Origin of the sequence: Sphaerotilus natans (assembly GCF_900156335.1) — a bacterium.
In the GTDB taxonomy this organism is placed as follows: domain Bacteria; phylum Pseudomonadota; class Gammaproteobacteria; order Burkholderiales; family Burkholderiaceae_C; genus Sphaerotilus; species Sphaerotilus natans.
Genome location: NZ_FTMZ01000001.1, coordinates 1 through 57,345, shown reverse-complemented (window position 1 = coordinate 57,345; position 57,345 = coordinate 1). Strand labels below are relative to the sequence as shown.

The 57,345-nt window shown below is 70.3% G+C and carries 46 protein-coding genes and 2 tRNA genes (1 of these 48 only partly in view); 24 read left to right on the top strand and 24 right to left on the bottom strand.

From position 1 onward, the window contains the following. Positions 1–665: the 3' portion of a carboxylate--amine ligase gene (locus BW996_RS00240; RefSeq protein ID WP_037484068.1), read on the top strand. The gene continues 664 nt to the left of window position 1, outside the view; 665 of the gene's 1,329 nt are visible here — the last part of the coding sequence; the start codon falls outside the window, past its left edge; its stop codon occupies positions 663–665. A gap of 15 nt (positions 666–680) precedes the next feature. Here the strand turns inward: BW996_RS00240 and recQ are convergent, their stop codons facing one another. Together recQ and BW996_RS00230 are read right to left on the bottom strand one after the other, a co-directional pair. Next, on the bottom strand, positions 681–2,591 hold the full coding sequence (gene recQ / locus BW996_RS00235; RefSeq protein ID WP_037484066.1) for a DNA helicase RecQ: 1,911 nt from the start codon (positions 2,589–2,591) through the stop codon (positions 681–683). A 40-nt stretch (positions 2,592–2,631) separates the two neighbouring features. Continuing rightward, positions 2,632–4,011, bottom strand: coding sequence for a chloride channel protein (locus tag BW996_RS00230; protein ID WP_051632128.1), 1,380 nt, complete (start codon positions 4,009–4,011; stop codon positions 2,632–2,634). Positions 4,012–4,165: 154 nt separating this feature from the next. Here BW996_RS00230 and ssb point away from each other — a divergent pair, with 154 nt between their 5' ends. From ssb to BW996_RS00215, 3 genes are read left to right on the top strand one after another with little or no spacing between them, the layout of a single operon-like run. Continuing rightward, a complete protein-coding gene (gene ssb / locus BW996_RS00225) occupies positions 4,166–4,720 on the top strand; it encodes a single-stranded DNA-binding protein (protein ID WP_076458438.1) in 555 nt (184 codons plus the stop codon). Between the two features lie 44 nt (positions 4,721–4,764). Next, positions 4,765–5,850: an AAA family ATPase gene (locus BW996_RS00220; protein ID WP_037485788.1), complete on the top strand. Its 1,086-nt coding sequence runs from the start codon at positions 4,765–4,767 to the stop codon at positions 5,848–5,850. Next, a complete protein-coding gene (locus BW996_RS00215; protein WP_037485791.1) occupies positions 5,850–6,554 on the top strand; it encodes a DUF3226 domain-containing protein in 705 nt (234 codons plus the stop codon). The genes BW996_RS00220 and BW996_RS00215 overlap by 1 nt, the downstream gene beginning before the upstream one ends. Here BW996_RS00215 and BW996_RS00210 read toward each other — a convergent pair. Together BW996_RS00210 and BW996_RS00205 are read right to left on the bottom strand one after the other, a co-directional pair. Next, a complete protein-coding gene (locus BW996_RS00210; protein ID WP_051632305.1) occupies positions 6,528–7,766 on the bottom strand; it encodes a DUF1501 domain-containing protein in 1,239 nt (412 codons plus the stop codon). The two genes, BW996_RS00215 and BW996_RS00210, sit on opposite strands and share 27 nt — an antisense overlap. Before the next feature lie 51 nt (positions 7,767–7,817). Further along, positions 7,818–9,329 (bottom strand): DUF1800 domain-containing protein, encoded by a 1,512-nt coding sequence (locus BW996_RS00205; RefSeq protein WP_076458435.1) that lies wholly within the window; start codon positions 9,327–9,329, stop codon positions 7,818–7,820. 71 nt (positions 9,330–9,400) lie between these two features. Here BW996_RS00205 and BW996_RS00200 point away from each other — a divergent pair, with 71 nt between their 5' ends. The 3 genes from BW996_RS00200 to BW996_RS00190 all read left to right on the top strand — a co-directional run bounded on the left by BW996_RS00200 (position 9,401) and on the right by BW996_RS00190 (position 12,178). After that, on the top strand, positions 9,401–10,057 hold the full coding sequence (locus BW996_RS00200; protein WP_037485797.1) for a GNAT family N-acetyltransferase: 657 nt from the start codon (positions 9,401–9,403) through the stop codon (positions 10,055–10,057). A 187-nt stretch (positions 10,058–10,244) separates the two neighbouring features. Then, on the top strand, positions 10,245–11,057 hold the full coding sequence (locus BW996_RS00195) for a DUF2726 domain-containing protein (protein ID WP_037485800.1): 813 nt from the start codon (positions 10,245–10,247) through the stop codon (positions 11,055–11,057). Positions 11,058–11,116: 59 nt separating this feature from the next. Then, a complete protein-coding gene (locus tag BW996_RS00190; protein ID WP_037485803.1) occupies positions 11,117–12,178 on the top strand; it encodes a serine/threonine protein kinase in 1,062 nt (353 codons plus the stop codon). Positions 12,179–12,193: 15 nt separating this feature from the next. On the opposite strand, the gene BW996_RS00185 is transcribed toward BW996_RS00190, so the two are convergent. The 3 genes from BW996_RS00185 to htpG all read right to left on the bottom strand — a co-directional run bounded on the left by BW996_RS00185 (position 12,194) and on the right by htpG (position 16,869). Then, the gene (locus BW996_RS00185) at positions 12,194–14,317 is read right to left on the bottom strand and encodes a VIT and vWA domain-containing protein (protein ID WP_051632306.1); all 2,124 of its coding nucleotides are present in this window, start codon (positions 14,315–14,317) and stop codon (positions 12,194–12,196) included. A gap of 108 nt (positions 14,318–14,425) precedes the next feature. Further along, positions 14,426–14,866 (bottom strand): MerR family transcriptional regulator, encoded by a 441-nt coding sequence (locus tag BW996_RS00180; protein ID WP_037485806.1) that lies wholly within the window; start codon positions 14,864–14,866, stop codon positions 14,426–14,428. 110 nt (positions 14,867–14,976) lie between these two features. Further along, complete coding sequence (htpG, locus tag BW996_RS00175; RefSeq protein ID WP_037485809.1) at positions 14,977–16,869, bottom strand: molecular chaperone HtpG; 1,893 nt, start codon at positions 16,867–16,869, stop codon at positions 14,977–14,979. A gap of 379 nt (positions 16,870–17,248) precedes the next feature. Here htpG and pilB point away from each other — a divergent pair, with 379 nt between their 5' ends. From pilB to BW996_RS00160, 3 genes are all read left to right on the top strand, one after another. Beyond that, positions 17,249–18,979, top strand: a complete 1,731-nt coding sequence (gene pilB / locus BW996_RS00170) for a type IV-A pilus assembly ATPase PilB (protein WP_037485810.1) — start codon at positions 17,249–17,251, stop codon at positions 18,977–18,979. 80 nt (positions 18,980–19,059) lie between these two features. Further along, a complete protein-coding gene (locus tag BW996_RS00165) occupies positions 19,060–20,286 on the top strand; it encodes a type II secretion system F family protein (protein ID WP_037485811.1) in 1,227 nt (408 codons plus the stop codon). Positions 20,287–20,511: 225 nt separating this feature from the next. After that, complete coding sequence (locus BW996_RS00160; RefSeq protein ID WP_081838306.1) at positions 20,512–21,579, top strand: type II asparaginase; 1,068 nt, start codon at positions 20,512–20,514, stop codon at positions 21,577–21,579. Positions 21,580–21,637: 58 nt separating this feature from the next. Here BW996_RS00160 and BW996_RS00155 read toward each other — a convergent pair. Further along, a tRNA-Ile gene (locus BW996_RS00155) sits at positions 21,638–21,716 on the bottom strand. An 84-nt stretch (positions 21,717–21,800) separates the two neighbouring features. Beyond that, positions 21,801–22,817 (bottom strand): heat-inducible transcriptional repressor HrcA, encoded by a 1,017-nt coding sequence (hrcA, locus tag BW996_RS00150; protein ID WP_037485812.1) that lies wholly within the window; start codon positions 22,815–22,817, stop codon positions 21,801–21,803. 113 nt (positions 22,818–22,930) lie between these two features. Between hrcA and BW996_RS00145 the strand changes: the two genes are divergently transcribed. The 4 genes from BW996_RS00145 to BW996_RS00130 are packed head-to-tail and all read left to right on the top strand — an operon-like array spanning position 22,931 to position 27,244. Beyond that, entirely contained in the window at positions 22,931–23,821 is an 891-nt protein-coding gene (locus tag BW996_RS00145) for an NAD kinase (RefSeq protein WP_037485815.1), read from the top strand. After that, a complete protein-coding gene (recN, locus tag BW996_RS00140) occupies positions 23,821–25,530 on the top strand; it encodes a DNA repair protein RecN (protein ID WP_175619080.1) in 1,710 nt (569 codons plus the stop codon). Before BW996_RS00145 ends, recN begins: the two co-directional genes overlap by 1 nt. A gap of 32 nt (positions 25,531–25,562) precedes the next feature. Beyond that, positions 25,563–26,528 carry an RNase adapter RapZ gene (rapZ, locus tag BW996_RS00135; RefSeq protein ID WP_081838303.1) on the top strand — a complete coding sequence of 322 codons (966 nt, stop codon included), beginning with the start codon at positions 25,563–25,565 and terminating at the stop codon, positions 26,526–26,528. Positions 26,529–26,548: 20 nt separating this feature from the next. Then, positions 26,549–27,244, top strand: coding sequence for an LON peptidase substrate-binding domain-containing protein (locus BW996_RS00130; protein WP_081838304.1), 696 nt, complete (start codon positions 26,549–26,551; stop codon positions 27,242–27,244). On the opposite strand, the gene mutY is transcribed toward BW996_RS00130, so the two are convergent. From mutY to mutM, 3 genes are all read right to left on the bottom strand, one after another. Next, positions 27,223–28,311, bottom strand: coding sequence for an A/G-specific adenine glycosylase (mutY, locus tag BW996_RS00125; RefSeq protein WP_037485819.1), 1,089 nt, complete (start codon positions 28,309–28,311; stop codon positions 27,223–27,225). The genes BW996_RS00130 and mutY overlap by 22 nt on opposite strands. Continuing rightward, complete coding sequence (locus tag BW996_RS00120) at positions 28,304–30,373, bottom strand: dynamin family protein (RefSeq protein ID WP_081838307.1); 2,070 nt, start codon at positions 30,371–30,373, stop codon at positions 28,304–28,306. The genes mutY and BW996_RS00120 overlap by 8 nt, the downstream gene beginning before the upstream one ends. 156 nt (positions 30,374–30,529) lie before the next feature. Further along, positions 30,530–31,357 carry a bifunctional DNA-formamidopyrimidine glycosylase/DNA-(apurinic or apyrimidinic site) lyase gene (gene mutM, locus BW996_RS00115; RefSeq protein ID WP_037485821.1) on the bottom strand — a complete coding sequence of 276 codons (828 nt, stop codon included), beginning with the start codon at positions 31,355–31,357 and terminating at the stop codon, positions 30,530–30,532. Between the two features lie 76 nt (positions 31,358–31,433). Here mutM and BW996_RS00110 point away from each other — a divergent pair, with 76 nt between their 5' ends. The 7 genes from BW996_RS00110 to pth all read left to right on the top strand — a co-directional run bounded on the left by BW996_RS00110 (position 31,434) and on the right by pth (position 37,392). After that, complete coding sequence (locus BW996_RS00110) at positions 31,434–33,326, top strand: tetratricopeptide repeat protein (RefSeq protein ID WP_139330672.1); 1,893 nt, start codon at positions 31,434–31,436, stop codon at positions 33,324–33,326. Then, on the top strand, positions 33,323–33,871 hold the full coding sequence (locus BW996_RS00105) for a lipoprotein insertase outer membrane protein LolB (RefSeq protein WP_037485823.1): 549 nt from the start codon (positions 33,323–33,325) through the stop codon (positions 33,869–33,871). Before BW996_RS00110 ends, BW996_RS00105 begins: the two co-directional genes overlap by 4 nt. 49 nt (positions 33,872–33,920) lie before the next feature. Beyond that, the gene (gene ispE, locus BW996_RS00100; protein WP_037485825.1) at positions 33,921–34,811 is read left to right on the top strand and encodes a 4-(cytidine 5'-diphospho)-2-C-methyl-D-erythritol kinase; all 891 of its coding nucleotides are present in this window, start codon (positions 33,921–33,923) and stop codon (positions 34,809–34,811) included. A gap of 43 nt (positions 34,812–34,854) precedes the next feature. Continuing rightward, positions 34,855–34,931 (top strand) — tRNA-Gln (locus BW996_RS00095). A 90-nt stretch (positions 34,932–35,021) separates the two neighbouring features. After that, complete coding sequence (locus BW996_RS00090; RefSeq protein ID WP_037485827.1) at positions 35,022–35,984, top strand: ribose-phosphate pyrophosphokinase; 963 nt, start codon at positions 35,022–35,024, stop codon at positions 35,982–35,984. Between the two features lie 58 nt (positions 35,985–36,042). Then, entirely contained in the window at positions 36,043–36,666 is a 624-nt protein-coding gene (locus BW996_RS00085; protein WP_037485829.1) for a 50S ribosomal protein L25/general stress protein Ctc, read from the top strand. Positions 36,667–36,756: 90 nt separating this feature from the next. After that, positions 36,757–37,392 carry an aminoacyl-tRNA hydrolase gene (gene pth / locus BW996_RS00080; RefSeq protein WP_037485831.1) on the top strand — a complete coding sequence of 212 codons (636 nt, stop codon included), beginning with the start codon at positions 36,757–36,759 and terminating at the stop codon, positions 37,390–37,392. Between the two features lie 35 nt (positions 37,393–37,427). Here pth and BW996_RS00075 read toward each other — a convergent pair whose 3' ends face one another. The 3 genes from BW996_RS00075 to rsmD are packed head-to-tail and all read right to left on the bottom strand — an operon-like array spanning position 37,428 to position 38,867. Next, complete coding sequence (locus BW996_RS00075; RefSeq protein WP_037485832.1) at positions 37,428–37,700, bottom strand: YfhL family 4Fe-4S dicluster ferredoxin; 273 nt, start codon at positions 37,698–37,700, stop codon at positions 37,428–37,430. 23 nt (positions 37,701–37,723) lie between these two features. Then, positions 37,724–38,233, bottom strand: a complete 510-nt coding sequence (gene coaD / locus BW996_RS00070; protein ID WP_076458432.1) for a pantetheine-phosphate adenylyltransferase — start codon at positions 38,231–38,233, stop codon at positions 37,724–37,726. A 22-nt stretch (positions 38,234–38,255) separates the two neighbouring features. After that, positions 38,256–38,867, bottom strand: a complete 612-nt coding sequence (gene rsmD, locus BW996_RS00065; protein WP_051632309.1) for a 16S rRNA (guanine(966)-N(2))-methyltransferase RsmD — start codon at positions 38,865–38,867, stop codon at positions 38,256–38,258. 123 nt (positions 38,868–38,990) lie between these two features. Between rsmD and ftsY the strand changes: the two genes are divergently transcribed. Continuing rightward, entirely contained in the window at positions 38,991–40,088 is a 1,098-nt protein-coding gene (gene ftsY / locus BW996_RS00060; RefSeq protein ID WP_037485834.1) for a signal recognition particle-docking protein FtsY, read from the top strand. 22 nt (positions 40,089–40,110) lie between these two features. On the opposite strand, the gene BW996_RS00055 is transcribed toward ftsY, so the two are convergent. The 9 genes from BW996_RS00055 to BW996_RS00015 all read right to left on the bottom strand — a co-directional run bounded on the left by BW996_RS00055 (position 40,111) and on the right by BW996_RS00015 (position 54,796). Next, a complete protein-coding gene (locus tag BW996_RS00055; protein WP_051632310.1) occupies positions 40,111–42,522 on the bottom strand; it encodes an XrtA/PEP-CTERM system-associated ATPase in 2,412 nt (803 codons plus the stop codon). Between the two features lie 25 nt (positions 42,523–42,547). Then, positions 42,548–44,260 (bottom strand): TIGR03016 family PEP-CTERM system-associated outer membrane protein, encoded by a 1,713-nt coding sequence (locus tag BW996_RS00050; RefSeq protein ID WP_037485837.1) that lies wholly within the window; start codon positions 44,258–44,260, stop codon positions 42,548–42,550. Then, the gene (locus tag BW996_RS00045) at positions 44,238–45,215 is read right to left on the bottom strand and encodes an XrtA-associated tyrosine autokinase (RefSeq protein WP_037485839.1); all 978 of its coding nucleotides are present in this window, start codon (positions 45,213–45,215) and stop codon (positions 44,238–44,240) included. The genes BW996_RS00050 and BW996_RS00045 overlap by 23 nt, the downstream gene beginning before the upstream one ends. Before the next feature lie 11 nt (positions 45,216–45,226). Continuing rightward, entirely contained in the window at positions 45,227–46,768 is a 1,542-nt protein-coding gene (locus BW996_RS00040; RefSeq protein WP_076458429.1) for an XrtA system polysaccharide chain length determinant, read from the bottom strand. A 97-nt stretch (positions 46,769–46,865) separates the two neighbouring features. Then, positions 46,866–47,501 (bottom strand): XrtA/PEP-CTERM system exopolysaccharide export protein, encoded by a 636-nt coding sequence (locus BW996_RS00035; RefSeq protein WP_037480100.1) that lies wholly within the window; start codon positions 47,499–47,501, stop codon positions 46,866–46,868. A 296-nt stretch (positions 47,502–47,797) separates the two neighbouring features. Beyond that, positions 47,798–49,207: a TIGR03013 family XrtA/PEP-CTERM system glycosyltransferase gene (locus BW996_RS00030; protein ID WP_076458426.1), complete on the bottom strand. Its 1,410-nt coding sequence runs from the start codon at positions 49,205–49,207 to the stop codon at positions 47,798–47,800. A gap of 350 nt (positions 49,208–49,557) precedes the next feature. After that, on the bottom strand, positions 49,558–50,289 hold the full coding sequence (gene ubiE, locus BW996_RS00025) for a bifunctional demethylmenaquinone methyltransferase/2-methoxy-6-polyprenyl-1,4-benzoquinol methylase UbiE (protein WP_037480106.1): 732 nt from the start codon (positions 50,287–50,289) through the stop codon (positions 49,558–49,560). A gap of 63 nt (positions 50,290–50,352) precedes the next feature. Next, on the bottom strand, positions 50,353–50,772 hold the full coding sequence (locus BW996_RS00020; protein WP_037480098.1) for a gamma-butyrobetaine hydroxylase family protein: 420 nt from the start codon (positions 50,770–50,772) through the stop codon (positions 50,353–50,355). A 100-nt stretch (positions 50,773–50,872) separates the two neighbouring features. Next, complete coding sequence (locus tag BW996_RS00015; protein WP_037480096.1) at positions 50,873–54,796, bottom strand: DUF3683 domain-containing protein; 3,924 nt, start codon at positions 54,794–54,796, stop codon at positions 50,873–50,875. A 208-nt stretch (positions 54,797–55,004) separates the two neighbouring features. On the opposite strand from BW996_RS00015, the gene ugpQ reads away from it, so the two are divergent. Next, positions 55,005–55,814 (top strand): glycerophosphodiester phosphodiesterase, encoded by an 810-nt coding sequence (gene ugpQ, locus BW996_RS00010; RefSeq protein WP_081838023.1) that lies wholly within the window; start codon positions 55,005–55,007, stop codon positions 55,812–55,814. Between the two features lie 95 nt (positions 55,815–55,909). Next, positions 55,910–57,345 (top strand): immunoglobulin-like domain-containing protein (locus BW996_RS00005; RefSeq protein ID WP_217694713.1); only part of this gene is annotated, 1,436 nt, incomplete at its 3' end.

Below are 57,345 nucleotides of genomic sequence, written 5' to 3'. Positions count from 1 at the left end.
AGGAGTACGTGCCGGGCGGCGACGTCGAGCATTTCACCGTCGATGTCTACATCGGCCCGGACGGCGCGGTGCGCGCCAGCAGCTGCGGGCGCAAGCTGCGCCACGATCCGCCGCATGTCGGCAGCGGCTCCTACTGCGAGAACCTGCGCCTGCCCGAGCTGGAGCAGCTCGCCGCCGAGGTGCTGACGCGCATCGGCTACCGCGGCGTGGCCAATCTCGACTTCAAGCGCCACGCGCTCACCGGGGCGTACAAGCTGCTGGAGATCAATCCGCGGCTGAGCCAGTGGCACATCCTGACGACGCGCTGCGGCATGAACCTGCCCGAGATGGCCTGGCGCGATGCCTGCGGCCTGCCGGCCGCAGCGCCCTCGAAACGCCGCACCGGCCTGCGCTATCTCAACGAGAAATGCGACTTCCGCGCCGTGCGCCAGTATGTGCGCGAGGGCGAGCTGAGCTGGTCTCGCTACCTGGGCACGCTGCTGCGTCCCGGCACGGTGCGCCAGCTCGCGCCGATGGACGATCTGGGCCCGGCGCTGCACCTGACGCGGGACTGGTTCGCGCAGAAGCTCATCCGGCGCGCTCGGCCGGCACGCCAGACCGCGCCGCGCCCATCGATGCAGACGATCTTCGAGGAAGCCGAGGATCCGGCCTTCAAGGGCCGCTGAAGCGCGCCCTCGCCCTCAGGAGCTGCCCAGCACCTCGAGCAGCGCATCGCCATAGGCCGCCAGCTTGCGGCCGCCCACGCCGCTGACCTGGCCGAGCTCGTCGAGCGTGCCCGGCTGGCGGCGCGCCATCTCGACCAGCGTGGCGTCGTTGAAGACCAGGTAGGCGGGAATGTTGTGCTCGCGTGCGACGCCGGAGCGCCAGGCGCGCAGCGCTTCGAAGCGCTCGAGCTGCGGTCCGACCAGATCGGCCGGCGCGGAGCGTGCCCCCTTGCCTGCAGCATCGGCGCCGGCGCGGCCGCGCTTCGAGCGCCCGCGCACCGGCGCGGCCGGCACCCGCATCTGCAGCCGCACCTCGCCGCGCAGCACCGCGCGCGCGGCGTCGGTCAGTGCCAGCGTGCCGTACTCGCCCTCGGCCACCACATGGCCCAGCGCGACGAGCTGGCGCAGCACCGCACGCCACTGCGCCTCGGGCAGGTCCGCGCCGATGCCGAAGGTGCTCAGGCCCGCGTGACCGTACTGCCCGACCTTGTCGGTCGGCTTGCCGCGCAGCACGTCGATCAGATGCACCGCGCCGAAGCTGCGCGGCCCCTGCGTCTCGCGGCCATGCTGGGCGAAGCGGTAGATGCAGCTCAGCGCCTTGCGCGCGGCGTCGGTGCTGTCCCAGGTGGTGGGCGGATGCAGGCAGTTGTCGCAGTTGCCGCAAGGGCCGCTGGCCTCGCCGAAATAGGCCAGCAGGCGCACGCGGCGGCAGTCGTGCGCCTCGGCCAGCGCCAGCAGCGCGTCGAGCTTGCCGCGCTGCACCCGCTTGAACTCGTCGGCGGCCGGGCTGTCGTCGATCATGCGGCGCTGGTGCACCACATCGGCCAGGCCGTAGGTCATCCAGGCGTCGGCGGGCTGGCCGTCGCGGCCGGCGCGGCCGGTTTCCTGGTAGTAGCCCTCGATGTTCTTGGGCAGGTCGAGGTGGGCGACGAAGCGCACGTCCGGCTTGTCGATGCCCATGCCGAAGGCGATGGTGGCCACCATCACCAGCCCTTCTTCCCGCAGGAAGCGGTCCTGGTGGTACTTGCGGGTGCCGGCGTCCAGCCCGGCGTGATAGGGCAGCGCCGGCACGCCCTCGTCCTGCAGCCAGGCGGCGGTCTCCTCGACCTTCTTGCGGCTGCCGCAGTAGATGACGCCGGCGTCGCCCTCGTGCTCGTCGCGGATGAAGCGCAGCAGCTGGGTGCGGGCGTTGTCGCGCTCGACGATGGTGTAGCGGATGTTCGGACGGTCGAAGCTGCTGACGAACAGCCGCGCGTCCTGCAGCTGCAGCCGCTCGACGATGTCGGCGCGGGTGTGGTCGTCGGCGGTGGCGGTCAGCGCGATGCGCGGCACTGCGGGGAAGCGCTCGTGCAGCGCGCTCAAGCCCAGGTATTCCTCGCGGAAGTCGTGGCCCCACTGGCTGACGCAGTGCGCCTCGTCGATCGCGAACAGGCCGAGCAGGCCGCGCTCGTGCAGCGATTCCATCATCGCCAGGAAGCGCGGCGTCAGCAGCCGCTCGGGCGCCACGTACAGCAGCGTCAGCCGCCCGGCCAGCAGGTCGCGCTCGACCGCCGAGGCCTCCTGCGCGCCCAGCGAGGAGTTCAGGAAGGCCGCCGGCACGCCAACCTCGTCGAGCGCGCCGACCTGGTCCTGCATCAGCGCGATCAGCGGGCTGACCACCACCGTGACGCCCTGGCCGCCGCCATGGCGCACGATCGCCGGGATCTGGTAGCAGAGGCTTTTGCCGCCGCCGGTGGGCATCAGCACCAGCGCGTCGCCGCCGTCGATGACCTGCTCGACGATGTCCTGCTGCTGGCCGCGGAAGGCGCCATAGCCGAACACCTCGGCGAGCACGCGCCGAGCGGCAGCGACGGTGGGGGACGGCGGGGTCGGGTCGGGCGCGTTCATGATCGGGCCGATGGTACGCGAGGCCGGCGAGCGCGCCTGCTCACCCCGAATGGGGAGAGGCGCCGGCCAGGCCGGCCGCCGGCCGCGGCATGCCCCACAGCACCGCCATCTCGGTGTACATCGACGGGCTGACCAGCCGCGCCACCGCGCCCGACAGCAGCGCGCACGCCATCAGGCTCAGCACCATCGCCTGGCCGGAGACCATTTCCATGACGATGATGAAGGCGGTGATCGGCCCCTGGGTGGTCGCCGACAGGAAGCCGACCATGCCCAGCGCCACCAGCGCGACCGATTCCGGCCGGCCAGCCAGGCCGGCCAGCCGTGCGATGTCCTGCCCGAGCCCGGCGCCGATCGCCAGCGACGGCGCGAAGGTGCCCGCCGGCACGCCGCTCCAGGCCGACAGCCAGGTGGCGACGAACTTCAACAGCGTGTAGAGCGGCGGCAGGCCGTCGTCGCCGTGCTCGAGCAGCGCGCGGGTCGGGTGGTAGCCGGCGCCGGCGGTCGCGCCCGACGTCACCAGGCCGATCAGGCCGACCGCCAGCCCGCAGGCGGCGGCAAAGCGCAGCGGATGCGCGGCGCGCCAGCGGCTGACGCGGTCGCTGCCGCCCTGCGCGCACAGCACCAGCAGCCGCGAGAACAGCCCGCCAGCCAGCCCAGCAGCCAGCGCCACCGCCAGGCCGGGCGCCAGCAGGCTCCAGTCCAGCACCGGCACCACCAGCGCGCCGAAATAGCTCTCGTTGCCGAAGACCGAGATCGACACCAGGCCGGCCAGCACGATCGCGGCGATCGTCAGATTGCTGTGGCGCAGGTCGCGGCGGCGGGTGAGCTGCTCGATGGCGAAGACGATGCCGCCCAGCGGCGTGTTGAAGGCCGCGGCCACCCCGGCGGCGGCGCCGGCCACCATCAGGTCGTGCGCGTCGATGCCGCTGCCCGGCGAGAGCCAGCGCCGCGCGCCCAGCATCACGCCGGCGCCCACCTGCACCGTTGGACCCTCGCGGCCGATCGACAGGCCGCCGAGCAGCCCGGCGCAGGTCAGCAGCAGCTTCTGCAGCGCCAGCCGGGGCGAGACCAGCGCCGCGACGCGCTCCGGGGGCGTGTCGTCATGCAGCGCGGCGAGCACCTGCGGAATGCCGGAGCCGCCGGCCTCGCGGGCGAAGCGGCGGGTCCACATCAGCACCGCGACCGTCAGCACCGGCGTCCACACGAGCGCCAGCAGCGCGCCGGTCCAGCCCGAGCCCTGCAGCGCCACCCAGGTGCCGGTGGCCAGCTCGGCCAGCGCGGTGAAGGCGGTCACCACGAGCCCGGTCAGCAGCGCGAACACCAGCACCACGCTGCGGTCGATCCACTGGCGCCCTGAGCGCATCTCGCGCAGCAGGGGCTCGATCAGGGCACGCAGGGAACGGTCGGGAGGCAGGGACATCAGGCGCGGGTCATCACCAGAGAGGGGGACGGCGCCGGGCGGCGCGGGAGACGGGCGGTGCGGCACAATTGTCCCCCAGTTCTCTACACACCTCGGCCGCCGTCGCATCCGCCCGATGCCCCGGCCGGCCCCACCGTTCCAGGAGCGAGCGCCCATGGCCTCCGTCAACAAAGTCATCCTCATCGGCAACCTCGGCCGCGACCCGGAAGTGCGCTACGCACCCAGCGGTTCGGCCATCTGCAACGTCACCATCGCCACCTCGCGCAACTGGAAGGACAAGGCCTCCGGCGAGCGCCAGGAAGAGACCGAATGGCACCGCGTCGTCTTCTATGACCGCCTGGCCGAGATCGCCGGCGAATACCTGCGCAAGGGCCGCCCGGTCTATGTCGAGGGCCGCCTGAAGACCCGCAAGTGGCAGAAGGACGGCGTCGACCAGTACACCACCGAGATCATCGCCGACCAGATGCAGCTGCTGGGCGGCCGCGAGGACGGCGCCGGTGGTGGCGCGGGCGGCGGCAGCCGGGGCGGCAGCCGCGCCGGCGGCGACTTCGGCGACGACGCCGAGTCCGGCTACACCCCGGCACCGGCCCCGCGCGCCCCGATGCGCCAGGCCGCCCCGGCCCCGCGTCCGGCCCCCCGCCCCGCCCCGGCCCCCGCGCCGAAGTCGTCGACCGGCTTCGACGACATGGATGACGACATTCCGTTCTGATTGCCGGCGACCCGCGCCGTGACGGAGCCACGCTGGAGATCCTGATGCTGAACGCCCTCGTCATCCGGAATTTCCGCTGCCTGCAGGACTTCCATGTCGGCCGGCTCGGCCGGGTCAATCTGATCGTAGGGCGGAACAACGCCGGCAAGAGCACGGTGCTGGAGGCCCTCAGCCTCCATGCCGGCCGCGCCAGCCGGGAAGTCATCGAGCGCATCACCCAGGCCCGCGACGAATCGCCGAAGGACCTGTTTCCCGGACATGGCTTTCCGGCGGGCGATGACTGGACGGACGCCATCCAGATCGGCGACCCCACGAACCCGGCATCCCTGCTGCGCCTGCTGCATGCCCATGTCAGTGACACAGAGGAACATGTGCAGGAAGCGCAGGGCACCGTGGTTCGCCTCACCACGCGCCGGGTGCCGAAGCAGGACCTCGCCCTCTTTCCCGGCCGAACCGAGCACGCCTTGTTCGTCCTGCTGCAGGACCGGCCGCTGGCCACGGTCTTCCTGGATTCCGACCGCCGAGTGCCGGAACCGCTGCCCGCCATTCCCTGCGGCCTAGTGCGCACCCGATGGATGCCGATGGACGCGCTCGCCGCGCAGTGGGACCGCATCGTATTCACCGAGCATGAGGACATCGTCCGGCGGGCGCTGAGGCTCATCACGCCGGAGTTCGAGAACCTCACCTTCGTCCAGATCGGCGATCCTGCGGGCAGACATCGCAGCGCCAAGGTCAAGCTGTCGAACACCGGTTCTCCTGTCGCGCTGAAGAGCCTGGGCGACGGCATGCAGCGCATCCTGCAGATCGCGCTGCAGCTGGTCTCGGCGCGCGGCGGGCTGCTGCTGATCGACGAGTTCGAGAACGGCCTGCACTACAGCGTGCAGGAGCAGGTCTGGTCGCTGCTGTTCGAGATGGCGGAGCGGCTCGACATCCAGATCTTCGCCACCACCCACAGCTGGGACTGCATCGAGAGCTTCGCTCGGGTGGCCCGGCAGCGGCAGGACATCGACGGCGTGCTGTTCCGCATGGGGCGCAGCCTGCGCCACAGTGACCGCGGCCGAATCATCGCCACCGTCTTCGACGAGGCGGCGCTGCACGACATCACCCAGGCCGAGGTGGAGGTGCGCTGATGCCCGCGCCTGCACTGCCCAATCTGCTGCTCGTCGAGGGCACCTCGGACCAGCTCTTCTTCCAGGCCCTGTGCCGGACCCTGGGGCTGGACACCAGGACCATGGTCAAGGTGGCGCCGCCCCGCGAGCTGCAGGCCTCGGCCTTCAACACCAAGCAGGGCGTGCTCAACCATCTGCCCGTGCTGCTGCGCCAGCTGAACGACGGCCAGCTCAAGCATCTGGGCGTGGTGGTCGACGCGGACTCGCCGCCGGATGGTGGATTCCCGGCCACGCTGGCCAGAATCACCCAAGACCTTGCGGGCTTCGGATACGGCCTGAAGCCCGAACATCCGCACTCGGCAGGACTGCTGTTCGCCCATGACGACGGGCTGCCGGACATCGGCGCCTGGGTCATGCCCGACAACCGCGGCGACGGCACGCTGGAGGACTGGGTCCGACGCAGCCTCCATGAAGGGGAGCAGCCGCTGTTCGACCATGCCTGCGCGGTCGTGAACGCCCTGCCGCAACCGCACCGGTTCAGACCGACGCAGCGCGCCAAGGCGGAAATGGCCACCTGGCTGGCCTGGCAGTCCCGCCCAGGCTTCGGCGTCGATCAGGTGATCACCGCGGGTCTTCTCGACCCGGACGGTCCGGACGGCCGCCCGCTGCGCGACTGGCTGCTCACCATCTTTCCCGCGTCAGACCAGCCCGCCCCCCGGCCCTGAAGCCCCGCCCACGCCCGCATCGAACACCCGCCCCAGCCGCGCCGCGTCCAGCCCGTACATGCGGCCGAGCAGCCCGGCCAGCAGCGCGCGGTATTCGTTGAGCACCGGCCAGTCGCGGCCCTGGTGCAGCGAGGCGAAGCCGACCGGCACCTGCTCGCCGACGATGCGCCCGCCGCGCACCGCCCCGCCCAGCACCATCCAGGTGGTGCCGTGGCCGTGGTCGGTGCCGCGGCTGCCGTTCTCGCGGAAGGTGCGGCCGAACTCGCTCATCACCACGACCACGGTGTCGCGCCAGGCGGCCTCGCCCAGCTCGGCGGCGAAGCCGGCCAGGCCGCGGCCGAGCTCGCCGGCGCGGGTGGCCAGCGCGCCGGTGGCGCCACCCTGGCCGACGTGCGTGTCCCAGCCGCCGATGTCGACGAAGCCCAGGCGCCAGCGCTCGCGCATCAGCCGGGCGATGCGGCGGGCCTCGCCCTCGAAGCCGCGCGCGGAGATGGCGCCCCGGCCGGCCGGCTCCATGCCCGGCGCCAGGTCCTGCTGCGCCATGCGGCGCACCTCCAGCCCGTCGTCGACCGCGCCGGCCAGCGCGGTGCCGGCGTACATCTGGCGCAGCCGCGCCGCCTGACGCGCATCGACACCGGCCAGGCTGGCGCCGTCGAGCGCCTGGTTGGGCACCGCGATGTCGCCGCGCAGGATCAGTGGCAGCTCGCGCGTCAGCGCGATCACCTCGCCGCGACCGGCGCCGATCTCGGCGGCCAGGCGGTTCATCCAGCCGCTGCGGCGCACCTCGGCGGGCGAGCCATCGGCCGCGCCCATCTCCAGCCGGTCCTGCGTCTCGAAATGGCTGCGCGAGAGCTCATGGATGCCGGCGAAGGGCACGAAGGCCAGCTCGCCGCGGGCGTAGAGCGGCAGCAGGCTGTCGCCCAGCGCCGGGGCCAGCGCCCAATCGACCTCGCCGGGCAGGGCCAGCGCCGCGTCGGGCGCGCTGCCCGGCCGGGCGATGGCGATGCGCGGGCGCGCGGCCAGGTAGTCGTCGCTGGCCGCCGGCACCAGCAGGCTGGCCATGTCGCAGGCGCCGCGCAGGAAGACCACCAGCAGCCGGGGCGTGTCCGCCGGCGCGGCCCTCAGTCGCCAGGGCGTGGCCAGCCCGGCCAGCGCGGCGGCCCCCAGCAGGCGGCGGCGGGTCGACGACAGCGGGTGCGGATCGGGACACATCATGGATCTCCTTCGGATGAGCGAAGACATCGGCCGGCGAGGCAGCGCCCTTCAGCTGCGCATGAACTCCGGCGCCGACAGCAGCAAGGCGTTGCGCTCCTGCGGGGTGCGGACCTGATCGAGCACGGAGCGGCTGCGCTCGCCCAGCGGCAGCAGCGCGCCGGTCTCGTCGAGCAGCGCGACCGGCCGCAGCGGCGCCACAAAGGCCCGCGCCAGCGCACGCGCCACATCGAAGCGCGCCACCATCTGGCCGGCGCCCGCCCAGGAAGCCTCGTCGAGCGGATAGCCGTCGGGCGTCTGCCGGCCGAAAGGGCGCTGGCCGAGCCGGCCCAGCGCGCTCCACAGCGGCGCGGTGTCGAGCACCGGCGCGCTGTCGCCCGCCAGCCGCGCGGCCGAGACGACATAGAGCAGCGGCTCCTTGAAGCGCCGCCCCAGCGAGGCCTCGAACTCCGGATCGGCGAACAACAGCGCCAGCACCGGCGCGATCGCGCCGTCCTCGTCGAGAAAGCGCCGGCCCAGGCGTTCGATCAGCCCCCCCGAGCCCGGCACGCCCAGCCAGAACAGCGCCAGCTTCGTGCAGAGATGGCGAGCGGTGGCCGGATGGCGCGCCAGCAGCCGCAGCGCCTCGACGATCTCCTCGCGGCCGCGCCCGCCGGCGATGCGCCGGCCCAGCAGCGTCTTGTCGCCGTCGTCATGGCGCGCCGGGTTGAACTCGGTCGGGCCGTCGCGCCAGTGCTGCGGCTGCTGCGCCGGCTTCATCCTCGGCAGCGTGCCCGGCTCGGCCAGGCTCAGGCCCAGGCCGCTCAGCACCCGGGCCAGCTCCTGCACGTCGCGCTGGGTGTAGCCGCCGTCCACGCCCAGCGTGTGCAACTCCAGCAGCTCGCGCGCGTGGTTCTCGTTCAGGCGCCCGGCGGCGCTGGACTCGTTGTCGAGGTAGCGCAGCATCGCCGGCTGGAAGGTGGCGGCCTGCAGCAGGTCCTCGAAGCGACCGAGCGCCCGCTCGCGCAGCGCCTGCTCATGGTCGCCCACCAGCGCGCGCAGGTTGGACTTGGCCGCGGCGACGCTGAAATGGTTGCTCCAGAACCAGGTCATGCGCTCGCGCACCCCGTGCGGCGAATGCAGCGCCAGCAGCAGCGTGCGGTCGACCGCCTCGCGGTGCAGCTCGTCGAGCCGGCGGGAGACGGCCTGCCGGTCCTCGCTGCGGCGCAGCTGCTCGAGCTGCTGCAGCCGCGCCAGCGGACTCGTCGTCACGATCGACATCGCCTCCAGCCGTGCCTGCACCGGTGCGGGCAGGCCCTCGCCAGACGCGGGCCGCAGCAGGCTGGCGATCATGCGGCGACGGCCGCGCTCCTGCCAGCGCCGTGCGGTGGCGGCATCGATGCCCCAGCCCAGCCGGTCGGCGCAGGCACGCTCGGACGGCGGCAGCCGCGGCGGCGTCCGCGGTCGGCCCGGGGGCGCCGAGGCACAGCCGGCCAGCGTCAGCGCGCCCGCGCCCAGGCTCTGCAGCAGCCCGCGCCGCACCGGATCCTGCGCTTCCGATGAAGCCGGCAATTTTTGCTGCATTGCAGCATCAGCATCAGGGGTTCTGCACATCGATAAGCTCAAGACCAAGGGTTACCCCGTATATTGCCGCCATGAATACCCCCCCGGCTTCCCCGACACGGCAGCGCGCCTGGTGGCGTTGGGTGCCGATCCGCCGGCTGGATGCCTCGCATCGCAGCCGCATCGAACGCCATCTGCTGGCGCTGAGCGCGCATGACCGCTATCTGCGCTTCGGCTACCCGGCCAGCGACGAGCGCATCCGGCAGCATGTGGCCTCGATCGACTTCCAGCAGGGCGAGGTGTTCGGCATCTTCGATCATCGCCTGCAGCTGCTGGCGATCTCCCATCTGGCCTGCTGCGATGTGGCCGGAGCCCATCACGGCATGCGCCGGATGGCGGAGTTTGCCGTGTCGGTGGATCTGCGGGCGCGTGGGCGCGGCCACGGCGCGCGCCTGTTCGAGCATGCGGTGCGCCATGCGCGCAATCACGGCATCGACCGGCTCTACATCCATGCGCTCAGCGAGAACACCGCGATGCTGCGCATCGCGCGCCAGGCCGGCGCCGAGCTGCGCAGCGAAGGCGGCGAGACCGAGGCCTGGCTGCACCTGCCGCCCAACACGCTGATGAGCCAGCTCGAGGAGCTGTTCGCACGTCAGGCCACCGAGCTGAGCTACCAGTCGCGGCGCGGCCAGCGCCAGTGGCGCCACCTGCTGGCGCTCGGCCGCCATCTGCTGCAGCCCGGCCGCTGAAGCGCGCCCTGCCCCGGCCGGACGACGGACGGCAGGCCTGCCCACGATCGACGGCTGTTGCAAACAGCAAATCTGTTGACATAGCGTTACATAATGGCACCCAAGGGGTGCCAATTGCCGGTTCAGGTGGCCGATAGAGCGGCGAAGGCATCCACCGCCTTCACCTTGCAAACTCTCGGAACCTCCCATGCCCATCCAAGTCTGGATCCTCGCCCTCGCCGCGATCGCAGGCATCATCGGTCTGGCGGTGCTGGTCCTGCGGCGCTCCGGGGCGGCCGCCAGCGGCAACGCCGAGCTGCCCACCGAATGGCCGCTGACCCAACGCCCCATCTTCTCGCCCGAGGAGCGTGCGCTCTACCGCCAGCTGCGCACCGCGCTGCCGCACCACATGATCCTGGCCAAGCTGCCGCTGGTGCGTTTCTGTCAGCCCGAGGACCGCGAGGAGCTGCGCTACTGGTTCAACCTGCTCGGCCCGATCCATGTGAGCTTCGTCGTCTGCGCCGACAACGGCAAGGTGCTGGCCGCGGTCGACATCGAGCGGCCGAGCCGGCCGGCCTCCAAGCGCACCGCGGCGATCAAGCTGGCGGTGCTCGACGCCTGCCGGGTGCGCTATGTGCGCTGCCGCGCCGACCAGCTGCCGACCGCCGCCGAGCTGCAGCTGCTGGTGCCCGCCAGCGGCGACAGCCAGCGCCCGGCGGTGCCGGGCAGCCCGGACGACACGACGGCGCAGCGCCGCTCGACGCTGGCCAACGCGGTGCGCAACGGCGCGCCGGCCAATGGCGCGAGCAGCCAGTGGTATGAGTCGGGCTTCTCGCACGACTCCTTCTTCGCGCCGGAAACCCAGCGCGACCCCTTCGACGACTCGCCCCGTCCCCCTGCGGCCGGCGCGCCCAACGGCGCCGGCAACCGCAGCTGGGCCGGCCAGTCGACCAGCAAGTTCAACCCCGGCGACTTCGGCCCGCCGGGCGACGCGGCCGGCGACATCGTCGGCAAGCGCTGAACCGCCGCGAGCGGACCCTGCCGCCGGCCCGGATGCGGCCGCTTCGCTAGGATGCGCCGATGACCGCATCCCCGCCCTCCCCCGATCTGCCTTATGCCGGCCTGACCCCGCACGCGGTGCTCGACGCGCTCGACGCCGCCGGCCTGCGCGGCGACGGCCGCATCCTGCAGCTCAATTCCTACGAGAACCGCGTCTTCCAGGTGCATCTGGAGGAAAGCCTCGATCCGCAGGCCGCGCCACCCGCGGTGGTAGTGGCAAAGTTCTACCGCGCCGGGCGCTGGAGCGACGCGCAGATCCTCGAGGAACACGCCTTCGCGCGCGAGCTGGCCGAGGCCGAGGTGCCGGCGGTGGCGCCGCTGGCGCTGCACGCGCCCCCCGAGGCCCCCACCGCCCTGACGCTGCAGGGCCGGCCGCCGACGCTGGCCACGCTCGAGCACTGGCGTTTCGCGGTGTCGCCGCGCTGCGGCGGGCGCTCGCCCGAGCTGGAAGACCCGTCGGTGCTGGAGTGGATCGGCCGATTCCTCGGCCGGCTGCACACGGTGGGCGCGCGCCGGCCCTTCGCGCAGCGCCTGACGCTCGACGGCAGCGCCGCCGCGCGCACCTCGGTGCAATGGCTGATCGACAGCGACCGGCTGCCGCCGGACGCGCTGCACGGCTGGCATGACACCTGCCTGCGCGCGCTCGATGCGGTCGACACCCGGCTGCGCCGCCACGGCCCGCTCGAGCTGCTGCGCCTGCACGGCGACTGCCATGTCGGCAACCTGCTGTGGACCTCGGCCGGCCCGCATTTCGTCGATCTGGACGATGCGGTCAACGGCCCGGCGGTGCAGGACCTGTGGATGCTGCTGGGCGGCGACCGCCAGGAGATGCAAGCCCAGCTTGGCGCGCTGCTCGACGGCTACGAGACGATCCGCGAGTTCGATCGGCGCGAACTCACGCTGATCGAGCCGCTGCGCACGCTGCGCCTCATCCAGCACAGCGCCTGGATCGCGCGGCGCTGGGACGATCCGGCCTTCCCGATCGCCTTCCCCAGCTTCGAGAGCCCGTCCTACTGGTCGCAGCAGACGACGCTGCTGCGCGAGCAGATCGCGGCGATGGAGGACGAGCCGCTGGTGGCCTGAGCCTGCGGCCCGCGTTCAGGCCCGGCGCCAGAGCGCGGGCCGCAGCGCCTGCTGCAGCACGACGATCAGCTGCTCGCGCCAGGCGCCGCCGCTGGCCGCCCCGCGCGGTGCCTGGCGGTCCAGATCCCAGTCGAGCAGCAGCTCGATGAGCGCCTCGAGCAGCTCAGGCGTACCCTCCGGCGGACTGCAGGACTGCAGCTCGCGAAGGAACCGCGGCGGCAGCCCCAGCCGCTCCAGGTCCGGCCAGCCGATCGCCCTTGCGGACGACCGGGCCTGCGCCACGGCCTGCAGGAAGGCCTGCGGCGCGACCGCAGGCGCGGGCGCGGGCGCGGGGGCCGCATGCAGGAAATCGATCATCGGCGCGAACTGGAGCAGCGCCCCGAGCCCGTCCGGGCGGGCCATGCTGGGCACCACCTGCTGACGGGGCATCACCGGCATCGGCGGTGCGTCCGACTGCGCGTCGACCATCAGGAATCGCGTGCCGGAGGACATCAGCCGCGCGGCCAGCACCCGCTCGAGCAGCGCCGGGGGCAGAGCCTCCTGCGGCTCCTGGGCCGACCGGTCGGCCAGCTCGGCGGCGACCAGCATGCGCGGCAGGCTCTCCCCGGCCTCGGCCAGCGCGCTCACCGGCAGCCGTGCCAGCTCGACCGCCTCGCCCGCCGGGTCCTGCAGGCCGGCGAGCCAGCCTTCCAGCACGAAATCGCCTTCGGCGGGGAACTGCCGCAGCCAGAAGTGCAGCACCAGCGTCTCGCCGACAAAGCCGGTCCCGGGCAGTGCCGAGACCCAGAGCGGCTCGCCCGCCGCCTCGGGCAGACGCAGCCTCAGCCCGGTGCAGCCCGGCTCGCGCAGCCGCGCAAAGAGCCGCTGCATCGCGCCGCCCACCGCCTCGCCATGGGTGACGAACTCGCTGGCGCCCCCGGTCTGCCGCGCCAGATCGCGCAGCATCGCCTCCGGCACGGCCGAGCCGATGCCGACGACGAAGACACGCTGCCGGCCCGCCCGCGCGGTCTCGATCAGCTCGCGCACGGCATGGATTTGTCCGTCAGTGACCAGCAGCACGTCGCACGGCCCGTCAGCCGGCAGCGCCAGCACCGAGGCCAGCGCCCGGCTCATCTCGGTGCCGCCCAGGTCGGCCCGCAGGTGGTCGACCCAGTCCAGGGCCGCCTGCAGGCTCGCCGGCGTCGGGGTCCACAGCGCGCGGCTGCGGTGCTGCACTTCGGTGCCGAAACGCGACAGCGAGAACTGGTCGCCGCTGCGCAGCGAGGCGATGCCGTGGCGCAGCGCCTGCTGCGCGGCCTGCAGGCTGGCGCCGTTCATCGAGCCGGAGCAGTCGATCAGCATCTTCAGGCGCATCGGCCGGTCGACCGGATCCGGCCCGTCGTCCCGCACGGCAGGCCGCACGGGCGCCACCGGCATCGCCAGCATCACGGGCACGAGGCCCTGGGCCAGCGCGGCATCCGGCGCAGCGCGCAGCCCCAGCGCCCGGCTCGGCAGACGATCCAGCACCAGCACCAGATCGCGGTCCAGCCAGCCCGGCTGCGCCAGCGTGACCGCGACGCTGCCGCCATCGCCGGCCGGCTCGACCGCGATCGCATGGCTCGGCGAAGAGAGCCGCGCCCGCGCCAGCGCCCCGTGCAGGCGCAGGTCCAGCTCGAAGGGGTATTCGACCGTCGGCAAGACGGGCGGGACCTGATGGGGCTGCAGTCCGGCCTGCTGCGCGGGATGGCCGTAGCGCGGCGCGATCACCGTCGGCACGATCAGGCGCAGATGATCGGCCTGCGGCCGAAGCTCGCAGGCCTGGCTCAGCCGCAGCACGCATTCGGCGCCCGGCCGCAGGTGGCCGAGGTTGAGCGTGAAGGAGCCGTCGCGGTTGGACTCGAGCATCACCGCGCTGCGCCCCTCGCACAGCGCCTGCTCGTAGCCGATGTCGGCCTGCGCGGCGGGCACGATGCGGCCGGTGAGCCGCCGCCCGTCGAGCTGCACCTCGATGTCGAGCAGCACCGCGCCCGCCGGCAGCGCGAAGGTGTGGATCACCTCCAGGCTCTCGCCGGTGTCATTGCGGAAGACCTGCTCCAGCGTCGACTCGAACAGCAGACCGCGCAGCTCGCCGCGAACCCGCGCTCCGCGCAGCAGCGGCAAGGAGGCGGATCGCCGGGGATTCCCGGCATGCAGGTCCAGGAGGGACAGGAGATCCCGGAGCGGATCAGGTACGGGGGTCTGGGTCACGCACTACTCCTTCGTCGACGGTCAGGGAGGGGTCTGCGCCTGTGGTCCGCTCGGTCGCAGCGCCTCGTCCCAGGCCGCCATGACCGCACGCACGAAGACGCGCAGCTGTTCGGACGACACGCCGGCCCGGCCGGGGTCGATGACGAGCTCCACCCCGTCGGCCACCGTCAGATGGCTGCACACCGTCACCGTGCCGGGCACCGGCGCGCGGGCAGGCAGCTCCGGCGTCTCGCCCTGCAGCAGCGCCCGGATGCGTTCCAGGGACAGGCCGGCCGCGCTCCAGCGCCGGATCTGCAGCAGTTGCTCCAGATGCCGCGCACCGTAGCGCGCCGCCCGCGTCTCGCCGACCGGACGGTCCACCAGCCCGAGCTGCATGTAGTAGCGCACCGTCCGAGCCGGCAGATCGACCAGCGCGCACAGCTCGGCCAGCGTGTGGCTGGCGGCATCGGGAATCGTCGTCATGGCGCAATTATGCACACCACAAGTGTCACATTCAAGTGTCTCAATCAAGACAAAAAAACGCCGGCATTGCCGGCGTTTGATGGAGAGAGCGGCCGAAGGTCGAGCCGAGATCAGCCCAGGATCAGCGCCTGAATGCGCTTGACGTGCGCGGCCGGATCCTCGAGCTGGCCGCCCTCGGCCAGCAGCGCGTTGTCGAACAGCACCTGCGCCAGGTCGTCGAACTGCGCCGCACCCTCGGGCAGCGCGGCGAGCTTCTTCACCAGCGCATGCTCGGCGTTGACCTCCAGCACCGGCTGGCTGTTGGGCGCGCTCTGGCCGGCCTGCTTGAGCAGGCGCGCCAGGTGGCCGCTCATGTCGCCTTCCTCGACCACCAGGCAGGCGGGCGAATCGACCAGGCGGGTGGTGACGCGCACGTCCTTGGCGCGGCTGGCCAGCGCGGCCTTGATGCGGTCGAGCGTCGGCTTGAAGGACTCGGCGGCGGCCTCGGCCTGCTTCTTCTCGTCCTCGTCCTGCAGCTTGCCCAGATCGACCGCGCCCTTGGCGACGCTCTGCAGGCTCTTGCCCTCGAACTCGTACAGGTGCGAGAGCATCCACTCGTCCACCCGGTCGGTGAACAGCAGCACCTCGATGCCCTTCTTCTTGAAGATCTCCAGCTGCGGGCTGTTCTTCGCGGCGGCCAGGGTCTCGGCGGTGATGTAGTAGATCGCCTCCTGGCCTTCCTTCATGCGCGCGACGTAGTCGGCGAAGGACACGCCCTCGTCGGCGTGGGTCGAGGCGAAGCGCAGCAGCTTGGCCAGACGCTCCTGGTTGGCGTGGTCCTCGCCGACGCCTTCCTTCAGCACCGCGCCGAACTGCTTCCAGAACTCGGCGTACTTGGCCTTCTCGGCGGCGTCCTCGTGGTCGGCCAGCGACTCCAGCATCGACAGCACGCGCTTGGTCGAGCCTTCGCGGATCGCGCGCACGTCGCGGCTTTCCTGCAGCAGCTCACGGCTGACGTTCAGCGGCAGGTCGGCCGAGTCGATCACGCCCTTGACGAAGCGCAGGTAGGTCGGCATCAGCGCCTCGGCGTCGTCCATGATGAAGACACGCTTCACATAGAGCTTGACGCCGCCGCGCTTGTCGCGGTTCCACAGGTCCATCGGCGCCTTGGCCGGGATGTAGAGCAGCTGCGTGTACTCGGTGCGGCCCTCGACGCGGTTGTGCGTGTAGGCCAGCGGCGCGGCGGTGTCGTAGGTCAGCTGCTCGTAGAAGGCCTTGTACTCGGCATCGGTGATGTCCGACTTCGAGCGCGTCCAGATGGCCGCGGCCTTGTTGACCGGCTCCCACTCGTCGGAGACGACGTTCTCGCTCTTCTCGGCGTCCCAGGCCTCCTTGCGCATCAGCACCGGCAGCGAGATGTGGTCGCTGTACTTGCCGACGATGCTCTTGAGCTTCCAGGTGGCGAGGAACTCGTCCTCGCCCTCGCGCAGGTGCAGGATGATGTCGGTGCCGCGGCGCTCGCGGGTGATGGTCTCGACCTCGAAGTCGCCGGTGCCCTCGCTGGACCAGCGCACGCCTTCGGTCACCGGCAGGCCGGCGCGGCGGCTCTCGACCGTGATGCGGTCGGCGACGATGTAGCCCGAGTAGAAGCCCACGCCGAACTGGCCGATCAGGTTGGCGTCGCGGGCCTTGTCGCCGTCGAGCTTCGACATGAACTCCTTCGTGCCGCTCTTGGCGATGGTGCCGAGGTGGTCGATGGCTTCCTGGGCGGACAGGCCGATGCCGTTGTCGCTGATGATGATGCGGCGCGCGGCCTTGTCGAAGCCGATGCGGATCTCGAGGTTGGGCTGGTCCTCGAACAGCGAGGCATCGTTCAGCGCCTCGAAGCGCAGCTTGTCGCAGGCGTCCGATGCGTTCGACACCAGCTCGCGCAGGAAGATCTCCTTGTTGGAGTACAGCGAGTGGGTGACGAGGTGCAGCAGCTGCTTCACCTCGGCCTGGAAGGACAGGGTCTGTTTTTCCATGGTCGTGAGTCGTCTCGGAAGAAATCGAAGGATTCGACGGCCGCGGGCGGCCAAGGCTTCCGAGCATGAGGCCGGGTGAGCGCTTTTCAAGAGCCGCGCCCGGACCTGTCCGCAGCCCACCGGACCCGGGGGGCGAATCCGAACGTGAATTTCTGGCGAATGTGAAAGCAATTGATACCGGCATGGCGAATTTGCACGTGCAGGTCACTTTTTCGAAGGGCGGCTGAGTTACAAGCTGACCCGACGCGGCCCGCTGGATCACCCGGATCCGGGGCTTGCAATCCGTGATTTACAGCACGGAGCCGATCGCGGATCATCCGTTTTTCGCCTTCGGACCCCTGTCCATCCTCTTCCGCAACCGTCTCCCGTCGTCCTTGCCGTGGCAGCAGAAATTCTTCCTGATGGACCCGCCAGCACCTTGTCTGGCGTGGCACGCGTGCTGGTGCTCGCCGGCAAGCTGCCCTCGCGGATCGCGGAAGACCTGTCCCGGGTGGCGCGGGACCAGCGGCGCAGCTTCGTGTCGGCGGTGGTCGGCGCCAATGCGCTGAGCGCCCATGACCTGGCCTGCGCGCTGTCGCAGGTGCTCGGGCTGCCGCTGCTCGATCTCGACGCGATCGACATCAACCGACTGCCGCAGAACCTGGTCGACGCCCGCACGCTGTCGCAGTACCAGGTGCTGGTGCTGGGCCGGCGTGGCAGCCGGCTGTTCATCGGCGGGGCGGACCCGACCGACCAAGAAGCGGTCGACCGCATCAAGTTCGCCACCCAGCTCACGCCCGAGTGGGTGGTGCTCGAGTACGACAAGCTCGCGCGCATCGTCGACGCCAAGTCGACCTCGGCCGGCGACGCGCTCGACTCGATCGTGTCCTCCGGCGACTTCGACTTCGAGGTCGAGGAACAGGACGCCAGCACCAAGGCCGACGACGAGGTCGCCTCCGCCGAGGTCGAGGACGCGCCGGTGGTGCGCTTCCTGCAGAAGATGCTGGTAGACGCGATCAACATGCGCGCCTCCGACCTGCACTTCGAGCCCTACGAGAACACCTACCGGGTGCGATTCCGCATCGACGGCGAGCTGCGCGAGATCACCCAGCCGCCGGTCGCGATCAAGGACAAGCTGTCCTCGCGCATCAAGGTCATCTCCAAGCTCGACATCTCGGAGAAGCGCGTGCCGCAGGACGGCCGCATGAAGCTGAAGTTCGGCAACAAGGCGATCGACTTCCGGGTCTCGACGCTGCCGACGCTGTTCGGCGAGAAGATCGTGATCCGGATTCTCGACCCGTCCTCGGCGCGCCTGGGCGTGGACGCGCTCGGCTACGAGCGCGACGAGAAGGAGCGGCTGCTGTCGGCAGTGCGTCGCCCCTACGGCATGATCCTGGTGACCGGCCCGACCGGCTCGGGCAAGACGGTGTCGCTCTACACCTGCCTGAACATTCTCAACCAGCCCGGCGTCAACATCTCCACCGTCGAGGATCCGGCGGAAATCAACCTGCCCGGCGTCAACCAGGTCAATGTCAACGACAAGGCGGGCATGAACTTCGCCGTCGCGCTGAAGGCCTTCCTGCGCCAGGATCCGGACGTGATCATGGTCGGCGAAATCCGCGACCTGGAAACCGCCGACATCGCGATCAAGGCTGCGCAGACCGGTCACCTGGTGCTGTCGACCCTGCACACCAACGACGCGCCGACGACGCTGACGCGGCTGCTGAACATGGGCGTGCCGGCCTTCAACATCGCCGCCAGCGTGATCCTGATCACCGCGCAGCGCCTGGCGCGGCGGCTGTGCGAGAACTGCAAGGCGCCGGCCGACTATCCGCGCGAGGCGCTGCTGCGCGCCGGCTTCGCCGCCGACGATCTCGACGGCAGCTGGCGGCCCTACCGGGCGATCGGCTGCTCGGCCTGCAACAACGGCTACCGCGGCCGCGTCGGCCTGTACCAGGTCATGCCGATCACCGAGGCGGTCCAGCGCATCATCCTCGCCCAGGGCAACGCGATCGACATCGCCGAGCAGGCGCGGCGCGACGGCGTGCGCGACCTGCGCCAGGCCGGCCTGCTCAAGGTGCGCCACGGCGTGACGACACTGGAAGAAGTGATTTCCGTCACCAACCAGTGAGGATGTTCTCGAGCCCGGGCCCGCGGCCCGCATCTTTCCCGTCAGCGCGCGTCTGACCCCTGCCAGGAGGCACACCGACAATGGCCACAGCGGCTGCGAATGCATCGAAGAAGGTCAAGGAATTCGTCTTCGAATGGGAGGGCCGCGACCGCAACGGCAAGGCGGTGCGCGGCGAGATGCGCGCCGGCGGCGAGGCGATGGTCAATGCCAGCCTGCGCCGGCAGGGCATCCTGGTCAGCAAGGTCAGGAAGCGCCGCATGTCCGGCGGCAAGGCGATCAAGGGCAAGGACATCGCCATCTTCACCCGCCAGCTCGCGACGATGCTGAAGTCGGGCGTGCCGCTGCTGCAGGCCTTCGACATCGTCGCGCGCGGCAGCCCGAACCCGCGCCTGACGCGCATGCTCACCGATATCCGCAGCGACGTGGAGACCGGCACCAGCCTGTCGGCGGCCTTCCGCCGCCACCCGCTGCAGTTCGACGCGCTCTACTGCAATCTGGTCGAGGCCGGCGAGGCCGCCGGCATCCTGGAGCAGCTCCTCGACCGCCTGGCGACCTACCAGGAAAAGACGATGGCGCTGAAGCAGAAGATCAAGTCGGCGCTGGTCTACCCGGTGGCGGTGCTGGTGGTGGCCTTCATCGTGGTCGCGGTGATCATGATCTTCGTGATCCCGTCGTTCAAGCAGATCTTCTCGTCCTTCGGCGCCGACCTGCCGGCGCCGACGCTGCTCGTCATCGCGATGTCCGAGTTCTTCGTCGAGTACTGGTGGCTGATCTTCGGCAGCATCGGCGCGGGCATCTACTTCTTCATCGAGAGCTGGCGCCGCTCGCCGAAGATGCAGATGGCGATCGACCGGGCGGCGCTGAAGCTGCCGGTCTTCGGCGACCTGATCCACAAGGCCACCGTCGCGCGCTGGACGCGCACCCTCTCGACGATGTTCGCCGCCGGCGTGCCGCTGGTGGAGGCGCTCGACTCGGTCGGCGGCGCCTCGGGCAATGCGGTGTTCACCCAGGCCACCGAGCAGATCCAGCGCGATGTCGCCACCGGCGCGGCGCTGACCTCGTCGATGCAGGCCGCTGGCATCTTCCCGAACATGGTGCTGCAGATGGCCTCGATCGGCGAGGAGTCCGGCTCGCTCGACCAGATGCTCGGCAAGGTCGCCGACTTCTACGAGCAGGAGGTCGACGAGGCGGTCAAGGGCCTGTCCAGCCTGATGGAGCCGATCATCATCGTCGTGCTGGGCTCGATCATCGGCGGCATCGTCGTGGCGATGTACCTGCCGATCTTCAAGCTCGGCCAGGTGGTCTGACACGCGGCCAACACGCGGCCAGCCTGACGAACACACGTCGTCGAACGGTCGTTCGGCGACGGGTTCTCGTACCGAAGCCGGGCCGCTGGATCAGGCGAGTCCTGCAAAATCAAGGACTTGGCTCGGCATCAGGGGCGTCGACCCGATGCCGGGTGCACTGGCACGGCATCTGCAATGGCAAGGGCCTCTCTCACCAATGCAGATGTCGCCATGCTGAAGAAGCTGATGAACTCCCTCGCGACCGGCCTGGTCGCGCTGACCTTCGCCGCCGCCGTGCACGCGCAGACGGCCACCCCGCCCGCCAAGCCGCAGGTCGTGCTGCTGGCCACCGGCGGCACCATCGCCGGCGCCGGCGCCACCGCCGCCAACAGCGCCTCCTACCAGGCGGCGAAGGTGCCGGTCGACAAGCTGATCGCCGGCGTGCCGGAGCTGGCCCAGGTCGCGCAGGTGCGCGGCGAGCAGGTCTTCCAGATCGCCTCGGAAAGCTTCACCAACGAGCACCTGCTGACGCTGGGCAAGCGCGTGGCGGCCCTGGCCAAGCAGCCCGACGTGGATGGCATCGTCATCACGCACGGCACCGACACGCTCGAGGAGACCGCCTACTTCCTGAACCTGACGGTGCGCACCGACAAGCCGGTGGTGGTGGTCGGCTCGATGCGTCCGAGCACCGCGATCTCGGCCGACGGCGCGCTGAACCTGCTCAACGCGGTCACCACCGCGGCGGCGAAGGACAGCCGCGGCAAGGGCGTGCTGGTGGTCATGAACGACGAGATCCACACCGGCCGCGACGTCTCCAAGAGCGTCAACATCAAGACCGAGGCCTTCCGCAGCCCCTGGGGCCCGCTGGGCATGGTCGTCGAGGGCAAGACCTACTGGTTCCGCGCCCCGGTCAAGCGCCACACCACCGGCTCGGAGTTCGACATCGAGCAGATCAGCGCGCTGCCGGCCGTCTCGATCGCCTACGGCGCGGGCAACGCCGACGACACCGCCTACCGCGCCTTCGCGGCCAAGGGTGCCAAGGCCATCATTCACGCCGGAACCGGCAACGGCTCGGTCTCGAACCAGGTGGTTCCGGCGCTGCGCGAGCTGCGTGCCCAGGGCGTGCAGATCATCCGCTCGGCCCGCGTGACCGCCGGCGGCTTCGTGCTGCGCAACGCCGAGCAGCCCGACGACCAGTACGACTGGGTCGTCTCGCATGACCTGAACCCGCAGAAGGCGCGCATCCTGGCGATGGTCGCGCTGGCCCGCGGCGCCGACAGCAAGGCGCTGCAGCGGGTGTTCATGGAGTATTGAGAAGACAGAAGGGGCCGCGCGAAAGTCGCACGGCCCCTTGCGATCTGCCGAAATCGTCTGGTAGGCCCCCCGAGAGTCGAACTCGGCACCAACGGATTATGAGTCCGCTGCTCTAACCAAGCATGAGCTAGAGGCCCGTGGGAGCGCGATTGTAGTGGCTGCGGCAGCGCTTTGCGGTTTCAGGCCGTACGGAGCTCCCGGCCGGCCGCGGGCCGCGTGCATTACTTCTGGCTCAGCGCCTGTCCGACCATGCGCGCGGTGATGTCGACGATCTGGATCATGCGGTCGTAGGCCATGCGGGTCGGGCCGATGACGCCCAGCGTGCCCACCACCTGGCCGTCGACCTCGTAGGGCGCGGAGACCACCGACAGGTCCTCGATCGGCACCACGCCGCTCTCGCCGCCGATGTAGATGCGCACGCCCTCGGCGCGGCTGGAGCCGTCGAGCAGGCGCATGAGCTGCGTCTTCTGCTCGAACAGGTCGAACATCTTGCGCAGCGAGCCCAGGTCGTTGCCGAAGTCGCTGACCTCGAGCAGATTGCGCTCGCCCGAGACGACGACCTGCGCGGCCTCGTCGCTGGCGGCATCGCTGCCGGCCTGCACCGCCGCCTGCATCAGCGTGGCGATCTCGACGCGCAGCCGGTCGACCTCGCCCTGCAGCCGCTCGCGCACCTCGTCGACCGTCAGGCCGGCGTAGTGCGCGTTGAGGTAGTTGGAGGCCTCGAGCAGCTGCGACGGGCTGTAGTCCTGCGCGGTGAACAGCACGCGGTTCTGCACGTCGCCGTCGGCCGCGACCAGGATCAGCAGCACCCGGCGCTCGGCCAGGCGCAGGAATTCGATGTGGCGGAACACGCCGACCTTGCGCGGCGCCGTCACCACGCCGACGAAGTGCGACAGGTTGGACAGCAGATGCGCGGCGCTGGCGATGACACGCTGGGGCTGGTCGGGCTGCAGCGGCGCGATCGCGGAGTCCTCGAAGGAAAGCTGCGCGGGTCGCACCGTCAGCATGGTGTCGACGAAGACGCGGTAGCCGCGTGCGGTCGGGATGCGCCCGGCCGAGGTGTGCGGGCTGGCGATCAGGCCCAGCTCCTCCAGGTCGGCCATGACATTGCGGATCGTCGCGGGCGACAGCTCCAGCCCGGAGGTCTTCGACAAGGTGCGCGACCCCACCGGCTGGCCGTCGGCGATGTAGCGCTCGACCAGCGTCTTCAACAGCAGCTTCGAACGGTCATCCATCATGGTGAAACCGATTGTAGGGTGGAGCCAGGGCGGAGGCGCACCGGGAACGCCGACGTTCATCACGATGGGGGCGAGGCGCGGACCGTCAAAGTGCTGTGGTGTAATTTGTGCCCATGATCAGCCGATTCCGTCATGCCGCGCTCATCGGCAAGTACCAGGCCCGAGGCATGCGGCCGCTGCTCGAGGAAATCGCCCACCTGCTGACCCGGCGCGGCCTGGAGGTCTCGGTCGAGATCGAGACCGCGCACAACACCGGCCTGGCCGGCTATCCGGCGCTCACGCCCGACGAGCTCGGCCAGACCTGCGACATCGCCATCGTCGTGGGCGGCGACGGCACGATGCTGGGCATCGCCCGCACGCTGGCGCGCTACGGCGTGCCGATGGTCGGCGTCAACCAGGGCCGGCTGGGCTTCATCACCGACATCCCGGTCGCGCAGGTGCTGCATGCGCTCAAGGCCATCATCGCCGGCGACTACGAGGAAGAGCACCGCGCGATGCTCGAAGGCGGCGTGCTGCGCGACGGCGAGTCGATCTACGAGGCGGTGGCGATGAACGACGTGGTGCTGCGCAGCGGCACCACCTCGATGGTCGAGCTGCGCGTGGAGGTCGACGACCAGTTCGTCGCCAACTTCCGCGCCGACGGCCTGATCATCTCCTCGCCGACCGGCTCGACCGCCTACGCGCTGTCGGCCGGCGGCCCGATCCTGCACCCGGGCGTGGCCGGCTGGCTGATCGTGCCGATCGCGCCGCACATGCTCTCCAACCGCCCCATCGTCGTGCCCGACAACGGTCGCATCAGCATCGAGATCGTCTCGGCACGCGAACCCTCCGTCAATTTCGACATGCAATCGCTGGCCAGCCTGCTCATCGGCGACCGCATCACCGTGCGGCGCTCCGACCACCGCGTGCGCTTCCTGCATCCGCGCGGGTGGAACTACTACGCGACGCTGCGTCGCAAGCTGCACTGGAACGAGGGCGCACTGCCCGGCGACGGAGGTCAGTGATGCTGCGCCGGCTGTCCCTGAGCAACTTCGTCATCGTCAGCCGTCTCGACGTCGACTTCGGCCCCGGCTTCGCGGTGCTGACCGGAGAGACGGGCGCGGGCAAGTCCATCCTGATCGACGCGCTGCAGATCGTGCTGGGCGGCCGGGGCGACGCCGGTGTGGTCCGCGAGGGCGAGAGCCGCGCCGAGATCGCCGCCGAGTTCGAGCCGGTGCCGCCGGCGCTGGCCGCCTGGCTCGACGAGGCCGGCCTGGCCCCGGCCGACGAGGCCGGCGCGGCGACGCTGCTGCTGCGCCGCACGGTCGACGCGCAGGGCAAGAGCCGCGCGTGGATCAACGGCAGCGCCGCCACCGTCGCGCAGCTGCGCGAGACGGCCGAGCATCTGGTCGACATTCACGGCCAGCACGCCTGGCAGAGCCTGACCCGGCCGGCGGCGGTGCGCCAGTGGCTCGACGACCATGCCGAGGTCGACACCGGCCCGATGCTGCGGGCCTGGCAGCACTGGCGCGAGCAGCTCGCGCGGCTGGAAGCCGCCGAGCGCCTGGGCGCCGAGCGCGAACGCGAGCGCGAGCGCCTGGTCTGGCAGATCGGCGAGGTCGAGCGCCTGGCGCCGGGCGCCGACGAATGGCCCGAGCTCAACGCCGAGCACCAGCGCCTGGCCCATGCGCAGGCCATCCTGGACGCGGTGCAGCTGTCGGTCGACGCGGTCCACGAAGGCGAGGCGGCGGCCAGCAGCCAGGCCGCGCGCGCGCTCGAGGCGCTGGAGACGGTGGCCGGCTACGAGCCGGCGCTGGCCGAGGTCATCGAGGTGCTGGCCGGCGCGCAGGCGCAGCTGGCTGACGCCGCGCGCAGCCTGCAGGCGCTGCTGCGCCGCACCGAGCTCGAACCCGAGCGCCTGGCCGAGCTCGACGCACGCCTGTCGGCCTGGATCGGGCTGGCGCGGCGCTTGCGCTGCCCACCGCCGGATCTGGCCGCGCAGCTGGCGCAGTGGCAGGCCGAGCTGGCCGCGTTGGACGCCGCCACCGATCTCGAGGCGCTGCAGCGCCAGGCCGAAGCCGCGCGCGCGGCCTTCGTCGCGCAGGCGCGCCAGGTCTCGGCGCGCCGGCAGGCGGCCGCGCCCGGTCTGGCCGAGGCGGTGACCGCAGCGATGCAGCAGCTCGGCATGGCCGGCGGCCGCTTCGCGATCGCGCTGGAGCCGCTGGCCGAGCCGCAGGTGCATGGCCTGGAGTCGGTCGAGTTCCTGGTCGCCGGCCACGCCGGCAGCACGCCGCGGCCGCTGGCCAAGGTCGCCTCCGGCGGCGAGCTCTCGCGGCTGGCGCTGGCCATCGCCGTCACCACCGGCCGCAGCCGCCAGGCGCGCGGCCTGGGCGCGGGCACGCTGATCTTCGACGAGATCGACGCCGGCGTCGGCGGCGCGGTCGGCGACACCGTCGGGCGGCTGATGCGCCAGCTCGGACAGGACTGCCAGGTGCTGGCCGTCACCCATCTGGCGCAGGTCGCCGCCTGCGCCGACACCCATCTGGTGGTCAGCAAGGCGGTCGGCGACGACGGCCGCACCCGCAGCGAGATCCATCCGGTCGCCGGTGCGCAGCGCGTCGGCGAGATCGCCAGGATGATCGGCGGCCAGGCCGGCTCGGGCGCCGGACTGGCACACGCCCAGGACATGCTGGCCGCCGCCTCGCTGCCCGCCGCACACGACACCGTTCCCTGACATCACAAGCCCCAGAGCCACAGGCCAGAGACATGACCGCAGCCGCACCCGATCCCGATCCGCACGGCGAGCCCGCCGCCCCCATCGCACCGACCGCCGCCGTCGGCACCTCGCCGCAACCGGTGGTGCTCATCTCGGGCATCTCGGGCTCTGGCAAGTCGGTGGCGATCAATGCGCTGGAGGACGCCGGCTACTTCTGCGTCGACAACCTGCCCCCGGAGCTGCTGCCCGAGCTGATCCGGCTGGAAGGCCGCAACCCGCATCGCCGCCTGGCCATCGCCGCCGACGTGCGCACCGCCAGCTCGCTGCCCAAGCTGCTGCCGATGATCGACACGCTGCGCCGCGAAGGCACGCCGGTGCTGATGATCTTCCTGGACTCGCGCACCGAGACGCTGGTGCGGCGCTTCTCCGAGACGCGCCGGCGCCATCCGCTGTCCACCGAAGACGACGGCCAGGGCGGCCAGTCCCGCTCGGCGCTGGGCGAGGCGATCGAGCGCGAGCGCGAGATGCTCAGCCCCTTGCGCGAGGCCAGCACGGTGATCGACACCAGCGACCTGCGCCCGACGCAGCTGCGCTCGTGGATCCGCCAGCTCGTCGGCGCGGCGCACTCGTCGCTGACGCTGGTGTTCGAGTCCTTCGCGTTCAAGCACGGCGTGCCGCGCGACGCCGACCTGGTCTTCGACCTGCGCGTGCTGCCCAATCCGCACTATGTGCGCGAGCTGCGCGCGCTCAACGGCCGCGATGCCGGCGTCATCGAGTTCCTGCAGGCCCAGCCCGAGGTCGCCGAGATGCTGGCGCAGATCGAGGGCTTCCTGGCCCGCTGGCTGCCGGCCTACGAGCAGGACCAGCGCAGCTATCTGACGGTGGCCATCGGCTGCACCGGCGGACAGCACCGCTCGGTCTACTCGGTCGAGCAGCTCGCGGCGCGCTTTCGCGACCGCATCCCGACGCTGGTGCGCCACCGCGAGATCGAGGCGAAAGAAGCCGCCCAGCACTGACCCCGCAAGAAAGGCCCATCATGAGCAGCGGCGCCCGCCCCGGACACCCCCTCCTCCCGGAGGACACCGATCCGGCGCCGTCAGCGCCGGACCTGTTCGCGGACCTGCGGCCGCAGCTGCCGCTGTTCCCGCTCGACACCGTGCTGTTTCCAGGCGGCCTGCTGCCGCTGCGGGTGTTCGAGGTGCGCTATCTCGACCTGATCGCCGCCTGCCTGCGCAGCGGCACGCCCTTCGGCGTGGTCGCGCTAATCCAGGGCGGCGAGGTGCGCCGCGACGGCGAGACCGTGCGCTTCGAGCCCGAGGGCTGTCTGGCCGAGGTGGTCGACTGCGACAGCGAGCAGACCGGCATCCTGCAGGTGCGCTGCCGCGGCACCCATCGCTTCATGCTGGCCGGCCCGGCGCACCAGGGCACCGACGGCCTGTGGCGCGCCGACGCGGTGCTTCAGGACGAGGACGCACCCGCGCCGGTCCCGCCCGAGCTGCAGCCCTGCGCCACCGCGCTCGGCCGCGCGATCGCGACGCTGGCGCAGCGCGGCCAGCATCCCTTCTTCATGCCGCACCGGCTCGACGACGCCGGCTGGCTGGCCAACCGCTGGAGCGAGATCCTGCCGATCCCGCTGGCGACGCGCCACAAGCTGATGATGCTGCCCGACCCGCTGGCGCGGCTGCGCCTGGTCGACGGCTTCCTGCGCCGTCACGGCATCGTCGGGGGCTGAGTCGGGGGCTGAATCAGCCGGCGCAGCGGCGCGGGCAGCCCGATCGTCTCCAGCGCGTCATGGCGCCACCAGCGTCCGGGCGCCAACTCCGGCAGCGGTGCGGGCGGCAGATCCTGACCCGGCTCGCAGGCCTGCAGCGCACCGCCCAGCTCGATCCGGTGCGGATGCAGCGTCCAGTCCAGATGGGTCAGCACATGCACGAAGGACGGCAGCGCCTGCGCCGTCCCCGCACCGAGCCGGCTGACCGCGGCCTCGAGCGCGGCCGCGTCGTCGAACATCGGCGGCGTCCACAGCCCGGCCCAGATGCCGCTATCGGGCCGCTGCTGCAGCCACACCGCCTGCGGCGTGCGCAGCCACAGGCACCAGCTCTCGCGCCGGCCGCGCTTGAGCTTGCGGGTGCGCACCGGCAAATCCAGCTCCCGGCCCTGCGCGCGGGCCTGGCACGGCACCTGCCACGGGCACAGCAGGCAGTCGGCACGGCGCGGCATGCACAGCGTCGCGCCCAGATCCATCAGGCCCTGGGTGTAGGCGGGCATGTCGGCCGCATCCTCGGGCAGCAGCGCGGTGGCGCGATCCCACAGCGCGCGCTCCTGGGCCGACTGCGCCAGATCGCCCTCGAAGGCCAGCACGCGCGAAAGCACCCGGCGCACATTGCCGTCGAGAATCGCCACCCGCTCGCCGAAGCAGAAGGAGGCGATGGCCGCCGCGGTCGAGCGGCCGATGCCCGGCAGCTCGGCCAGCGCGGCGGCGCTGCGCGGGAAGTCGCCGCCGTGCCGTGACACCACCTGCTGCGCGCAGCGGTGCAGATTGCGCGCGCGGCTGTAGTAGCCCAGCCCGCTCCACAGCGCCAGCACGTCGTCCTGCGGCGCTGCGGCCAGCGCGCGCACATCGGGAAACCGCGCCAGGAAACGTGCGTAGTAATCCAGCACCGTGCTGACCTGGGTCTGCTGCAGCATGATCTCCGACAGCCACACCCGATAGGGATCGCGGGTGTTCTGCCACGGCAGCGCATGGCGGCCGTAGCGGCGCTGCCAGTCCACCAGCAGGGAAGACAGCCGCTCAGGCATCGCCAGTCACCACGGCCGCAGCGGGCACGGCCGCCGGGGCCAGCGGCATCGGCCGCGACAGCGGCGAGAAGTCGCTGGGCAGCGCCAGCTCGTGACGGGTGGCGGCGCGGCGCACCCGGTCGTCGAGCGCCTGCAGCCGCACTTCGGTGGTGGCCAGGCGCTGGTCCTGCGCCGACAGCTCCGCCAGCCGGGTCTCGAGCTGATCGGCCGCCAGGCGGATGCGCTCGAGCGACTCGCGCCGACGCTTGAAGGACTTGCGCCGCTCGCGCAGCTGCGCGTCGATCTGGCCCGACACCGTGCGGCTCCACAGCTCGATCTCGCCGGCCGCGCCCTCGAAGACCGCGCGCAGGCGCGACATCAGCATGCGGCGGAACTGCTCGAGAAAACGCGGCTGCGCCAGCCGCACCGCCTGCGTCAGGCCGAGGTACTGGATGTAGTTGCGCTCGATCAGCGCCAGATCGTCGCGAAAGCGCGCCAGCTCGGGTGCCGGCGGCAGCATCAGGCTGAAGCCGAACTCGGTGTTGAGCCGGTTGCAGGAGGCCGACAGCAGGTCGCGCAGCTCGCCGCCTTGCTGCTGCGCCACCTCGAGCACCTCGCGCAGCGCGGCGAACAGCTGGGTGTAGGAGCGCCGCGCGCCCAGCTTCAGGAAGGAGTCGCGGATCGATCCGATCATCGCGTCGACCTGACGGCGCAGCGCGTCGCCGGCCAGCGGCGCCATCGCGGCCTTGAGCGCGCGGGCATGCACCAGCCGCAGCGCCTGGATCTGGGCGGTGCACTGCTCGAACTCGTTCGTCTCGGCCGTCACCCGCTGCAGCATCAGCCGGACCTTGCCGCTGTTCTTGCCGCGCAGGCCGTCGAGCTCCTGGATCTGATCGGCGAGCTGGCGGCGCAGGTCGAGCAGACCGCGCTGGACCTGCTCGCGGATCGCGTCGAGCGCCTCGAGCGTCATGCGCTCGAGCACCGTGCGGCGCTCGGGCAACAGCTGCTGCGCCAGCGCCTGCTCCAGCGCCGGCAGCCGGCTGTCGGCCAGGGCCTGCGCATCGCCCGAGACCCGGCCGGCCAGCGCCTGGCGCGCCGACAGCGGAAAGACCCGCTCCGGCGCGATCTCCAGCGTGCGCGCCACCTGCTCGCACTGCAGGGCGATCTGCGCCTGGCTGTGCTCGGGCGGCGACAGCGGATCGAGCAGCGCATCGATCTTGTTCAGCACCACATAGCGGGTCAGCGCCTGGGAGGCCAGATGATCACGCCAGATCTCGAGGTCGGAGCGGGTCACGCCGGTGTCCGCCCCCAGCACGAAGACCACCACATGCGCATTGGGCAGCAGCCCGACCGTGAGCTCGGGCTCGGCGCCGATCGCGTTCAGCCCCGGCGTGTCGAGCACCACCAGACCGCGCTTGAGCAGCGGATGCGGCACGTTGATCAGCGCATGGCGCCACAGCGGGATCTCGACCTGGCCGTCAAGCCGCAGCGGCGGGTTGTCGGCCGGCTGCTCGTCGTCCCAGAAGCCGAGCTGGCGGGCCTCGTCGAGGCCGGCCGCGCGCACGCCGCGCACCGCATCGAGCGCCTGCGCCAGCGCGGCCGGATCACCGGCATCGATCGGCACGCGGCGCCAGAGATGCGGCTGCGCCCGCAGCTCGGCCAGCGAGGCGCCTTCCAGCCGGGTCTCGATCGGCAGCAGCGCCAGCCCCGGCGCGTCCTCCGGCTCCCAGCCCAGCTCGACCGGGCACATCGTGGTGCGCCCCGGCGAGGCCGGCATGATGCGCCGGCCGGCATCGGCAAAGAAGATCGCGTTGATCAGCTCGGACTTGCCGCGCGAGAACTCGGCGACGAAGGCCACCACCAGCTTCTCGCCGGCCAGGCGCTGGCGCAGCGAGTCCAGCAGCGCCCCGGCGTTCTCGTCGAGCAGGCCCTGCTCGCCCAGGAAGCGCGCCAGATCGCGCACCCGCTCCTCCAGCGTCGCGCGCCATTGGCCCAGCGCGTCGAGGCTGCGCACGAAAGGCTCATGCACCGCTTCGTGCACCGCTTCGTGCACCGGTTCGTCGGACAAAGGGGAGGCGGTCATGCCGCGGTCATGTTCGCTCATTGCGGTGCGCCTGGACGGACTGGAACAAGGGGGACCGCGCCGGGCGCGGACAGTCAGGCATGGTAGCTCAGGGAATTCGCGGATCCGGTGCCCGGAACGCCAAGGGCGTCACGACGGCCCGACGTCATCACGTCATCACGTCAGTCGCTGGCAGCGCGGACACAGATAGGTCGCGCGCTGGCCCTGCACGATGCGCTGCACCGGCGTGGCGCAGACGCGGCAGGGCTGCCCCTCGCGGCCGTAGACCTGCGCCTGCAGCTGGAAGGCGCCGCCCATGCCGTGCACGTCGCGGAAGTCGCGCAGCGTCGAGCCGCCGGCGGCCAGCGCACGCTGCAGCACGTCGCGGATGGTGCCGACCAGCCGCTCGCAGGCGGCGCGGTCGAGCGTGCCGGCGCTCTGGCGCGGATCGATGCCGGCGGCGAACAGCGCCTCCGAGCAGTAGATGTTGCCCACGCCGACGACGATATCGCCGGCCAGCAGCGCCTGCTTGATCGGCACGCGCCGCCCGCGCAGGCCCTGCTGCAGCACGCTGGCGCTGAAGGCCGGCAGCAGCGGCTCGACGCCGAGCCGCGCCAGCAGCGTGGCCGCCGGCGCCGCGTCGAGCGCACTCGACCACACCACCGCGCCAAAGCGGCGTGGATCGGTCAGGCGCAGCAGGCCGCGGTCGGTCTCCATCTCGAAATGATCATGCGGCCCGGCCGGCGGCAGCGCGGACGCCGCCCCGAAGCGCAGCGAGCCCGACATGCCCAGATGCAGCAGCAGCCCGCCGCAGGCGCCCAGCGGCAGCCACAGGTACTTGCCGCGCCGCTGCATCGTGCCGACCGTCGCGCCGGCCAGCGCCAGCGGATCGGTGCCCAGCGGCCAGCGCAGAGGCTTGCCCAGACGGACCTCGCGCACCCGAGCGCCCTCGAGGCGATCGACCAGACCGAGACGGGTGACTTCGACTTCAGGCAATTCAGGCATGCGCGGAATTATCGAAGCGTCGCCGGGCCGGCAAACGCCGCGGCCTAGAATGGCCCTGAACATGGAGTCCGCCTCGATGCCCCTGCTGCCTGCGCCGCCCCCCGTCCTTCCGCCGACTCCGGCACCCGCCAGCCGCGCGGGCCACCGCCTGCGCTTGTCGGCGGCGGCGCTGCTGCTGGGCACGCTCGGTCTGACCGGACTGACGCCGCAGGCCCTGGCGCAAGACAATGCGGCCCCCGCAGCGGCAAGCGCCGTCGCCGCGCCAGCCCCGGTGCGGTCCGCGATGGACGGCGTGCTCTTCTACCAGCTGCTGGTCAGCGAGCTGGAACTGCGCGACGGCAACGCCCCGCTGGCCTACCAGGTCATGATGGAGGCGGCCCGGCGCAGCCGCGACGAGGCGCTGTTCCGCCGCGCGGTCGACATCGCGCTGGGCGCACGCGCTGGCGAGCAGGCGGCCGCCGCGCTCAAGCAATGGCGCCAGGCCCTGCCGCAGTCGCGCCAGGCGGCCGAGATCGAGACGCAGATGCTGGTCGCGCTGGGTCGACAGACCGAGGCGCGCCGCGCGCTCGAGGCCTTCATCGAGCTGACGTCCGAGCCGGCGCGGCCGGCGGCGATCAGCAGCCTGCCCCGGCTGGTGCTCGGCGGCGAGCAGCCGCAGGCCACCGCGCGCATGCTCGAGGAGACGCTGGCGCCGTGGCGCCAGCGCGCCGCCACCACCGCCAGCGCGCTGAACGCCACCGCCGCCGGCTGGCTGACCGCTGGCGATCGCAGCCGCAGCCTCGAGTTCGTCACGAAGGCGGTGCAGCGCGATCCGGCCGATCCGGCCGCCGCGCTGCTGGCCGTCGAGCTGATGAAGGACCAGCCGCAGGCCGAGGCGCTGGTGCGCGCACATCTGGCTTCGGCCGCACCCGCCGCCAGCGTGCGCGCCGCCTATGTGCGACGCCTGTCGACCGCCCAGCGCTACGGCGAGGCGCTGGCCGAATCGCGTCGCCTGACCGGCGAGACACCCGACGACGCCGGCGCCTGGCTGCTGCAGGGCGCGCTCGAGCTCGAGAGCGGCGAGCCTCGCGCTGCGCGCGAGGCCCTGCTGCGCCATCTGCAGATCACCGAAGCCACCACTGCGGCGGCTCCGGCCGATGCGGTCGAGGACAGCGACGAGGATCTGCCCGACCCGATCACCCAGGCGGCCCAGCGCAACCGCGTCCAAGAGCGTGCCCAGGCCCATCTGATGCTCGCCCAGGCCAGCGAGCAGCTGCGCGACTATGCCGGTGCCCAGGCCTGGCTGGAGCGCCTGGCCGACCAGGACTCGGTCACCGTGCTGACGCGACGCGCCTCGCTGCTGATGCGCCAGGGCCGCATCGCCGAGGCCCGCGCGCTGCTGCAGCGCCTGCCTCAGGGCAGCGCCGAGGAACAGCGCGCCCGGGTGATGACCGAGGCGCAGCTGCTGCGCGACGCACGCCAGTGGCCGGCTGCCTACCAGCTGCTGGCCGAGGCCAGCCAGCGCTTCGCCGATGACACCGAACTGCTCTACGAGCAGGCGCTGCTGGCCGAGAAGCTCGGCCGCCATGAGGAGATGGAGCAGCTGCTGCGCCGCGTCATGGTCCTCAAGCCGGACCAGCAGCACGCCTTCAACGCACTGGGCTACAGCCTGGCCGAGCGCAACCTGCGCCTGACCGAGGCCCGCGAGCTGATCGGCCGGGCCCTGGAGATGGCGCCCGGCGATCCCTACATCACCGACAGCCTCGGCTGGGTCGAATTCCGCCTGGGCCGCCGCGAGGAAGCCGAACGCCTGCTGCGCGAGGCCTACCAGCGCCGCCCCGACACCGAGATCGGCGCGCATCTGGGCGAAGTGCTCTGGGCGCTGGGGCGCCAGGAGGAGGCTCGCCGCATCTGGCGCGAATCGCTGGCCCGCGACGCCGACAACGAGGTGCTGCAGGAAACGCTGCGCCGGCTGAAGGTGCGGCCGTGAGGCGTCGTCATGCCGTGGCGCTGGTGCTGGCTGGCGCCGGACTGCTCGGCGGCTGCGCGACCACGCAGCCGCCCGCGCCCCTGTCTGGCGAGGCCGGTCGAGCGCGGGTCGGTCGGCTCGCCGTCCAGGTGGCGGGCGACAGCGCACGCTCGTTCAGCGCCGCCTTCGAGCTCGAAGGCTCGGCCGCGCAGGGCCAGCTGACGCTGTTCAGCCCGATCGGCCTGCCGCTGGGCCGGGCGCAGTGGCGCCCCGGCGAGGTGCAGCTCGACAGCGGCGCACAGACCCAGCACTTCGACCATCTCGACACGATGATGGAGGCGCTGGTCGGCGAAGCGCTCCCGCTGGCCGCGCTGTTCGACTGGCTCGAAGGCCGCCCCTGGCCGGACGAAGCCAGCCGGCCGCTGGCCGAGGCCGACGGTCCGGGCTTTCGCCAGCTCGGCTGGAAGGTGAGCACCGGCCGGCTGGCCGACGGTCTGCTGGTGGCCGAGCGACGCCTGCCCGAGCCGGCGCTGACCGTGCGGATCCGCCTCGACACGCCGTCCTGAGCGGATCGCTCGGACCCCGTCTGCACTTTCTTCCTTGCCCATCGCGCGCATGTCCCTGTCCGCCCTGTACGACCTGCCGGCCCCGGCCAAGCTCAATCTCTTTCTTCATGTCATCGGTCGACGCGCCGACGGCTATCACCTGCTGCAGTCGGTGTTCCGGCTGATCGACTGGTGCGACACCCTGCATCTGGAGCGGCGCTCCGATGGCGTCGTCAGCCGCGAGGATCTCGGCCCGGCCCTGCCCGAGGACGATCTGTGCACCCGCGCGGCACGTCTGCTGCAGCAGGCCACCGGCACGCGCGAGGGCGTGCACATCGCGATCGACAAGCAGGTGCCCTGGGGCGCCGGCCTGGGCGGCGGCAGCTCCGATGCGGCCACCGTGCTGCTCGGCCTGAACCGGCTGTGGAATCTGGGACTGGACCGCCGCGCGCTGCTGGAGCTGGGCGTCAAACTGGGCGCCGACGTGCCCTTCTTCATCGGCGGGCGCGACGCCTGGGTCGAGGGCATCGGCGAGATCCTGACCCCGATCGCGCTGCCGCCGGCCAGCTATCTGGTGCTCAAACCCCCGGTGGCCATTCCCACCGCCGCGATTTTTTCGAGCCCCCTCTTGCGCAGGGACACGAAACCCGCCACAATAGCAGTCTTTCTCGCAGAGTCCGAGTTCGGGAAAAACGATCTGCAAGCCGGCGCCGAAGCGTACAGCAAGCAAGTAGTTGACGGACTAAAAATTCTGAAGCAGAATTTAGGGCTCAGCAGGATGAGCGGATCAGGAAGCGCAGTATTTGCGCAGTATCCAGAAATCCTGAGAGAATGCAGTGCAAGGCACGGCGAGCTGACAGAGACCATTCTTCGGAGTTTGGCGACACCGAATGAATCCTGGATAGCGAGAACGTGCAGAAGTCTGGAAATTCATCCGATGCAGCATTGGGTGAGAGACTGAAAAGCACAGAGTTTTCGGGCGCGTCGACAGACGAGTCCAGTGTAGGGGAGTCGCCAAGTTGGTCAAGGCATCGGATTTTGATTCCGACATGCGAGGGTTCGAGTCCTTCCTCCCCTGCCAAACCATCCACATCAAGCGCCTGCCGGTCACACGGCGAGGCGCTTGTTTCTTGATGGCCTGAAAAGTCCGCGCCCTGCGGGCAGCACGCACATGCTCTCCGACACCCTTCTCTTCACTGGCAATGCCAACCCGGCCCTGGCCCGCGAGATCGCCGCCGATCTGGGCCTCGAACTCGGCAAGGCCGCCGTCGGCCACTTCTCCGATGGCGAAGTCACCGTCGAGATCCAGCAGAACGTCCGCGCCCGCGACGTCTTCATCGTCCAGCCGACCTGCGCGCCGACCAACGAGCATCTGATGGAGCTGCTGCTGATGGTCGATGCGCTCAAGCGCGCCTCGGCCCGTCGCATCACCGCGGTCATTCCCTACTACGGCTATGCCCGTCAGGATCGCCGCCCGCGCTCGACCCGCGTGCCGATCAGCGCCAAGGTCGTCGCCAACATGCTGGAAGCGGCCGGCGTCAACCGCGTGCTGACGATGGATCTGCACGCCGACCAGATCCAGGGCTTCTTCGACATCCCGGTCGACAACATCTACGCCTCGCCGATGCTGCTGAGCGACCTGAAGGGCAAGGACTACGAGAACCTCGTGGTCGTCTCGCCTGACGTCGGCGGCGTGGTGCGTGCCCGTGCGCTGGCCAAGCAGCTCGGCTGCGACCTGGCCATCATCGACAAGCGCCGCCCGAAGGCGAATGTCTCCGAAGTGATGCACGTCATCGGCGACATCGACAAGCGCAACTGCGTGATCATGGACGACATGATCGACACCGCCGGCACGCTGGTGAAGGCGGCCGAGGTCCTGAAGGACCGCGGCGCCCGCAGCGTCTACGCCTACTGCACGCACCCGATCCTGTCGGGTCCGGCGGTCGAGCGCATCGCCGGCTCCAAGCTGGACGAAGTGGTGATCACCAACACCATTCCGCTGCAAGGCCCGGCGCGCGAGTGCAAGAAGATCCGCCAGCTGTCGGTGGCCTTCCTGTTCGCCGAGACGATCCGCCGCATCTCGGACGGCGCCTCGGTGACCGATCTTTTCGCGGAACAGAACAACAACTTCTGATCCGTCTCACCCGGGGCGACCTGGTCGCGGGCGCCCTTCCTTTTTCTGGAGAAATCACATGAAATTCGTCGCATTCTCGCGCGAAGTGCAGGGGACCGGAGCGAGCCGCCGCCTGCGTAATGCCGGCAAGGTTCCGGGCATCGTCTACGGCGTCAAGGATGCCGCTCAGATCGAGCTGGACCACAACGCGCTGTACCACGCGCTGAAGAAGGAAGCCTTCCACTGCTCCGTCCTCGAGATGGAACTGGGCGGCGAGACCACCAAGGTCGTGCTGCGCGACCTGCAGATGCACCCGTACAAGCCGCTGGTGCTGCACGTGGACTTCCAGCGCGTGGACTCGACCACCCGCATCCGCAAGCGCGTGCCGCTGCACTTCATCAACGAAGCCGAATCGCAAGCCGTCAAGCTCGAGAAGTGCACGATCAACCACGTCGTGGCCGAGCTGGACATCGAGTGCCTGGCCGAGAAGCTGCCGGAATTCCTGACGGTCGACCTGAAGGGCATGGTCAAGGGCAAGTCGCTGCACGTCGACGATCTGGTGCTCGACCCGAGCATCAAGGTCCGTACGCACGGCCGCAAGAACCCGGTCATCGCCACCCCGGTGGAGATCGTCGAGGAAGTCATCGTCGTCGCCGCCGCTCCGGCCGCCGACAAGGGCAAGAAGGGCAAGGGCAAGAAGTAATTCCTGCCTGGCAACCTGCCGTTGCTCCGACACGAAGCCCCGCCCTGCGGGGCTTTTTTGCGTGGGAAGTTGCGTGGGAAGAACAACATCATGATCCGACTGCTGGTCGGCCTGGGCAATCCGGGCCCCGAATACGAGGCGACCCGCCACAACGCGGGCTTCTGGTGGATCGACGCCGTCGCGCGGCGCCTGGGCGCGCACCTGAGCGCCGACAAGGCCTACCACGGCCTGGTCGCGCGGGTGAACCACCCGGCCGGCCCGATCTGGCTGATCGAGCCGCAGACCTACATGAACCTGTCGGGCAAGTCGGTCGCACCGCTGGCGCGCTTCTTCCGCATCGCGCCGGAGGAGATCCTGGTGGTGCACGACGAGCTCGACGTGCTGCCCGGCCAGATGAAGCTCAAGCAGGGCGGCAGCGCCGCCGGCCACAACGGCCTGAAGGACATCCAGGCCCAGCTCGGCTCGCCGGCTTTCTGGCGGCTGCGCCTCGGGGTCGGGCATCCGGGCGACCGCGCTGAGGTGGCGGGCTATGTGCTGCGCAAGCCGCCGGCGTCGGAGCGCGAGCTGATCGAGGGCTGCATCGACCGCTCGATGGAGGCACTCGACCTGCTGCTGGCCGGCGACATGCCCAAGGCCACCGCGCTGCTGCACGCCGGCCCGCAGCGGCCGAAGCCGCCGCGCCCGCCCAAGCCGCCAGCCGCTCCGACGCCGGCCGAAGGCGGCTGAGCCGCCCTGTCCTGCGCAGTCCTTCCGCGGAAGTTTCAGCCGATCGGGGTGCGGGGCAGCGCCTGCAGCTGCAGGCGCTCGTACTTGGCCTGCAGCTGTTCACGCGTCTCGGTGTGCTCCGGATCGACCGGAATGCACTCGACCGGGCAGACCTGCACGCACTGCGGCTCGCCGAAGTGGCCGACGCACTCGGTGCAGCGCGCCGGGTCGATGACGTAGAACTCCTCGCCCATCGAGATGGCCTGGTTGGGGCACTCGGGCTCGCAGACGTCGCAGTTGATGCACTCGCTGGTGATGGTCAGCGCCATGATCCGTGTCTCCTGCGGCTCGCTCAGTCGCGCGGGCCGGCGGCCACACGCTGCTGCAGGCGCGCCAGCACCGACGGCGCGACGAACTTCGACACATCGCCGCCCAGCATCGCGATCTCGCGCACGAAGGTGCCGCTGACGAACTGGTACTGGTCGCTCGGCGTCAGGAACAGCGTCTCGACCTCGGGCATGAGCTGGCGGTTCATGCCGGCCATCTGGAACTCGTACTCGAAGTCGCTGACCGCACGCAGGCCACGCACCACCACCTTGCCACCGTTCTCGACGACGAAGTTGCGCAGCAGGCCCCGAAAGGCCACCACCTCGACATTGCCGTAGGGCTGGGCCAGCTCCTGCGCGATCTCCAGGCGCTCCTCGAGCGTGAACATCGTGCGCTTGTGGTGGCCGGCGGCGACCGCCACGATCAGCCGGCTGAACAGCCGGCTGGCGCGACGCATCAGGTCCTGGTGACCGAGGGTCATCGGGTCGAAGGTGCCGGGATAGATCGCGGTGAGTTGCTGGATCGCGGGGGTCAAGACGGGCTCCGGAGCGGGCGCTTCAGGGGTGCAGTTTCAGAAGATGATAATGCACCATGCCGGCGCGGCCATGACGGTGCAGCGTCAGCCCCAGAGCCGCGCAGGCGGACTCGTCGAAGGGCCGATCGGCCTCCAGATAGATCCAGCCCCCCTCGCCCAGCAGCCGCAGCGCGGCCTGCAGCGCACGATCGAACAGGTCGGCACCGAAAGGCGGATCGAGCAGCACCAGATCGAAATGCCCGGCGGGTGCACCCGCCATCCAGGCCAGCGCATCGGTGCGCCGCACCTCGACCATCGTCGCGCCGAGCCGCGCGGCGGCCTGCTGCAGCTGCGCGGCCGCGCGCGGCGCCTGCTCCAGCAGCACCACCTCGACCGCGCCGCGCGAGGCGGCCTCGAAGCCGAGCGCGCCAGTGCCGGCGAAGGCATCGAGCACCCGCCAGCCCGACAGGTCCTGACCGAGCCAGTTGAACAGCGTCTCGCGCACCCGGTCGGGCGTCGGGCGCAGGCCGGGCTCGGCCAGCACCGGCAGCCGGGTGCGCTTCCAGCGCCCGCCGATCAGGCGGATTTCTCCGGGCGCGCCACTGTCGGCGCGGGAAGCACGGGGGGCGGGATGATTTCTGGACACGGGCGGCATTCTAGTCAGGCGGGCTGCCTACAATCGGACCATCATCCTGCGGCCGTCTGCTGCCCGCCCCGCGCGGCGCCGGCATCGGCCCCGCCCGACTCCCTGCCGGCCCCTCAACCGGCCTCCGCCCGCATGTTCAGTTTCCTCCGTCGCAAGCTCTTCTCGTCGTCTCCGGCTCCGGAACCCGCACCGGAGCTGGCGCAGGACAGCCCGGCCGCCGAGCCGGTCGCCGCGCCGACCCCGCCCGACCCGACCCTGCTGCCGGCCGTCGTCACAGCCCCTGAGCCCGCACCGGCTCCAGCCGCACGCGGCTCCTGGCTGCAGAAGCTCAAGGCCGGCCTGCAGCGCACCGGCTCCAGCATCGCCCAGGTCTTCACCGGCACGAAGATCGACGACGCGCTCTACGAGGAGCTCGAGGCGGCGCTGCTGATGGCCGACGCCGGTGTCGGCGCGACCGAATACCTGCTCGAGGCGCTGAAGCAGCGCGTCAAGGACACCCGCTGCACCGATCCGGCCGGCGTCAAGGCGCTGCTGGCCGAGGTGCTGGCCGAGCTGCTCGCGCCGCTGGAAGGCGCGCTGCAGATCGGCGCGACCCAGCCCACCGTGATGATGGTCGCCGGCGTCAACGGCGCGGGCAAGACCACCAGCATCGGCAAGCTCACCCGCCATCTGGCCGAGCAGGACAGCAAGGTGCTGCTGGCCGCGGCCGACACCTTCCGCGCCGCCGCGCGCGAGCAGCTCGCGGTCTGGGCCGACCGCAACCGCGTCGAGATCGTCAGCCAGGAAGGCGGCGATCCGGCCGCCGTCTGCTTCGACGCGGTCTCGGCCGGCAAGGCGCGCGGCTGCGATGTCGTCATCGCCGACACCGCCGGCCGGCTGGCCACGCAGCTGCACCTGATGGACGAGCTGCGCAAGATCCGCCGCACGCTGGGCCGCGCGATGGAGGGCGCGCCGCACGAGGTGCTGCTGGTGGTCGACGGCAACACCGGCCAGAACGCCTTCACCCAGGTCAAGGCCTTCGACGAGGCGATCGGCCTGACCGGCCTGATCGTCACCAAGCTCGACGGCACCGCCAAGGGCGGCGTGCTCGCAGCCATCGCGCTGTGGGTGCGCGAGCGCGTCGCGCAGGGCAAGCCGGCGGTGCCGGTCTACTTCATCGGCGTCGGCGAGAAGCTGGAGGACCTGCAGACCTTCAGCGCCCGCGAGTTCGCGCAGGCGCTGCTGAGCTGACGAGCCGGCAGGCTCGGGCGCCTCAGGCAGCCGGCTGCAGCGGACCGCCGCGGTCCGACATCAGCCGGTCGATCCAGGCCTGCAGGTGGCTGGCGATCTCGACCGAGGCGCCGGAGGCGCTCACCGGCTCGACCGGACCGGTCGGCTGCGCGCGGCGGCTGTCCAGCTGAAGCAGGGCCGACAAGGCAGCCGCCTCCAGCGGCGACTCGGATGCGGGGCCGTCCGGCACCCGTCCCAGCAGCACGCCGCGCGACAGATCGACCTCGGCCAGCGTGATGCCCAGCTGCGCGGCCGCATCGGCCAGCCCATGGCTCTCCTCGACCAGCGTGGCGCTGGCGCCGCACAGCAGGCCGAGCTGCTCGGGCAGCGAGCCGATCTCGCAGCACAGCAGCCGCGCCGCATCGATGCGCTCGCGCAGGCCGGCCGGGCGCGGTCCGCTGGCGGGCATCAGCAGCACCGGACCGTCGAGCGTTGCGTCCTGGGCCAGCAACGCCTGGAGCACCTCGCGGGTCGGTGCATCGATCAGCCACAGCTGGCGCATCGGCCCCCCCGCACCCAGGAGCGCGTCGACCAGACGCCGCACCGCCTCGGCCGAATGACCGAGCAGCGAGACGGCCACCAGCATGAAGGACTCGCCCTCGACACCGTTGACCGACCAGGTCGGGCCGAAATACATCGGCAAGCCGTTGCGCAGGCAGGCGCCGGCCGGATCGGGCACCTCCGGCCACAGCCGCGCCAGCGCATCGGCCTCGAGCCGGTCGGGCACGCAGAACAGCCGGTCCGGCTGCAGGCCCTGGCGGCGCAGCTGGCCCATCGGGGCGGCCTCGCCCGGCACGAACAGCACGTCGGATGCCTGCTCGATCATCGTGGCGTTCCAGGCCTGCGGGCCGGTGGCGCGAATGCCCGCCTCCAGCCGCAGCAGCGGTAGGCCGCGCTGATGCGCAGCCAGGCAGCAGGCGGTCATCGCATCGCTCGAGCCCAGGCTCAGCACCGCCATCGGCTCGAATTCCTCGATGAACTGGCCCAGGCCCTCGACCATGCGCGACAGGCTCTGCTCGATGTCGCCCGGCACCCATTCGAGATCGAGGCCGACCTCGAGCGCGGGCAGCACCCGGCCCATGCCATGCCACGGCCAGACCAGCGGCAGCGGCCCCAGGCTGACCAGCACCATGCGCGGCGCACGGCCGATCTCGGCCATCGCCTCGGCCAGCGCGGCGAACTTCAGCGCGGCGCTGGTGCTGTCGGCCAGGCAGAGAATGACGTCGCGGCTGGCACGGCGCGCCAGCAGGCCGTCGGCATGGCTGCGCGCGGCGCGGATCGCGGAGGTGAGCGCCTGCAGACGGGCCGCTGGCAGCGCCATGCGCGGCAGCGGCTCGCGCTCGAGCGAATCGCGTGCGCGCTCGTCGAGCTCGATCGTGGCGGGTGCCGGTGCGGGCTCGGGCATGAGCACTGGACTCGGCACCGGAGTCGGATTCGGAGCCGGCGGCGCGATGAACTGCAGCACCGGCGCCGGCGGGGGCGGCGCCACGGGTTCGGCGACCGGAACGGGGGCCGGCGCAGGCGCGGCGACCGTCGACGGAGCCGCCAGCGGCTCGACCGGCGCCAGATCGCCCTCGCCGATCTCGCTGCGCAGCTCGGCGGCGGTGCGCTCGACCAGCGCGGCATCGAGGGTGTCGACGCCGTCGAGGAAGGCCGCCAGCAGCGAGCGGTTGGCCAGGCGGTTCAGGCGCCGTGGCACGCCGCCCGACCAGCGGAACAGGCTGTCGAAGGCGGAGTCGGCGAAGGCCGGCCGGCGGCCGTCCCAGCCGACATGGCGCAGCCGGTGCTCGACATAGTCGCGCGCCTCCTCGAGCGTCAGCGGCCCGAGGTGGCAGGACGCGGTCACGCGCTGGCGCAGCTGCTCCATCGTCGGCGACTCGAGCAGGCGGCGCAGTTCCGGCTGGCCGACCAGGAAGCTCTGCAGCAGCGCATGGTTGCCGAGCTGGAAGTTCGACAGCATGCGCAGCTCCTCGACCGCGCGCGGGTCGAGGTTCTGCGCCTCGTCGACGATCAGCAGCGCGTGGCGCCCCTGCGCCGCCAGCGCGGTCAGGAAGGCCTCCAGCGTCGCGATCAGGTGCGCCTTGGAGCTGCTGGCCTGCGACGGAATGCCGAAGGCGGTAATGATCGACTGCAGCAGCTCGCCCGACTCCAGCTGGGTGCTGACGATCTGCGCCGGCAGCACCTTCTGGCGGTCCAGCCCGTCGAGCAGCATGCGCACCAGCGTGGTCTTGCCTGCACCGATCTCGCCGGTGATGACGACGAAGCCCTCGGCCTGCGCGACGCCGTACTGCAGGTAGGCCAGCGCGCGGCCGTGGCCGCGGCTGTTGAAGTAGAACGCCGGATCCGGGTTGAGCTGGAAGGGCGGGCCGCTGAAACCGAAGTGGGATTCGTACATCGTGGAGCTGGCCGTCGTCCGGCCGTCAGAAGCGGTGCAGCACGCCGGCCGACAGGCCGGTCTCGCTGGCGTCGTTGCCGACGAGGGAGGTCGAGCCGTTCTGGTGTCTCAGTGCGCCGGTGACCGTCGTGCGAGGGGACAGGGCATGAGAGAGACCGAGCCGGAGGATGGTTCCGCTGCGGGTGCCCAGCGAGGCGTTCGCGCCGATGCCCTCGGCGCGTGCACGGGTCAGCGTGACGGTGGCGGTGGTGTCCTGATCGAGACGCCGCCCCAGGCTGAGCGTCATGCCGCGCTGGATGGAATCGCTGGCCAGGCCGAGCACGCTGTTGGCATCCTCGGTGGCGCCGCGGTAGTCCTCGAGCTTCGTCTGGTAGATCCGCATCGTCACGGTGTGGCGCACGCCCACCAGCGCGAGCGTCACGTTCAGGCCCTGCTGGATCTGCACCGTGCGCGAGTACAGATCGACCGGTCCGCCCAGCGAGCTGCTCAGGCCGCGCTTGGCGATCAGGTCCTGCACCGCCGCCTGGCGGGTGGCCTCGTCGAGAATGCGCGTCTGCAGCATCGCATCGATCATCGAGGCCACATCGCCGCCGGCCTGCAGCGTGCCCAGCCGCGACGCGAAGGTCGAGGCCTGGCGCGTCGCCGCCACCGACAGCGCCATGAAGGGCGAGCGATGGGTCAGCGCGGCATTCCAGCCGGTGCCGAAGAAGCGCTTCTCGACCAGCGAGTCGAACACGGTGCGCTCAGAGGGCGCCCAGCGCAGCGCCACGCCGCGCAGCGTCTCGCTGACCTGGTTGGTGCCGTAGTTGGCCGAGTCCGTGCCGCCGGTCAGGCCGAGCGTCAGCACCGGATCGGGCGCGTACAGCAGCGACAGCCGGCCGGTCGCCAGCACCAGACCGCTGCCGCCGTCACGGTAGCGGGTGGCCTGGCGGTTGTATTCGGCCCGCATGCCCGCCGGCAGCGGGCGCTCGTCGAAGCGGACCGTGTCGGTGCGCACATGCGCGTCGGCATCCGTGCCTTGCGCCGCCGCCGTGCCGGTGCCGTTGCCCTGCGACCAGGTGTTGTCGCTGCGCGCCAGCAGCCGCGAGGTCGGCGACAGCTCCCGGTCGATGTAGGGGCTCAGGCGCTGACGGGTGACGGTGTTGCTGCCGGTGTAGACGCTCGTGCCGTCGCCGATCAGGTCGAAGGGCGTCGACGAGGTGGTGTCGGCCCCCAGCTCGGCATCGACGAAGAACAGCCGGTCGACCAGCCGGGTGTTCAGCGTGAGCTGCCCGCGCGGGAAGATGCGGTCGGTGCCGATCCGGCCGAGATAGGTGACCATGTCGGCCGCGAGGTTGCCGTTCAGGCGGTAGTCCGGACCGGTGCCCAGCAGCTGCAGCTGCGGCGTGACCGTCGTGACGATGCCGTAGGCGCGGTCGCTCGACTGCAGCCCGACATTGTTGGTCGCGTTGACCACCGCCTTGACCGCCGGCGCGACGCGCCAGCCGCGCGCCGGTGCCGAGGCCGCGGCCGGCATCGGCGCCGCGCCCGGCCCGGCCAGGCCCTGCAGCGGATCGGGTGTCGTGATCTGGGTGGCCCGCGAGACCGGAGCCGCCCCAGCGCCCCCGGCGGCGGCCGCCGCCGCGTCGACCGGCTGGGCCTGCAGCGGCAGGGCCACGCCCAGCAGCGCGGTCGCCAGCAGCGCGACCGGCGCCGGTCGCTGGAGCGTCAGCCGCTCACGAGGCGTAGTAGTAGCCATAAGCCTCGCCCGAGTTGCCGCTGGCGCGGTTCAGCACCGAAAGCACCACCGGGCATTGCTCGACCGCGGCGTAGGCCTGGGTCACCTGCGCATGGGTGGTCTTGCCGGCCTCGACCACCATCACCACCTGGCCGACCCGCGAGGCCAGCACACGCGACTCGGTGGTCGGGATCAGCGGCGGCGCATCGAAGACGATGATGCGGTCCGGGAAGCGCGAGGCCAGCTCGTCGAGCAGCCGCTCCATCGCCGTGCTGGCCAGCAGCTCGGTCGACTGGGAGTTGGCGGTGCCGGCCGGCAGCAGGCTGAGCTTGGGCACATTGGTGCGCAGCATCACGTCGGCCAGATCGAGCGAGGGCGTCTTCAGCACGTCCATCAGGCCGCGCGAGGGCTCGACGCCGCAGCGCGCCAGCACCGAGGGGCGCAGCACATCGGCATCGACCAGCAGCACCGACAGGTCGACCTCCATCGCGATGCTCATCGCGAGGTTGACCGCGAAGAAGGTCTTGCCTTCGCCCGGCATCGCGCTGACCACCTGGATCAGGTTGGCGCGCGAGATCTGCTGCGCCGACTCGCCGCGGGCATTGGCCAGCAGCGGGCGCTTGATGATGCGCATCTGCTCGGCCAGCTGCGAGCGGGCCTGCGAGGGCACCAGATAGCCTTCGCGCTCGAGCCGCTCCAGGTCCAGGCGGACCTCGCGGGAGCGCCGGCTGGCGGTGGGCAGCATCTCGACCTGGGCGCTGCGCACCGTCGGCAGCGTGGCGGCGGGCACCGGTGCAGGTGCGGGTGCGGGGACCGGAGCCACCGCAGCCGGCGCGACCGGGGCTGCCGACGGCACAGCGGCCGCGGCAGGCGCCGGCTGTGCCGCCGCCGTGCCCGGGACATCGGGCACCGGCACGTCATAGCCGGCACGCTTGAGTTCAGCGAGCCGCTTGGCGGCCTGCTCGATCGTGTTCATCTGGGGACTCCTCAGCTCGCGGTGCGTGTCGAGATCCAGGCCATCCAGCCGACATTGGCCAGCAGGAACAGGCCCATCACGCCGGCCAGCTTCATGCGGTCCTGGCGCTGCAGGTCACGATCGCGCGGATCCTCGATCTTGGTCAGGCTGCCGAGCACCGGACGCTTGGTGAACTCGCGCAGCTCGCGCTCGCTCGAGAAGGTCGGATTGAGCAGCGTCATCGCATAGGCCACCGCACCGCCAGCCAGCAGGGCCAGCAGCATCACGCCGGCGGCCATCTGCAGCTTGCCGGGAAAGACCGGCGAAGGCAGGAGGCGCGGCGGCTCGATCAGGCGGAAGTCGGCCATCGACGAGGTCTGGTCGATCTTCACGCCCAGCGAGGCGGCCTCGCGGCGCTGCACCAGCTGATCGTAGTTGCGGCGCATGATCTCGTAGTCGCGGTTGAGCTGGGCCAGCTCGGCCTCGGCCTGCGGGACCTGGTTGGCCTGCGAACGGACTTCCTCCAGGCGAGCGGCCTGGGCCTCGAGCTGACCGCGCAGCGATGCCACGCTGGCCTCGGCATCCGACAGGTTGTTGCGCAGGCGCTGGTAGACCGGGTTGGTCGCGGCAGCACGGCGCTTCGGATTCTCGGCCTGCAGGCGGGCCAGCTCGTCGCGGCGGCTCTGCTCGAGCTCGCCGATCATGCGACGGGTGGTGCGCACGTCCGGATGGTTGTCGGTGAAGCGGCGCTCCATGTCGTCGAGCTGGCGCTTGAGGGTGCGGATGCGCTCGTCGAGGTCCGGCGTCAGCGAGACGGCCGAGGCCGCGCCCATCGGCAGCTGCGGTTCCTCGGACTCCAGATCGCGCCGGATCGCGTCACGCGAGCGCTCGGCGGCGCTGAGCTGGACCTTCAGGCGGTTGACCTCGTCGGTCATCGACTGGATGCGGCCGAAGAAATCCTGCGTCTGCGTCGAGGCGACGTTCATGTTCTTCAGCTTGAATTCCTTCAGGCGGTTCTCGGCCTCGGTCAGCTTGGACTCGTAGGCCTTGATCTGCTCGTCGATGAAGCGGCTGGCCTCGGCGGAGTCCTTGCGCTTGGAGTCGACGCCGCTCTCCATGAACAGCGCCACCAGCCCCTCGACCAGACGTCGGGCACGCTCGCCATCGACATCGCGGTAGCTGATCGCGTAGAGGTTGTTGCCCCCGGTCTGGACCACCTTGATGGTCTTCATCAGGGTCTCGATCTGCGAGTCGACCTGCGACGGATCGACCTTCTCGAGCCCGATCGTGGGATTGTTGACCAGGCGCTCGACGTTCGGGCGCGAGATCAGCGTGCGGCCCAGCATGCGGACCTGCTGGTCGATGTCGGGCTGGAAGGCCAGGCCGACCATCATCGGCCGCAGCACCGTCTGGGTATCGACATAGATGCTGGCGCGGGCCTCGCGGCGCTCGGGCACCACCATGACCACCAGCGCGCCCAGGATGGCCACCAGCCATGCCACGGCCACGGCGGTCCAGCGGTGTCGCCAGACGCTCGCGGCCAGGATCGCAGCCTGTCGGGTGAAATCGTTCATACCGGCTGTCTACCTGTAATCGTCAGTTCTGGCCGGTCCGGCTCCCCGCAACAGGCGGGCGACGCGACGGACACGGCCACGTGCTTGGCAGGCGTGCTCAGAACCAGCTCTGCGGCACGATGATGATGTCGCCGGGCTTCACATCGACGTTGGCCGAGATGTCGCCGCGCTTGAGCAGATCCTTCAGGCGGATGCTGTACTGCTTGCCGCCCTCGGCGCCGCGCACCAGCACCGCGGCATTGCCGTCGGCGAAGTCGGTCAGGCCGCCGGACTGGATCATCACGTCGAGCAGGCTCATGTTCTGGCGGAAGGCGACGCTCTGCGGGCGCGCGGCCTCGCCGACGATGCGGATCTGCTCGCTGTAGACGCCCTGGAAGGAGCCGACCACCACCGTGACCACCGGATCGCGGATGACCTTGCTCAGCTCCTTCTCGATCTCGCGCGACAGGTCGTACGGGTTCTTGCCCGAGGCTTGCAGATCCTCGACCAGCGGCGTCGAGATGCGGCCGTCGGGGCGCACCGTGACGGTGGCCGACAGCTCGGGATTGCGCCAGACGACGATGTTGAGCGTGTCCAGCGGACCGATCTTGTAGCGGTGATCCGGCGTCTCGGCCGACTTCGGGGCCGGCGGATAGCGGCCGATGCTGCCGCAGCCCGACAGGGTGCCGACCGCCATCACCGACGCCAGCAGCAAAGCGGCCGCACGCGACAGACGGCTCGTTTCGATCCTCATGCGAAATCCTCTCTTGATCATTCCAGCACCCTGCGATCTCCGCGCGGCACGCAACCCGATCGTACCGCTGCAGCGCAAGAATTCCTTACAAGTTCATCATCATGAACAGCATTCATGACCCACGCATTCACGCGCATCGGGCAGATCATGAAAGTGATAAAAATGAACACGCCTTGAAGCACGAACAGCGCACGAAAGCATTTCGTGCGCTGTCCTCTGGTCTGGAGCGCCTGTCGTCCGGCAGCCCCTCAGGCCCTGACCGGAGACCGTGGCACGCACGGACGTGCTCGGTGTTCTCAGTGCGCGCCCTCGCGGAACAGCACCACGCTCACCGTCTCGATCAGCACCTGCAGATCCAGCAGCAGCGAGTTGTTCTTGACGTAGTACAGGTCGAACTGGTGCTTCTTGCGTGCGTCCTCGAGCGAGGCGCCGTAGGCATAGCGGACCTGGGCCCAGCCGGTCAGGCCCGGCTTCACCGTGTGGCGCAGGTCGTAGTAGGGAATCTGCTCGCGCAGCTGGGCGACGAAGGACGGGCGCTCCGGACGCGGGCCCACCATGCTCATCTCGCCGCGCAGCACGCTGAAGAGCTGCGGCAGCTCGTCGATGCGGGTCTTGCGGATGAAGGCGCCGACGCGGGTGATGCGGGAGTCGTTCTTGGAAGCCCAGCGCGCCACGCCATCCTTCTCGGCGTCGGTGCGCATGCTGCGGAACTTGATGCACATGAAGCCCTTGCCGCCCAGGCCGACACGCTCCTGCTTGTAGAGGATCGGGCCGGGGCTGTCGAGCTTGATCATCAGCGCGGTCATCAGCATGACCGGCGCGCCCAGGAGCAGCAGCACCGAGGAGCTGACGATGTCGAACAGGCGCTTGGTGAGCTCGCGGGCATGGCCCTGAACGAAGCCATCGCCATAGACCAGCCAGCTGGCCTTCAGGCTGTCGACCGGCACCTCGGCCTTGGTGCGCTCGTAGAAGTAGGCCAGATCCATGATCGGCACACCGCCGATGCGGCACTCGAGCAGATCGTTCATCGGCACGCCGCCGCCGCGCTGCTCGCGCACCGCCACGATGATCTCGTTGATGCGGTGCTCGCGCACCAGGTCGACCAGCTTTTGGCGGGCGTCGAACACATGGGCAGCACCACGCAGCGCGGCGCGGTCGGTCTGTTCGGTGGTCGGGTAGAAGCCGACCACGTCATAGCCGGCCCACTGGCCGCCGGCGCGCAGGTCGGTGCACACCTGACGGGCATCCGGGCCGGTGCCGACGATCAGCACACGGCGGGTGCCCACGGCCTGGCGGACCACCCACGCCACGCCGCGGTAGAGCATCAGGCCGACCAGCAGATACACCAGCGAATATCCGACCAGGCTGCCGGCATAACCGTCATAGCTGATGTATTTCAGCGTCAGGTAAGTGATGTAACCACCCAGCAGGAACGCAAAACCGATGCGCACGACCATCGGAACCAGCCCGAGATTGCGGTGCCGATAGAGTCCGACGAAGGAATAAAGCAGCGCCATCACCAGCGCAAAGGAAAAAGCGACCAGCAGGATGGTCGGCGTGATGATCTGGGTCAGCGGACTGACCCCGGGCAGCGGGCTGGCCAACGTGGCAGCCGACAGCAGCGCGGCAATGAAGCAAAGCAGACCGTCAGCGAACAGCTCGACGAAGTGCGTTCCCGACGATCGGTGCTGGAAAACTCGAAACATTCTGACAGCCCCCTTGGCAAAACACTGGCAATGCGTCTCGCGTCACTTGCGCAGGACTGGAGGCCATCATTGCTGACCCCCTGATTTTCGACCCTGGTCCCCTGACACCTGATGCACAGGCGACCTCATTCCCCCAAGCAGGGGAGACTGGATCACGATTGTGTGACGTATTGACGTGAGAGTGAAGACTTGTACCAACTGCGTCAACAGATGCGTACAAATCAGCATGTGTCTTCAGTTTGCAGGAATGCCCTGATATGGCAAAAGAAGTAATTCCGCAAGCCGTGCCCGATACATGCCGTCACGCAAAGATGTGATTTGCGCACTTCAGGTACCCCCTCGGCCGGAGGTCAGCACTTCAGCCCGACATGCAGGGCCACCACCCCACCGGTCAGGTTGTGCACATCGACATGGCCGAAACCGGCCGTCTTCATCATCGCCTTCAGCTCGGCCTGGCCAGGATGCATGCGGATCGACTCGGCCAGATAGCGGTAGCTCTCGGCGTCGCCGGCCACCATCTGGCCCAGCTTGGGCAGCACGCTGAAGGAGTACCAGTCGTAGACCTTCTCGAGCGGCGCGGCCACCTTCGAGAACTCCAGCACCATCAGCTTGCCGCCCGGCTTGAGCACCCGACACATCTCGGCCAGCGCCACATCCTTGTGCGTCATGTTGCGCAGACCGAAGGCGACCGAGACGATGTCGAAGCGCGCCTCGGGAAAAGGCAGCTTCTCGGCATCGCACAGCACCGTCGGCAGGGACAGGCCCTCGTCGACCAGGCGATCACGGCCCCGGCTCAGCATGGCCTCGTTGATGTCGGTGTGCACCACGCAGCCGCTGCGGCCGACCTTGCGCGCAAAGGCGCGGCTCAGGTCGCCGGTGCCTCCGGCGATGTCGAGCACCTGGTGGCCTTCACGGGCACCAGACACCGCCAGGGTGTAGGCCTTCCAGAGCCGGTGCATGCCGCCCGACATCAGATCGTTCATCAGGTCGTAGCGGGCCGCGACCGAGTCGAACACACCGCGCACCATGCGCGCCTTGTTCTGCTCGTCGACGGTCTTGAAGCCGAAGTGGGTATCGCTCATGGGCAGGGAAATGTCGGGGCGGAAATGGAGCAGCTTGCGTGCCCGGCCGGACACACCGAAAACTCAGTGGCCATGGGAGGCACAGGCACCACCTGCGGGCGCGCCGCCCTTCATCGGTGCATCACGATCGACGCCGGCCGCATTCAGGCGATCGAGATAGTCCTGCCACAGCGCCTGCTGGCGCATGCCCAGATCGTGCAGCATCTCCCAGGTGTAGAGGCCGCTGTCATGGCCGTCGCTGAAGACCGGCTGGACGGCGTAGTGGCCGACCAACTGCAGGTCGACGATGCCGACCTCGCGCTTGCCGGTCTGCAGCACCTCCTGGCCGGGGCCATGGCCACGCACCTCGGCGGAGGGCGAATAGACGCGCAGCAGCTCGAAGGGCAGGCGGAAGGTCTGCCCATCATCGAAGCCGATCTCCAGCACGCGCGACTGCTGGTGCAGTGTCAGGGCAGTGGGCTGGGGGGCATTCGGTTGGGTCATCGGGAAGTCGTCCGGAAGAAGCCGCGATGAAGGCGGCGGATCCGGGCGATTATCCGCGACGATGGGCCCATTCGGCCCCTTCAGATGCAGACAGGCCGCCTCAGACCAGCACGCGCTCGATGCCGCCGGCGTTGGCCCGGGCCACATAGTCCGGCATCCAGTTCTCGCCCAGGATCTGGCGCGCCATCTCGACGACGATGTAGTCGGCCTCGAGCAGGCCGTTCTGCAGATCGTCGCCATAACGCGACAGACCCTGCAGGCAGCTCGGGCAGGAGGTCAGGATCTTCAGGTCGCCCTGGGCGCCCTGCGCGCGCAGCTGGCCTTCGGCCTTGCGGATCTCCTCTTCCTTGCGGAAGCGGATCTGCGTCGAGATGTCGGGCCGGGTCACGCCCAGCGTGCCCGACTCGCCGCAGCAGCGCTCGGACTTGACCACGCCGTCGCCCACCAGCGCCTTGACCGTCTTCATCGGATCCTGCAGCTTCATCGGCGTGTGGCAGGGATCGTGGTACATGAAGTTACCTTTGCCCTGCAGCGTGATGCCTTTTTCCAACAGGTATTCGTGGATGTCGATGATGCGGCAGCCGGGGAAGATCTTGTCGAACTGGTAGCCCTGGAGCTGGTCATAGCAGGTGCCGCACGAGACCACCACCGTCTTGATGTCGAGGTAGTTCAGCGTGTTGGCGACCCGGTGGAACAGCACCCGGTTGTCGGTGATCATCTGCTCGGCCTTGTCGAACTGGCCCGAGCCGCGCTGCGGGTAGCCGCAGCACAGGTAGCCCGGCGGCAGCACGGTCTGCACGCCCGCGTGCCAGAGCATCGCCTGCGTGGCCAAGCCGACCTGGCTGAACAGCCGCTCAGAGCCGCAGCCGGGGAAGTAGAACACCGCCTCGGTCTCGGCGGTGGTCGCCTTCGGGTCGCGGATGATCGGCACGTAGTCGCGGTCCTCGATGTCGAGCAACGCGCGCGCGGTCTTCTTCGGCAGGCCGCCGGGCATCTTCTTGTTGATGAAGTGGATCACCTGCTCCTTGATCGGAGCGGCGCCCACCGTCGCCGGCGGCGCGCTGGTCTGCTTCTTCGCGGCCAGCTTGAGCACGTCATGCGCCAGGCGCTGCGCCTTCATGCCGACGCCCACCATCGCCGAGCGGGCGATCTTGATCGTCTCCGGGTTGGTGGCGTTGAGCATCAGCATCGCGGCGGCGTTGCCCGGACGGAAGCTCTTCTTGCCCATCTTGCGCAGCAGGTTGCGCATGTTCATCGTCACGTCGCCGAAGTCGATCTTGACCGGGCACGGCGTGAAGCACTTGTGGCAGACGGTGCAGTGGTCGGCGACGTCCTCGAACTCCTCCCAGTGCTTGAGGCTGACGCCGCGGCGCGTCTGCTCCTCGTACAGGAAGGCCTCGATCAGCAGCGAGGTGCCCAGGATCTTGTTGCGCGGGCTGTAGAGCAGGTTGGCGCGCGGCACATGCGTGGCGCACACCGGCTTGCACTTGCCGCAGCGCAGGCAGTCCTTGACCGACGCGGCGATGTCGCCGATGTCGCTCTGCTGCATGATCAGCGACTCGTGCGTCATCAGGCCGAAGCTGGGCGTGTAGGCCTCGCTGAGGTCGGCGGCGCGGGTATCGGCCCCCAGGTCGGTGACCCGGTCCTGCGGGCGCAGCAGCTTGCCCTTGTTGAAGCGCCCTTCCGGGTCGACCTTGGCCTTGTAGGCGGCGAAGTTCGCCAGCTCGGCGTCGGTCAGGAACTCCAGCTTGGTGATGCCGATGCCGTGCTCGCCGGAGATCACGCCATCGAGGCTGCGCGCCAGCACCATGATGCGCGCGACCGCCTCGTGCGCGGTCTGCAGCATCTCGTAGTTGTCGGAGTTGACCGGGATGTTGGTGTGCACATTGCCGTCGCCGGCGTGCATGTGCAGCGCCACCCAGACGCGCCCGCGCAGCACCTCCTTGTGGATCTTCCTGCAGGCCTCGATCAGCGGCGCGAAGGCCGCACCGGCGAAGAGCTGCTGCTGGAAGACCTTCAGGATCTGCGTCTTCCACGAGGCGCGCAGCGTGTTGTCCTGGATCTGCTCGAAGAAGCTGCGGCCGGTGTCGGGCTGCACGACGTCGAGGCCGTCGCGCCACTGCTGCCACAGCGTGCGCAGCTCGCGGATCAGGGCCAGCGCGCGCTGCACCCGGTCGCCGAGCAGCTCGGCGCTGGGGATCTCGCTGGCGTCGTCGGTCTTGCCCAGCGGCAGGTTGCCGGCCTGGAAGAACTGCTCGAGCCGGTCGAGCAGCGCGATCTTGTTGCGCAGCGACAGCTCGATGTTGATGCGCTCGATGCCCAGCGTGTACTCGCCCATGCGCTCCAGCGGGATCACCACGTCCTCGTTCACCTTGAACGCGTTGGTGTGCTTGGAGATGGCAGCGGTGCGCTTGCGGTCGAGCCAGAACTTCTTGCGCGCATCGGCCGAGATGGCGATGAAGCCCTCGCCCGAGCGGCCGTTGGCCAGGCGCACCACCTCGCTGGTGGCGCGCGCGACCGCGTCCTCGTCGTCGCCGACGATGTCGCCGATCAGCACCATCTTCGGGGTGCCGCCGCGCTTGCTCTTGGTGGCGTAGCCGACCGCCTTGAGGTAGCGATCGTCGAGATGCTCGAGGCCGGCCAGGATCGCGCCGCCCGGCTTCTTCATCTCGCCGAACATGAAGTCCTTGATCTCGACGATCGAGGGCACGCAGTCCTTCGGGTTGCCGAAGAACTCCAGGCAGACGGTGCGGGTGTGCGCCGGCATGCGATGCACCACCCAGCGCGCCGAGGTGATCAGGCCGTCGCAGCCTTCCTTCTGGATGCCGGGCAGGCCGGCGAGGAACTTGTCGGTGACATCCTTGCCCAGGCCTTCCTTGCGGAAGATGCGCCCGGGAATGTCGAGCCGCTCAGTGCGCTCGAGCGTGCGACCCGAGGCGTCGAAATACTTCAGCTCGAAGCTGGCGACCTCGACATCGTGGATCTTGCCGAGGTTGTGGTTCAGGCGGGTGACCTCCAGCCACTTGGCCTCGGGCGTGACCATCTTCCAGGAGGCCAGGTTGTCCAGCGCCGTGCCCCACAGCACCGCCTTCTTGCCGCCGGCATTCATCGCGATGTTGCCGCCAATGCACGAGGCTTCGGCCGAGGTCGGATCGACCGCGAAGACATGCCCCCCGCGCTCGGCCGCATCGGCCACGCGCTGCGTGACAACGCCGGCACCGGTCCAGATGGTGGGCACCTTGTGCGCCAGGCCCGGCAGGTCGACGAACTCGACCTCGGTCATCTGCTCGAGCTTCTCGGTGTTGATCACCGCGCTCTTCCAGGTCAGCGGCACGGCGCCGCCGGTGTAGCCGGTGCCGCCGCCGCGCGGGATGATCGTCAGGCCCAGCTCGACGCAGCCGGCCACCAGCGCGGCCATCTCGGCCTCGGTGTCGGGCGTCAGCACGACGAAGGGGTATTCGACCCGCCAGTCGGTGGCGTCGGTGACGTGCGCGACGCGGCTCAGGCCGTCGAACTTCAGGTTGTCGGAGCGGGTGTGGCGGCCCAGCACCTTCTTCGTGCGCTGGCGCAGGTCGTCCACCAGGCGGAAGCGCTCGGCGAAACGCTCGACGGCGCCGCGCGCCATCGCCATCAGCTCGCCGACCAGCGCGTCGCGGCCCGGATCGACGCCCGGGGTGCGACGCTTCTCGACCTCGGCGAGGCGGTGGTGCAAGGCCTCGATGAGGTTCTCGCGCCGCTTCGGGTTGTCGATCAGGTCGTCTTCGAGGTAGGGATTGCGCTGCACCACCCAGATGTCGCCCAGCACCTCGTAGAGCATGCGTGCGGAGCGGCCGGTGCGACGCTCGCCGCGCAGCTGGTCGGCCAGCGCCCAGGCGCGCGGGCCCAGCAGGCGGATGATGATTTCCCGGTCCGAGAAGGAGGTGTAGTTGTACGGAATCTCGCGCAGGCGAGGTTCGGCATGGGCAGGATCGAGGTCCTGGCCGACGGACTGGAGCAGCGGATTGGGAGGGAGCGGTGCGTTCATGGGGCCGCGAAGGCAGCAGCGCGAGGCGCGCGCAGGACCGGCAATCCTACCGCAGCAGCTGTTTTGCCCGCCGCGGCACGTCCTTTCCCGTCCGCAGTCCCCGTGGCCGACCCGCCACGAAAAGCTGTCTTGACCCCGACATCGGCGCGGCGCAATCTTGGAGGGGGCATCCGCCCGTCCACAGGTACGCACGCACGAGGGAAGCACGATGAGCAGCCTGCATCACGACCTGACGTCCGCCGACGACGCCGAGCCCGCCACGCCGGCCCCACCCTGGCCCTATCCCTTGTGGTTCGCGCACCGGGGCGCAGGTCGGCACGCCCCGGAGAACACGCTGGCCGCGATGCGTCTGGGGGCCAGCCTGGGCTGGCGCGCCTTCGAATGCGACGTGCGCCTCAGCGCCGATGGCCTGCCCTTCCTGCTGCATGACGACACGCTCGAGCGCACCACCGATGCGGCCGGCGCCGCCCTCGAGCTGGACTGGGCCGAGCTGTCGCTGCTGGACGCTGGCGGCTGGCACGGCCGCATCTTCGCCGGCGAACCGCTGCCCAGCCTCGACGGCATCGCTGCCTTCGTCCTGCGCAACGGCCATGCACTGAACATCGAGCTCAAGCCTGCGCCGGGCGACGAGGAGCGCACTGGCCGGCTGATCGCGCAGGCGGTGCGCCGCCTGTGGGGCGAGGCGGTCCATGACGAACAGGCGATATGGCCGCTGCTGAGCTCCTTCCAACCCCAGGCGCTGGCAGCCGCGCGCGAGGCGGCGCCCGAGCTGCCGCGCGCCCTGCTGGTCGACACGCTGTGGCCCGACTGCATCGACATCGCCGAGCGCCTGGGCTGCAGCGCGATGGTGCTCGAGCAGTCGCTGATCACGCCGGCGCTGATTGGACGGCTGCACCGCGACGGACTGCGCGTGCTGGCCTACACCGTCAACGACCCCGGCCGCGCCGGCGAACTGATCGAGCTGGGCATCGACGGCCTGATCAGCGACGAGGTCGACCGCTTCGTGCCGGCCGACTGAGCCCGGCGGCTCAAGAGCCTTCCTGACGCCTCCGATATCGGCGAGGCGCACCCCGCGTGCGCCTCCGTGATGTCGCGACCGTCGAAAGGCTCCTCATGCCCGCCTCCCAGCCCCCGTCCAGCTCCGCCGTCCCGTCGAGCGCCGTCCGCGACCTGCCGCAGCTGAACATCCATTACGTGCCGAGCCGGCTGCCGGCCGGCATCGTCGTCGGGCTGTGGGGCGATGCGGTCATGCGCCAGGACGACGGCGGCGCCCGGGCGCTGCAGTTGGGCGACGTGGTCACGAAGGGCGATGTTCTGCTGACGGCGCAGAACGGCGTCGTCGAGATCAGTCTTGGCGGCGCGGCCGTGGCCACCAATGCCCGTCCCGTCAAGGGTGACGGGCTCGACCAGCTGATCGCCAGCCTGGACAACGGCGAGATCGACATCGCGCCCGGCGCCGGTCTGGGCGGCAGCGAGGGCAGCCTGCAACCCGGCGTGGTGGTCGACCGCATCATCGAGGTGGTCACGCCGCAGGAATACCAGTTCGCCTACGAGCAAGCCGGCACCCTCGGCGAGATCGAGAACACCGAGATCAGCGTCGCCAGCGCAACGGACGAGCCTGATCGGGAAACGGACACGCCGGCGGATGACCCCGTGGCCAGCAGCACGGTCTTCGTCGGCTTGGTGGGTCCGGCCTCCGGCGCGATCACCGAGGGCGAGACCGCCAAGTTCACCGTCTCGCTGAGCCAGCCTGCCGCCGCTGACGTCACCGTCAAGCTCACCTACTCCGGCACCGCCTCCGACGGCTCGGACTACACCGCCGTCACCTCGGTCACGATTCCGGCCGGACAGAGTTCGGTCGACTTCGACCTGAGCACGATCGACGACGCGCTGGCGGAAGGCTCTGAAACCATCACCATCTCGGTCGGCGAAATCAGCGGTGGCGGCTTCGAGGCCATCGCGGCAGATCCGGCCAAGGGCTCGGTCACGACCCTCGTTACCGATGATTTCGGGGGGCCTGGCGGTGGCACGCCGGGCAGTGAGGACACCTGCCTGGTGTCGATCACCGGTCCGAATGCAGTCGTTGAAGGTCAGCCGGCCACCGGCTACACCGTCAGCCTCAGCCAGCCGGCCGCCACCGACGTCACCGTCAAGCTCACCTACTCCGGCACCGCCTCCGACGGCTCGGACTACACCGCCGTCACTTCGGTCACGATTCCGGCCGGACAGAGTTCGGTCGACTTCGACCTGCGCACGATCGACGATGCGCTGGCCGAGGGCTCGGAGACGATCACCGTCTCGGTCGGCGAGATCAGCGGCGGCGGCTTCGAGGCCATCGCGGCGGATCCGGCCAAGGGTTCGGTCACGACCCTCGTTACCGATGATGTCGGTGGTCCGGGCGGCGGCACGCCGGGTGGCGAGGACACCTGCCTGGTGTCGATCACCGGCCCGGCCTCCGTCGTGGAAGGCCAGCCGGCCACCGGCTACACCGTCAGCCTCAGCCAGCCGGCCGCCACCGACGTCACCGTCAAGCTCACCTACTCCGGCAC

Bases quoted from the DNA above. Each gene is read 5' to 3' on its own strand.
- rapZ (WP_081838303.1), top strand. From the start codon at position 25,563: ATGACCGCAGCCGCACCCGATCCCGATCCGCACGGCGAGCCCGCCGCC.
- BW996_RS00165 (WP_037485811.1), top strand. From the start codon at position 19,060: ATGGCCACAGCGGCTGCGAATGCATCGAAGAAGGTCAAGGAATTCGTC.
- mutY (WP_037485819.1), bottom strand. From the start codon at position 28,311: ATGCCTGAGCGGCTGTCTTCCCTGCTGGTGGACTGGCAGCGCCGCTAC.
- rsmD (WP_051632309.1), bottom strand. From the start codon at position 38,867: ATGCCGCCCGTGTCCAGAAATCATCCCGCCCCCCGTGCTTCCCGCGCC.
- BW996_RS00180 (WP_037485806.1), bottom strand. From the start codon at position 14,866: ATGACGACGATTCCCGATGCCGCCAGCCACACGCTGGCCGAGCTGTGC.
- BW996_RS00035 (WP_037480100.1), bottom strand. From the start codon at position 47,501: ATGAGGATCGAAACGAGCCGTCTGTCGCGTGCGGCCGCTTTGCTGCTG.
- BW996_RS00050 (WP_037485837.1), bottom strand. From the start codon at position 44,260: ATGGCTACTACTACGCCTCGTGAGCGGCTGACGCTCCAGCGACCGGCG.
- BW996_RS00015 (WP_037480096.1), bottom strand. From the start codon at position 54,796: ATGAACGCACCGCTCCCTCCCAATCCGCTGCTCCAGTCCGTCGGCCAG.
- BW996_RS00120 (WP_081838307.1), bottom strand. From the start codon at position 30,373: ATGACCGCCTCCCCTTTGTCCGACGAACCGGTGCACGAAGCGGTGCAC.
- ubiE (WP_037480106.1), bottom strand. From the start codon at position 50,289: ATGAGCGATACCCACTTCGGCTTCAAGACCGTCGACGAGCAGAACAAG.
- BW996_RS00195 (WP_037485800.1), top strand. From the start codon at position 10,245: ATGCCCATCCAAGTCTGGATCCTCGCCCTCGCCGCGATCGCAGGCATC.
- hrcA (WP_037485812.1), bottom strand. From the start codon at position 22,817: ATGATGGATGACCGTTCGAAGCTGCTGTTGAAGACGCTGGTCGAGCGC.
- BW996_RS00205 (WP_076458435.1), bottom strand. From the start codon at position 9,329: ATGCAGCAAAAATTGCCGGCTTCATCGGAAGCGCAGGATCCGGTGCGG.
- BW996_RS00085 (WP_037485829.1), top strand. From the start codon at position 36,043: ATGAAATTCGTCGCATTCTCGCGCGAAGTGCAGGGGACCGGAGCGAGC.
- BW996_RS00075 (WP_037485832.1), bottom strand. From the start codon at position 37,700: ATGGCGCTGACCATCACCAGCGAGTGCATCAACTGCGACGTCTGCGAG.
- BW996_RS00200 (WP_037485797.1), top strand. From the start codon at position 9,401: ATGAATACCCCCCCGGCTTCCCCGACACGGCAGCGCGCCTGGTGGCGT.
- BW996_RS00110 (WP_139330672.1), top strand. From the start codon at position 31,434: ATGCCCCTGCTGCCTGCGCCGCCCCCCGTCCTTCCGCCGACTCCGGCA.
- BW996_RS00190 (WP_037485803.1), top strand. From the start codon at position 11,117: ATGACCGCATCCCCGCCCTCCCCCGATCTGCCTTATGCCGGCCTGACC.
- BW996_RS00020 (WP_037480098.1), bottom strand. From the start codon at position 50,772: ATGACCCAACCGAATGCCCCCCAGCCCACTGCCCTGACACTGCACCAG.
- BW996_RS00040 (WP_076458429.1), bottom strand. From the start codon at position 46,768: ATGAACGATTTCACCCGACAGGCTGCGATCCTGGCCGCGAGCGTCTGG.
- BW996_RS00030 (WP_076458426.1), bottom strand. From the start codon at position 49,207: ATGTTTCGAGTTTTCCAGCACCGATCGTCGGGAACGCACTTCGTCGAG.
- BW996_RS00130 (WP_081838304.1), top strand. From the start codon at position 26,549: ATGAGCAGCGGCGCCCGCCCCGGACACCCCCTCCTCCCGGAGGACACC.
- BW996_RS00230 (WP_051632128.1), bottom strand. From the start codon at position 4,011: ATGTCCCTGCCTCCCGACCGTTCCCTGCGTGCCCTGATCGAGCCCCTG.
- pth (WP_037485831.1), top strand. From the start codon at position 36,757: ATGATCCGACTGCTGGTCGGCCTGGGCAATCCGGGCCCCGAATACGAG.
- BW996_RS00215 (WP_037485791.1), top strand. From the start codon at position 5,850: ATGCCCGCGCCTGCACTGCCCAATCTGCTGCTCGTCGAGGGCACCTCG.
- recQ (WP_037484066.1), bottom strand. From the start codon at position 2,591: ATGAACGCGCCCGACCCGACCCCGCCGTCCCCCACCGTCGCTGCCGCT.
- BW996_RS00160 (WP_081838306.1), top strand. From the start codon at position 20,512: ATGAACTCCCTCGCGACCGGCCTGGTCGCGCTGACCTTCGCCGCCGCC.
- mutM (WP_037485821.1), bottom strand. From the start codon at position 31,357: ATGCCTGAATTGCCTGAAGTCGAAGTCACCCGTCTCGGTCTGGTCGAT.
- BW996_RS00145 (WP_037485815.1), top strand. From the start codon at position 22,931: ATGATCAGCCGATTCCGTCATGCCGCGCTCATCGGCAAGTACCAGGCC.
- BW996_RS00220 (WP_037485788.1), top strand. From the start codon at position 4,765: ATGCTGAACGCCCTCGTCATCCGGAATTTCCGCTGCCTGCAGGACTTC.
- ssb (WP_076458438.1), top strand. From the start codon at position 4,166: ATGGCCTCCGTCAACAAAGTCATCCTCATCGGCAACCTCGGCCGCGAC.
- ugpQ (WP_081838023.1), top strand. From the start codon at position 55,005: ATGAGCAGCCTGCATCACGACCTGACGTCCGCCGACGACGCCGAGCCC.
- BW996_RS00090 (WP_037485827.1), top strand. From the start codon at position 35,022: ATGCTCTCCGACACCCTTCTCTTCACTGGCAATGCCAACCCGGCCCTG.
- ftsY (WP_037485834.1), top strand. From the start codon at position 38,991: ATGTTCAGTTTCCTCCGTCGCAAGCTCTTCTCGTCGTCTCCGGCTCCG.
- htpG (WP_037485809.1), bottom strand. From the start codon at position 16,869: ATGGAAAAACAGACCCTGTCCTTCCAGGCCGAGGTGAAGCAGCTGCTG.
- ispE (WP_037485825.1), top strand. From the start codon at position 33,921: ATGTCCCTGTCCGCCCTGTACGACCTGCCGGCCCCGGCCAAGCTCAAT.
- recN (WP_175619080.1), top strand. From the start codon at position 23,821: ATGCTGCGCCGGCTGTCCCTGAGCAACTTCGTCATCGTCAGCCGTCTC.
- BW996_RS00210 (WP_051632305.1), bottom strand. From the start codon at position 7,766: ATGTGTCCCGATCCGCACCCGCTGTCGTCGACCCGCCGCCGCCTGCTG.
- BW996_RS00055 (WP_051632310.1), bottom strand. From the start codon at position 42,522: ATGTACGAATCCCACTTCGGTTTCAGCGGCCCGCCCTTCCAGCTCAAC.
- BW996_RS00045 (WP_037485839.1), bottom strand. From the start codon at position 45,215: ATGAACACGATCGAGCAGGCCGCCAAGCGGCTCGCTGAACTCAAGCGT.